General features: G+C 39.9%; 46 protein-coding genes (1 of these 46 running past the window's edge). 31 read left to right on the top strand and 15 right to left on the bottom strand.

The window, feature by feature from the left end; all coding sequences use genetic code 11:
• The 22 genes from ACO1XM_RS07765 to ACO1XM_RS07660 form a co-directional block, all read left to right on the top strand.
• On the top strand, positions 1-7,006 hold the 3' portion of the coding sequence (locus tag ACO1XM_RS07765) for a SpvB/TcaC N-terminal domain-containing protein (RefSeq protein WP_486227562.1). Its footprint begins 2,534 nt before the window's first position; the window shows 7,006 of its 9,540 coding nt (coding positions 2,535-9,540); its start codon lies beyond the left edge, outside the window; it ends in the stop codon at positions 7,004-7,006.
• Between the two features lie 714 nt (positions 7,007-7,720).
• A complete protein-coding gene (locus ACO1XM_RS07760) occupies positions 7,721-8,161 on the top strand; it encodes a hypothetical protein (RefSeq protein WP_486227560.1) in 441 nt (146 codons plus the stop codon).
• Between the two features lie 566 nt (positions 8,162-8,727).
• Positions 8,728-10,194 (top strand): hypothetical protein, encoded by a 1,467-nt coding sequence (locus tag ACO1XM_RS07755; protein WP_486227558.1) that lies wholly within the window; start codon positions 8,728-8,730, stop codon positions 10,192-10,194.
• A 407-nt stretch (positions 10,195-10,601) separates the two neighbouring features.
• Positions 10,602-11,045: a division/cell wall cluster transcriptional repressor MraZ gene (gene mraZ, locus ACO1XM_RS07750; RefSeq protein ID WP_486227555.1), complete on the top strand. Its 444-nt coding sequence runs from the start codon at positions 10,602-10,604 to the stop codon at positions 11,043-11,045.
• Positions 11,046-11,128: 83 nt separating this feature from the next.
• Positions 11,129-11,488 (top strand): four helix bundle protein, encoded by a 360-nt coding sequence (locus ACO1XM_RS07745; protein ID WP_486227553.1) that lies wholly within the window; start codon positions 11,129-11,131, stop codon positions 11,486-11,488.
• Complete coding sequence (rsmH, locus tag ACO1XM_RS07740) at positions 11,481-12,428, top strand: 16S rRNA (cytosine(1402)-N(4))-methyltransferase RsmH (RefSeq protein WP_486227552.1); 948 nt, start codon at positions 11,481-11,483, stop codon at positions 12,426-12,428. The genes ACO1XM_RS07745 and rsmH overlap by 8 nt, the downstream gene beginning before the upstream one ends.
• A 62-nt stretch (positions 12,429-12,490) precedes the next feature.
• Positions 12,491-12,880: an FtsL-like putative cell division protein gene (locus ACO1XM_RS07735; RefSeq protein WP_486227550.1), complete on the top strand. Its 390-nt coding sequence runs from the start codon at positions 12,491-12,493 to the stop codon at positions 12,878-12,880.
• 34 nt (positions 12,881-12,914) lie between these two features.
• Entirely contained in the window at positions 12,915-14,960 is a 2,046-nt protein-coding gene (locus ACO1XM_RS07730) for a penicillin-binding transpeptidase domain-containing protein (RefSeq protein WP_486227548.1), read from the top strand.
• 70 nt (positions 14,961-15,030) lie between these two features.
• Positions 15,031-16,494 (top strand): UDP-N-acetylmuramoyl-L-alanyl-D-glutamate--2,6-diaminopimelate ligase, encoded by a 1,464-nt coding sequence (locus ACO1XM_RS07725; protein ID WP_486227546.1) that lies wholly within the window; start codon positions 15,031-15,033, stop codon positions 16,492-16,494.
• A gap of 21 nt (positions 16,495-16,515) precedes the next feature.
• Complete coding sequence (gene mraY, locus ACO1XM_RS07720; protein WP_486227544.1) at positions 16,516-17,751, top strand: phospho-N-acetylmuramoyl-pentapeptide-transferase; 1,236 nt, start codon at positions 16,516-16,518, stop codon at positions 17,749-17,751.
• Between the two features lie 45 nt (positions 17,752-17,796).
• Positions 17,797-18,171 carry a four helix bundle protein gene (locus ACO1XM_RS07715; protein ID WP_486227542.1) on the top strand — a complete coding sequence of 125 codons (375 nt, stop codon included), beginning with the start codon at positions 17,797-17,799 and terminating at the stop codon, positions 18,169-18,171.
• Between the two features lie 21 nt (positions 18,172-18,192).
• On the top strand, positions 18,193-19,551 hold the full coding sequence (gene murD / locus ACO1XM_RS07710) for a UDP-N-acetylmuramoyl-L-alanine--D-glutamate ligase (RefSeq protein WP_486227540.1): 1,359 nt from the start codon (positions 18,193-18,195) through the stop codon (positions 19,549-19,551).
• On the top strand, positions 19,548-20,723 hold the full coding sequence (locus ACO1XM_RS07705; protein WP_486227538.1) for an FtsW/RodA/SpoVE family cell cycle protein: 1,176 nt from the start codon (positions 19,548-19,550) through the stop codon (positions 20,721-20,723). The genes murD and ACO1XM_RS07705 overlap by 4 nt, the downstream gene beginning before the upstream one ends.
• A 73-nt stretch (positions 20,724-20,796) precedes the next feature.
• Positions 20,797-21,906, top strand: coding sequence for an undecaprenyldiphospho-muramoylpentapeptide beta-N-acetylglucosaminyltransferase (gene murG / locus ACO1XM_RS07700; protein WP_486227536.1), 1,110 nt, complete (start codon positions 20,797-20,799; stop codon positions 21,904-21,906).
• Positions 21,903-23,297 carry a UDP-N-acetylmuramate--L-alanine ligase gene (gene murC / locus ACO1XM_RS07695; protein WP_486227534.1) on the top strand — a complete coding sequence of 465 codons (1,395 nt, stop codon included), beginning with the start codon at positions 21,903-21,905 and terminating at the stop codon, positions 23,295-23,297. The genes murG and murC overlap by 4 nt, the downstream gene beginning before the upstream one ends.
• Positions 23,287-24,051 (top strand): cell division protein FtsQ/DivIB, encoded by a 765-nt coding sequence (locus ACO1XM_RS07690; protein ID WP_486227532.1) that lies wholly within the window; start codon positions 23,287-23,289, stop codon positions 24,049-24,051. The genes murC and ACO1XM_RS07690 overlap by 11 nt, the downstream gene beginning before the upstream one ends.
• A gap of 32 nt (positions 24,052-24,083) precedes the next feature.
• On the top strand, positions 24,084-25,400 hold the full coding sequence (gene ftsA / locus ACO1XM_RS07685; protein ID WP_486227530.1) for a cell division protein FtsA: 1,317 nt from the start codon (positions 24,084-24,086) through the stop codon (positions 25,398-25,400).
• A 99-nt stretch (positions 25,401-25,499) separates the two neighbouring features.
• The gene (gene ftsZ, locus ACO1XM_RS07680; protein ID WP_486227528.1) at positions 25,500-27,059 is read left to right on the top strand and encodes a cell division protein FtsZ; all 1,560 of its coding nucleotides are present in this window, start codon (positions 25,500-25,502) and stop codon (positions 27,057-27,059) included.
• A gap of 348 nt (positions 27,060-27,407) precedes the next feature.
• Positions 27,408-28,412: an alpha/beta hydrolase gene (locus tag ACO1XM_RS07675; RefSeq protein WP_486227526.1), complete on the top strand. Its 1,005-nt coding sequence runs from the start codon at positions 27,408-27,410 to the stop codon at positions 28,410-28,412.
• A gap of 15 nt (positions 28,413-28,427) precedes the next feature.
• A complete protein-coding gene (locus tag ACO1XM_RS07670) occupies positions 28,428-28,991 on the top strand; it encodes a DedA family protein (RefSeq protein WP_486227524.1) in 564 nt (187 codons plus the stop codon).
• Between the two features lie 221 nt (positions 28,992-29,212).
• The gene (locus ACO1XM_RS07665; protein ID WP_486227522.1) at positions 29,213-30,202 is read left to right on the top strand and encodes a potassium channel beta subunit family protein; all 990 of its coding nucleotides are present in this window, start codon (positions 29,213-29,215) and stop codon (positions 30,200-30,202) included.
• Between the two features lie 102 nt (positions 30,203-30,304).
• Complete coding sequence (locus tag ACO1XM_RS07660) at positions 30,305-30,751, top strand: OmpA family protein (RefSeq protein ID WP_486227520.1); 447 nt, start codon at positions 30,305-30,307, stop codon at positions 30,749-30,751.
• Between the two features lie 2 nt (positions 30,752-30,753).
• Here the strand turns inward: ACO1XM_RS07660 and ACO1XM_RS07655 are convergent, their stop codons facing one another.
• Complete coding sequence (locus ACO1XM_RS07655; RefSeq protein WP_486227518.1) at positions 30,754-31,275, bottom strand: nuclear transport factor 2 family protein; 522 nt, start codon at positions 31,273-31,275, stop codon at positions 30,754-30,756.
• A gap of 260 nt (positions 31,276-31,535) precedes the next feature.
• Between ACO1XM_RS07655 and ACO1XM_RS07650 the strand changes: the two genes are divergently transcribed.
• Complete coding sequence (locus ACO1XM_RS07650) at positions 31,536-32,222, top strand: ABC transporter ATP-binding protein (RefSeq protein WP_486227516.1); 687 nt, start codon at positions 31,536-31,538, stop codon at positions 32,220-32,222.
• Positions 32,223-32,225: 3 nt separating this feature from the next.
• Positions 32,226-33,584 carry a TolC family protein gene (locus ACO1XM_RS07645; RefSeq protein WP_486227514.1) on the top strand — a complete coding sequence of 453 codons (1,359 nt, stop codon included), beginning with the start codon at positions 32,226-32,228 and terminating at the stop codon, positions 33,582-33,584.
• Between the two features lie 78 nt (positions 33,585-33,662).
• Here the strand turns inward: ACO1XM_RS07645 and ACO1XM_RS07640 are convergent, their stop codons facing one another.
• The 7 genes from ACO1XM_RS07640 to ACO1XM_RS07610 all read right to left on the bottom strand — a co-directional run bounded on the left by ACO1XM_RS07640 (position 33,663) and on the right by ACO1XM_RS07610 (position 41,155).
• Positions 33,663-34,298, bottom strand: a complete 636-nt coding sequence (locus ACO1XM_RS07640; RefSeq protein WP_486227512.1) for a GyrI-like domain-containing protein — start codon at positions 34,296-34,298, stop codon at positions 33,663-33,665.
• 82 nt (positions 34,299-34,380) lie between these two features.
• Positions 34,381-35,931 (bottom strand): helicase HerA-like domain-containing protein, encoded by a 1,551-nt coding sequence (locus tag ACO1XM_RS07635; protein ID WP_486227510.1) that lies wholly within the window; start codon positions 35,929-35,931, stop codon positions 34,381-34,383.
• A gap of 106 nt (positions 35,932-36,037) precedes the next feature.
• Positions 36,038-36,964 carry a DUF3078 domain-containing protein gene (locus ACO1XM_RS07630; RefSeq protein WP_486227508.1) on the bottom strand — a complete coding sequence of 309 codons (927 nt, stop codon included), beginning with the start codon at positions 36,962-36,964 and terminating at the stop codon, positions 36,038-36,040.
• Positions 36,965-37,020: 56 nt separating this feature from the next.
• Positions 37,021-37,434 carry a response regulator gene (locus ACO1XM_RS07625; RefSeq protein WP_486227506.1) on the bottom strand — a complete coding sequence of 138 codons (414 nt, stop codon included), beginning with the start codon at positions 37,432-37,434 and terminating at the stop codon, positions 37,021-37,023.
• Positions 37,435-37,558: 124 nt separating this feature from the next.
• Entirely contained in the window at positions 37,559-39,268 is a 1,710-nt protein-coding gene (locus tag ACO1XM_RS07620) for a LysM peptidoglycan-binding domain-containing protein (RefSeq protein WP_486227504.1), read from the bottom strand.
• A 2-nt stretch (positions 39,269-39,270) separates the two neighbouring features.
• The gene (locus ACO1XM_RS07615) at positions 39,271-39,918 is read right to left on the bottom strand and encodes an O-methyltransferase (protein ID WP_486227502.1); all 648 of its coding nucleotides are present in this window, start codon (positions 39,916-39,918) and stop codon (positions 39,271-39,273) included.
• A 7-nt stretch (positions 39,919-39,925) separates the two neighbouring features.
• Positions 39,926-41,155 carry a M16 family metallopeptidase gene (locus tag ACO1XM_RS07610; RefSeq protein WP_486227500.1) on the bottom strand — a complete coding sequence of 410 codons (1,230 nt, stop codon included), beginning with the start codon at positions 41,153-41,155 and terminating at the stop codon, positions 39,926-39,928.
• Between the two features lie 154 nt (positions 41,156-41,309).
• On the opposite strand from ACO1XM_RS07610, the gene ACO1XM_RS07605 reads away from it, so the two are divergent.
• Complete coding sequence (locus tag ACO1XM_RS07605; RefSeq protein WP_486227498.1) at positions 41,310-41,561, top strand: hypothetical protein; 252 nt, start codon at positions 41,310-41,312, stop codon at positions 41,559-41,561.
• Here the strand turns inward: ACO1XM_RS07605 and ACO1XM_RS07600 are convergent, their stop codons facing one another.
• Genes ACO1XM_RS07600 through pyrF form a run of 5 tightly spaced genes read right to left on the bottom strand, consistent with a single transcriptional unit; the run spans position 41,562 to position 46,519 of the window.
• Positions 41,562-42,425 carry a nucleoside phosphorylase gene (locus ACO1XM_RS07600; protein WP_486227496.1) on the bottom strand — a complete coding sequence of 288 codons (864 nt, stop codon included), beginning with the start codon at positions 42,423-42,425 and terminating at the stop codon, positions 41,562-41,564. It abuts the gene before it with no gap.
• Positions 42,426-42,457: 32 nt separating this feature from the next.
• The gene (locus ACO1XM_RS07595) at positions 42,458-43,096 is read right to left on the bottom strand and encodes a DapH/DapD/GlmU-related protein (protein ID WP_486227494.1); all 639 of its coding nucleotides are present in this window, start codon (positions 43,094-43,096) and stop codon (positions 42,458-42,460) included.
• A 14-nt stretch (positions 43,097-43,110) separates the two neighbouring features.
• Positions 43,111-44,409, bottom strand: coding sequence for a hypothetical protein (locus tag ACO1XM_RS07590; protein WP_486227492.1), 1,299 nt, complete (start codon positions 44,407-44,409; stop codon positions 43,111-43,113).
• Positions 44,406-45,683, bottom strand: a complete 1,278-nt coding sequence (locus ACO1XM_RS07585) for a DUF2851 family protein (RefSeq protein ID WP_486227490.1) — start codon at positions 45,681-45,683, stop codon at positions 44,406-44,408. The genes ACO1XM_RS07590 and ACO1XM_RS07585 overlap by 4 nt, the downstream gene beginning before the upstream one ends.
• Before the next feature lie 17 nt (positions 45,684-45,700).
• A complete protein-coding gene (gene pyrF, locus ACO1XM_RS07580; RefSeq protein ID WP_486227488.1) occupies positions 45,701-46,519 on the bottom strand; it encodes an orotidine-5'-phosphate decarboxylase in 819 nt (272 codons plus the stop codon).
• Positions 46,520-46,625: 106 nt separating this feature from the next.
• Between pyrF and ACO1XM_RS07575 the strand changes: the two genes are divergently transcribed.
• The 6 genes from ACO1XM_RS07575 to ACO1XM_RS07550 all read left to right on the top strand — a co-directional run bounded on the left by ACO1XM_RS07575 (position 46,626) and on the right by ACO1XM_RS07550 (position 55,746).
• A complete protein-coding gene (locus ACO1XM_RS07575) occupies positions 46,626-47,819 on the top strand; it encodes a THUMP domain-containing class I SAM-dependent RNA methyltransferase (protein ID WP_486227486.1) in 1,194 nt (397 codons plus the stop codon).
• Positions 47,816-48,235 (top strand): nuclear transport factor 2 family protein, encoded by a 420-nt coding sequence (locus ACO1XM_RS07570; protein WP_486227484.1) that lies wholly within the window; start codon positions 47,816-47,818, stop codon positions 48,233-48,235. Before ACO1XM_RS07575 ends, ACO1XM_RS07570 begins: the two co-directional genes overlap by 4 nt.
• A gap of 126 nt (positions 48,236-48,361) precedes the next feature.
• On the top strand, positions 48,362-48,766 hold the full coding sequence (locus ACO1XM_RS07565; protein WP_486227482.1) for a VOC family protein: 405 nt from the start codon (positions 48,362-48,364) through the stop codon (positions 48,764-48,766).
• A gap of 1,130 nt (positions 48,767-49,896) precedes the next feature.
• Positions 49,897-50,262, top strand: a complete 366-nt coding sequence (locus ACO1XM_RS07560) for a T9SS type A sorting domain-containing protein (protein ID WP_486227480.1) — start codon at positions 49,897-49,899, stop codon at positions 50,260-50,262.
• A 36-nt stretch (positions 50,263-50,298) separates the two neighbouring features.
• Positions 50,299-53,211: a G8 domain-containing protein gene (locus tag ACO1XM_RS07555; RefSeq protein WP_486227478.1), complete on the top strand. Its 2,913-nt coding sequence runs from the start codon at positions 50,299-50,301 to the stop codon at positions 53,209-53,211.
• A gap of 192 nt (positions 53,212-53,403) precedes the next feature.
• Positions 53,404-55,746: an ABC transporter permease gene (locus ACO1XM_RS07550; RefSeq protein WP_486227476.1), complete on the top strand. Its 2,343-nt coding sequence runs from the start codon at positions 53,404-53,406 to the stop codon at positions 55,744-55,746.
• A 123-nt stretch (positions 55,747-55,869) separates the two neighbouring features.
• On the opposite strand, the gene ACO1XM_RS07545 is transcribed toward ACO1XM_RS07550, so the two are convergent.
• Together ACO1XM_RS07545 and ACO1XM_RS07540 are read right to left on the bottom strand one after the other, a co-directional pair.
• Positions 55,870-56,598 carry a hypothetical protein gene (locus tag ACO1XM_RS07545; RefSeq protein ID WP_486227475.1) on the bottom strand — a complete coding sequence of 243 codons (729 nt, stop codon included), beginning with the start codon at positions 56,596-56,598 and terminating at the stop codon, positions 55,870-55,872.
• Positions 56,599-56,916: 318 nt separating this feature from the next.
• Entirely contained in the window at positions 56,917-57,426 is a 510-nt protein-coding gene (locus tag ACO1XM_RS07540; RefSeq protein WP_486227473.1) for a hypothetical protein, read from the bottom strand.
• Positions 57,427-57,671 lie beyond the last annotated feature (245 nt).

Raw genomic sequence — 57,671 nt, 5'->3', positions numbered from 1 at the left:
ACTTAGGCCGGTTAGTGGCATTAATCAATTTCTGAAAGAAGTAAGTAGTTCAAACGACTTTGGACTGGAGTCTCACTTTGGTGTTTTTGCCGGAGTGAATTATACACTTACAAAATCAACCACTTCTATTTATTTTACTGATGCTAATGGTGATGGTTTGATCGATATAGTGAAAGATGGCAAAGTGTTCTATAACAGACTGGATGAAAATGGAGACCCCGATTTTTTCGATTCCAGTGAAGGCACACCTAATGAAATCAATACAGGTGCCGGATTGGATAAAGATGTGTTTGCAGTGAGTGAAGATGAAGTTAATCTGATAAAGGAACAAAACCCGCTGCAGGATATGGTGAGGTTGTGGCTGGCACCCTATAATGGAACCATCCGTATACAGGCACCAGTAACCTTGCTGCAGGATTTTTCTGAAGAGCGTGCCACTTACACCACCGCAGATGGTGTAAAAGTTTCCATTCAATTGAAAGGTGATGTATTATGGCAGGACTCAATTGCAGCAGATTATTATTTAGCCAAAACACCATTGGGCCTTGCTAATATTCAGGTGAAGAAGGGTGATAAACTTTTTTTCCGCGTGCAATCTAAAGAAGATGGTTCGTTTGACCAGGTGCGCTGGAACCCTATTATTGAATACACACAGCATAATGATACACTACGTGATGCCAATGGAAAACACGTGTATAGGTTCGAAGCAAAAGATGATTACTTGTTGACCTCCCATGGTGGATTGTCCTTCCCCATAGCCGGTAAGGTGAATATCGAAGGACTTTTTATCAAACCACGCACAACCGATAGTGTTACTGTGGAAGTACTATTGAAGCAAAGCACTACTTCTAAAGTGCTCCATCGCTCAAAATACCGAGGTGATACACTCGTTACCGTTCCGGTAGCGATGAATGATCTTGTGGTAAACCAGGACGATGAGGTATACTTCACCGTTTCGTCTTCATCAAACATCAATTGGCCCACCCTTCAATGGAGGCCACGCATGTACTATACTGAATCATACGACACAACCGTAACTGATGTAAGAGATGAAGAAGGGCGTTATTTGATTAATTCATATCCGACCCCACAACTATCCCTCTATCCGGAAACCGTAGTCAGGTCGCTGGAGTGGCAATCAACAACTACGGATACTATTCAGATTACACCACGACTGATTTTTAAAGAGAAGAATGTAAACGGAGATATTGCCTTCACTGTTAAAAGCGCAGACTCTTTATTGGCCAAATTCCTTCTTGCAGTAAAGGATAGTGTAGTAACAGATAAGCTTACCAAAGCCTATCCCGTATCTAAGAAAATATATGTTAAAAAGGGAGATAAACTGTATTTTGAATATCATACCCAAATAAGAAAGGTGGCTCTCACTACTTTGAATAATGATGTTGTACTTGAATCGGATACTCTTGGAAAGAAAACGGTAACTGCTGGTCTGCATACAGTACTTGATCCGGCACTAATCATTTTTGGCCCCCTTTACAGACAGTGGGGATTCTTCTCGTACCGTGGTAATGATCCAAACAAAAGTTTTCCTATTGACCAGTCTAAATTAAATATAGATAATCTCAACAAGCCACAACCACAAGTAGACCTAAGTCAATCTACCTCTGAAGAGGACATGGAAGGCACCTTTGATTCATCAGGTGGAAATCGTGCTAATAAAAATGACTTCGCGTTGATGTACCCGGATGCAAGAAAATTGCGCTGGATGGGTAATGACGATTTAGCGTTCATTCATGCCGATACATTGAGCAGTTCCCGCATGGGCCTTGACCAGATATCCTCTTTGTTGCCGGAATTGTCGCAAGGAGATGGCGGAGTTGGAGGTAAGGGTTATGCAGTAGATAAAATAACAAAAAGCAATACAACATCTCTTGCTGTAAGTGCTGGTATTGGTGGCAGTGCCTCTACAGGAAACAGCAGAGTAATTACAGACTTCGTAGATATGAATGGTGACCGCTACCCAGATATTTTAGGTGAGTTTAAGATTCAATACACAAAATCACAAGGCGGTTTTGAAGAAGCATCTAAGTCGCATGCCTGGGAGTTTGGTCATCGTACCAAATTATTATCTGGTGGAGTAACGGTTGGTGGTGATTTTTCTGGTTCGGGTAAGGAGGCAGGCGGTAATCCTAAAACCTCTAAGTTTTCTGCCCTGGGTAAGGCCACAAGTTTTAGCGCAGGGGCCGTGTATAGCGATGATAAGGCAGAGTATTCGTGGGTGGATATTAATGGAGACGGTCTTCCTGACCGGGTAAACGTAACGGAGAACAAAGTAAATCTCAATCTGGGCTACTCTTTTGCACCCGCTGAAAGCTGGGGTAGTTTTCAGTTGCGTCATGGATCCAGCTTAAGTTTGTCAGGAGGCCTTGGGGTAAACATAGGAAACAAAAGCTGGCAGGCAGGTGTGGGCTACTCGCGCTCCGACAACTACGTACATGAGGCTTTACAGGATGTGAATGGTGACGGGTTGGTGGACAAAGTGGTATTGGACCGAGAAGAGGTACTTGACTCCAAAGAAGTAAAAGTCTATTTTAATACAGGCAATGGATTTGCAACTAATGCAGTAACCTGGGGTGATGATATAAATCGCTTTGGTAAAGGGGTTTCCACTACTTGGTCAGCCAATACTTCGTTTACGTTTGGTATTCCACTCGTACCTCCTGTCATAGTAGCTAGAATTAATTTCAACCCGAAGGTGAATTACAGCCAGAGTTTTAATCGTGAGAAGATACAATTATCGGACATAGATGGTGATGGCTATCCCGACTATCTATTCTCGGACAAAGACGATGAGCTTATTGTACGCAAATCAACCATTGGCCGCACTAACATGCTCAAAGAAGTAAAACGTCCGCTGGGTGCAAGCTTTACCTTGAACTATCACCGCATTGGGAACACCTACGAAATGTCTAATAATGTATGGGTGCTTGACAGCGTAAAGGTTTTCGATGGATTTGCTGAAGATGGTATAGATACCATGCTTACCACCTATGCTTATGAAAATGGTTATTACGATCGCCACGAACGTGAGTTCTATGGTTTTGAAAAAGTAATCTCCCGAACTCACGATACCAGTAAAGATGAAAAGCCTGTTTATACAGTAGTAACTCAAACCTTTAACAACGATGATTACTTTAAAAAAGGATTGTTATTTTCGGAAGTAATGACGGATGGCCTAGGCAACAAGTATGTGGAAAAGGAAAATGAATATTCGTTAAATGATGTAAGAGTCGGTGTAAAATTCCCGGCACTTACCAAGACAGAACAAAAATTCTTCGAAGGACAATCATCAGCTGGTAAAAGCACCAGCATGGCCTACCAATACAATGCTATTGGTAACGTAATAGCTTATGCCGATAATGGGGATGAAGGAAGTGAAGATGATTTAAGCGCTTTGATTGCTTATCATGATATTGACGCTTTGTACATCAAGGGTACACCTAAGTCAATTGTCGTTACTGGAAACGGAACTACCTATCGCAAGCGTGAAACAGTCATTGACCCTGCCACAGGTGATATAAAACAAATCAAGCAATATCTTTCTGATAGTGAAGTATCCGTACACGACATGGAGTACGACACCTATGGTAACCTAACCAAGATTATTCGCCCGGCAAACAGCAAAGGCCAGCGTATGGTATTTAACTACGAATACGATCCAACCGTATTTACATACACAACCAAAGTAAGTAACAGCTATGGTTATAGTTCAACGGCCACGTACGACTTGCGCTATGGTAAGGTATTGAAAAGTACGGATCTAAATGGCAATGAAATTACTTACGAACTGGATGCATTAGGACGGATACAAAGTGTTACCGGACCTTATGAAAAAGGTGGCACCAATAAAACAATCGAGTTTGAATATCATCCTGAAGCGCAGATACCTTGGGCTCTTACTAACCACTACGACCCCGCCAATCCTAAAAACAACATGCAGACTTCCATCTTTGTAGATGGTTTAGGTAGAGTATTGCAAACCAAAAAAGATGCAGCCATTTACGATGGAGAAGGAAAGGCCGATAAAGAAGTAATGGTGGTGAGTGGAACAGTAACTTTTGATGCCTTCGGTAGAACGACCAGCGTTTTGTATCCAATAACAGAACCTATAGGCACACCGGGTAACTTTAATCGCGAAAAAGACGATCAGAACCCTACTACCACCGAATACGATGTTCTAAACCGTACCATGAAAGTAACCTTACCTGATGGCGCAGTAACTACGACAGCTTATGGTTTTGAGAATGACCGCAATAACAAAAAGCAATTCAGTACTAAAACAACCGATGCGAATGGTAAGCAAACCGAACAGTTTACCGATGTGCGTGGACGGGTAACTGCTGTAAAAAATTATACAAGTAGCGATCCTGTATGGACAAGCTTTAAGTACAATGCCATTAATGAGCAGATAGAGGCCATCAATGATTTAGGGCATACTACTTTTAGTAAGTATGATAACTTTGGCAGACGGATTGAGCGCAAGCATCCGGATACGGGCATTACTCAATATAGCTATGATCTGGCAGGAAATTTAACTGAGTTAGTTACTGCTAACCTAGCAAAACAAGGTGGAGCCATTTCCTATAGCTACGATTTCGAGCGCCTTACAGAAATCATCTATCCGCAAAATCCCGAAAACAATGTAAAGTATAAGTATGGAGAAATGGGGGCTTCCGACAATAGGGCAGGGCGTATTGTTACACAGGAAGATGCCAGTGGAGTACAAGAGTTTTTCTATGGACCATTAGGGGAAGTAGTAAAGAACATTCGTACTGTAATTATACCACAGCATGACGAACAGACTTACACAACGGAGTGGACTTATGATACATGGAATCGCCTTACTGGTATGGTGTATGCTGATGGCGAAAAAGTAGACTACACCTACAACGTTGGAGGGCTCCTGCGCAGCATGAGCGGGAAGAAGAAAAATGATAACTTCGCTTATGTAAACCAGTTAGGTTACGATAAGTTTGAGCAACGCGTCTTCCTGGCTTATGGAAATGGTACCAAAACCACTTACACATATGAAGAAGACAGACGTAGACTCAAGAACATGACGGCACAAACAACGGCTAAGCGTTTGTTTATGGATAATGCCTATGCATACGATAAGGTAAACAACATCCTCAGCCTTAAAAATAATGCAGCCATACCAAGTGCAAACTTAATGGGCGGCACCAGCGAGTACAGCTACAACTATGATGATTTGTATAGGTTAACAAGTGCACAAGGTTCATACAAAGGCGCTAATGATGAGCATACTTACACACTGGGTATGAGTTACAATAGCGTGGGAGGGATAACACAAAAAATACAAAACCATCAACGCAAAGGGCAGGAACAAAAGAAAACTACTTACAATTTAAACTATACCTATGGAGAGGAGCAACCCCACGCTCCCATTCATATAGGCGACCAGACATTTGTATATGATGCCAACGGAAACCAAGCCGGTTGGATCAGCGATGTGAGCGGCCAGCGCAGGCAATTGATGTGGGATGAAGAAAATCGTATAAGAGCCATCCAGGACAATGGTTCAATCTATCATTACATCTACGATGCCAACGGTGAACGCGTATTAAAAGGAAAGAGCACAGGCCAGCGTGTATTTGTAAATGGTGAGTGGAAAGCAGGCAGTGGGGGCATGGGGAATTATACTGTTTACGTAAACCCTTACCTGGTATTAAAAAGTGGTGGTTACACCAAGCATTATTACATCGAAGGGCAAAGAATAGTAAGTAAACTAGGGAGTGGCATCGATGGCAATGGAAAAGGCCCGTTAAAAGCTGGAGGCAGCAACATTGATTATGCCACCAAAGGCCAGCGCATTTTCGATGGCATAGTGAAGAATTTGAAGTTTTTGGGAGCTGATGGGCAGATACTTACTGCAGGCAAGAGCGGTAAAGTACCACCCGGTCAGATAAAGGGAGTAGGTAGTACTAGCACAGCAGAATCCTTCCGCTACTTCTATCATCCCGATCATTTGGGTGGTACTTCGTATATTACCGATGCTTCGGGAGAAGTGTACCAGCATTTGGAGTACATGGCTTTTGGGGAGACGTTCGTTGAAGAACACAGCAACACTGAAAGAACGCCTTACCTCTTTAATGGTAAAGAACTAGACGAAGAGACTGGTCTGTATTATTATGGAGCAAGGTATTACGATGCAAGGACAAGTGTGTGGTTGAGTGTGGATCCGATGGCAGACAAATACCCTCAAGTAAGCCCTTATATTTTCTCTGCTGACAATCCTATCAACCTTATTGACCCCAATGGTCGAGAGCCGGTACCGTCAATTTATGGTTTGAATCCATGGTTCAAGTTAAAACCAACACAGTGGTATTCTACTGCCGGGGTTTACGATAGTAAAACATTCCACGCTGCAGCTATGTATAGTACTGCTAATCTAAGATCTGATGCATATCAATCAGTATATCAACGAAATGCATACTATGGTTGGGCTCAAAGTCAAGCAGATGATAAAGGATATGGTTCTAAATGGTTTGGGGCGGCTGAATTGGTAACAGGATTTAGAGGCGTAGGTGGTTCGGAAATACCAGATGGAGGAATGTTTTCCAGCTCATCAGTAGATAAATTTCTTCAAGGTGGAAATGAGTTTTTATTTGAACATAATATGAAGAATGCAAAAGACTTATTGGATGACGGTAAACTTTCAGGAGGTTTCGTTGATGCTAATGGGAATAAACAATCTTTTGAAGGTTTAACAGGCATAGATTTAGATAATAAAATGGTTGAATTTGAACAATCCAAAGTCCAAGAATATATTAATAATTACAAAGGGAATGACTTAGATTCAATAATATCGGGAATTAACGATTTAATGAGTAGTTCGCTTGGACCAGGCGCTGTAAAAGATGTAATGAAAAAAAGCTTCAATGGTGGTAAGTCTTTCAATTTCATGAGCTATGAAGACAGAGTTAAATTAGGCCAAGAATTAATTAAGAAAGCACACAATGAATAAAGCAATAAGTTTTTTTATCCTATATATAAGCCTGTTCCTATTAGAAACACTAATCAGTCTTAGTTTTCTAGTATTTGTTGCTTTATTTCAAGATGGATTTGATTTCTTCTTTATAAGAGGTGCTTGGCGTGACACTGGTTTATGGAATTTTTGGAGGATACTATTCTATGGATTGCCTTTTATTATCTTTTATTTTCTATTATTTAAGCATGTAAGAAATATCAGATTAATCAAGTCGTTATTATTTTCTCTCTTTAATTTACTCACTTACATTTCCTTTTCTGTTCTATCAATAGCTATTTGGGGTAATAATGTTCCGCTTCCACCAGAGGGAATTATGTTCTGGATAACCTGTTCAGCGATATTTTTGAGTCCTATTATCTTATGGCAAATACCCTATTATAAAAAGCTAATGGAAGTTTTATAACTACTACTATAAAATAAATGTACCAAATATTTTAGCTGTAAATTCAACTTACACTGGTCGTAGGGTCTCCCTACGACCACATAAATTAAGTGATATGCAATAATGGTGTCGTTAAGATCACTTTCTTGAGTTATAAATTGAGATCATTAACAGAAATGAAAATAAACTTCAATCTGCTATTAAATCAGATAGATTGAAATTTTAAAGAACCACTGTATATAGATTATGTGTACAAAAACTAAATTGAGAAAAGAATATATAGCAATTAACTTTAAAAAAAAATATTTATGAAACAATTTCTTCCTCCTATGAAACAGTTGAATCTTGTATTTTTAGTATTAATGATCTCTATGTCTTTGTCATGTAGCGATGACAATAATCCATCAATAAGTACCGCTATTGTTGGTAAATGGGAAGCAACCAAAGAAGTGTTAACCGGTTGTGATGATACTAGCAGAAACGGAACTAAAGATTGCCCAGGATTTATTTTCTGCTACTCTTTCGAATTTAAAGCTGACGGAACGTATACCAGATATTTTACAGCTTCAGGAACTCCAATTGATGAGGGTGGATATATCATTGACGGACCCCAAATTTCAATCATATCTACGGGTGTTTCCGAAATAGATTATGGTTTCCAATTAAAAGGGTCAACAGAATTGCTACTGACCAACGAAGACTCTTACCCGTGTGTTTATACTTACCATTTCACCAAAAAAACTAACTAGATATACTCGGTGTTCAAATTTATGAATGTGAGTTTTCAAAAAATTTATGGCTGTAGCGTTTAATCAGTATTGAAATAATAACTATCATTTTAAACGCTTGAATTTTTTAAAATATCACCTTTTTAAATGAGTTACAGTTAAACTAGTATATTTTATTAATCCTATTTGAATCAAACTTCATAAATTTCTTCCTTTTGAAATTGACAATTAATGGTTCGTCTATGGTACTAAGCAATAAAGCTGGTAACAACACTTCATCTTGTACATCAACCGAGACTTTCATGAAAATATAATTATATTGAAAGATTTCCATGATTTTTTCTAACGTATGGTGAACGTCTGTGGCCAGCGACACTTATAAAATTAACTCAACTTACAAAATATATACGCAGTTGTAATTTTTCTATTTAATAAAGCGCTCATCAGTAAAATTTTTAAACTTAACCAGCATGATTCGAATCTTATACTTTATTCTTTTATGCATTAGCATTTTTTTTGTTTATCCATTTTCAAGCTTAGGTCAGTCAGGGTCAACTTTGCAAGTGGGACAAATGATAAAACAGACCATGAAAGAAAGTTGGGCTGATGTTGAACCGATTGGACAAGACGATCAGGGGGTTTATTACTTAATGCTTCCCTATACAGAAGTTATGTCAGGCATCGTAATTGGTGATACTGATTTCTACATTTCTTTAATAAATGAAAAAGCAGAGCTAGTAAAGAAAACACCTACTAAATTTTTGGTAGATGGGAAACCATCGCGTTATGAGTTCACACAAGAAATAGGCGGAAAGATATTGTTCTTTACAACAATGGAAGATAAAAAGGCTAAAACTGTCACTTTTTTTTCGCATGAGTTGGATAAGAAAGCTTTGCAGCTCATCAACACAAAGAAAGTTGTACAACTATCCTTTGCGCAAATTAAAAGGGAATATGAACGTTCTAGTTTTAAAGTTGAACTATCACGAGATAAATCAAAAATGCTTATTTCCTATAGTCTTATAGATGATGAGAATAGTATTCTCACTTTTGGGTATGTAGTGCTGGATGGTACAATGAAAGAAATTTACAAATGGGCTGGAAATCTGGATATGTCGGATGGTGTTTATCTCTTCGATCAGTTCAGAATCAATAATAAAGGTGAGGTTTATCTTCTTACGCGGTATTTTCAAAACTCTAAAGCGCTTAACAAGAATACCGCTATGAAGAAAGCAAATATTCTTTCTTCAACACGTTCTATGGAAATTGAGGACAATTACGAACACCGGGTTGTTAGGTTCGAGAGTAATGGAGCCACTAAGATTATTCCTGTAACCAATAGTAATAAATTTTATACAACACTCGATATCGAAATTGCCGGTGACGGAAGCCCCATACTTATTGGCTTTTATGCACCAGAAGGAACATTACCTTCAGGGGCTGTATGTTTGAAAGTAAATTCAAAAACCAATTCGATTTCAGAAATAAGCACGAAAGAATTTGGAAATCAATTTCAGTTACCGAGCGATATGTCAATAAAAAATAACGGACTAACAGCAGGTGAGGATCAATATCGCAATTATAGATTTATACTCAGCGACATTCAGTTTAATAAAAATGGAGGTTATACGTTAATTGGGGAAAGAACTGTTACGCAAACAAAGAGAAATGGTAATGTATTCTATACTGTAAATCATCAAGACGATTTAGCTGTAGTAGATGTCACGTCTACCGGCACAATTCAGGCAGTGCTTAAAGTAAATAAAAGCCAACAAGCAGTTGATTTTGAAATATTTAATTCATCTTATTTTTATGCAGAGCACAACAATAACAAGCTTATTGCTTTTTCCAATCTCGGAAAAGGAGGAACTAACGAAAGTGTCTTGATCAGAATTTCCCCAGATGGTAAACAGACCAGAGAAGTAATGTTCAGTACGAAAGATGCAGAAATAACTATTCGCCCAAAAGATTGTCAACTATATAAGAGTAATAAACTCATCCTTTATGGTCAGAAGAACAATAGGTATGTACGCTGGATAGGCAAACAGTTGTAGACAAGGGAGAATTCTCTTTTGCTATTATTCTTCTTCCTATTTTGATAAATCACCTCCCTGTTTGTAGTTAGCTATCACACTACACCCAGTGGAGGTTTTTTGTTATTTAACAAGGCCTTCTTACGAGGCTTCACTTTCTTGTATTTATCAGCATAGCCTGCTCAATCTTCCTATTCAACTGATAAAAAGCCTCCTAATACTCACTTTTATCATCAAAAAGTACGTCAACCGAAGCACCTGGTGAGGTTAATCCAGGCTTCCCATTGCTAAATCCAACCCATTTTTGCCCTAAAATGGCATAAAGTGGTAAGTTTTCCTTAAAAAGTGTAAAAAAGTGTAGTAAAGTGGTGGAAAGTGGGTAATTTTTCCTTACGTTTGTTTAGGAGAAAAAGACAACCACTACGTCTATGACCTTCTTTACCAGTGAGTATGAGATTAAGCTTGATGCCAAGGGCAGACTGGTTCTGCCTGCCCGGATCAAAGCCCAGCTGCCCGATACGGACAGCCAGGAGCTTGTGATACGGAAAGGCTTTGAGCAAAATCTGATCATTTACCCCATGGTAGAGTTCAAAAAGGTGTTCGCTAAAATTTCAGGATTAAGTGAATTCAATGAAGAGTACCGCAGTCTCCAACGGAACTTCTTTGCTGGAATCGCCACGGTAGAGATGGACAACAACGGTCGCATACTCTTACCAAAAAACATGCTCACCTACGCCCAACTCGACAAAGATTTAATGTTGGTGGGTATGGGTAATCGTGTTGAAGTCTGGAATCCTACGCACTACGAAAAACACCTGATCCAAGATCCAAGTGAGTTGTCTAAACTGGCCGAGAAACATTTGATAGAGTAGGAATGAAGAACAGAAGCTTCGAGTTACGAGTTGCGAGCTTCGAGTTTTTCGAAAAGAGTTTACTACCTATTTAATCAAATGCTATGAAGGATTTTAAGAAACTCAAGATATGGGTGAAAGGAATGGAGATTGTTAAGCAAGTATATCAATTGACAAGTGAGTTTCCTGAATTGGAAAAATTTGGTTTACGAACTCAAATGAACAGAGCAGCCGTATCCATTCCTTCAAACATTGCAGAGGGTAGTGCAAAGCGAAGCGACAAAGAATATATAAAGTATCTAGAAGTTTCATTGGGTTCAGCATATGAATTGGAAACACAAATACTGATAGCAAGCGAAGTAAGTTTTGGTAAAGAGCAGCTGAGGGAGTCACTGCTAAAAGAGATTGACGAGGAGCAGAAGATGCTTCAGAGTTTCATTAGAAAAATAGAAGGTAATGAGTAGCAAGGAGCAAGAGGCTCGAAGCTCAAAGCCCGAAGCTCAAAGCTACCATAGGCCCGTCATGCTTAACGAGTGTATTGAGGCACTGAACATTCAACCGAATGGCATTTATGTAGATGCAACATTTGGTGGGGGTGGACACAGCATCAAAATACTCGAACATATTAAAGAAGGCAGATTGCTTTCCTTCGACCAGGATGATGATGCGAAACGGGAAGCAGAAAAGATAAAGAGTCGTTCTTTTACATTTTGTCATACCAACTTCATGTACTTAAAAAAGTATTTGAAGTTGAATGGAGTTACCAAAGTGCAAGGCATACTGGCCGATCTGGGAATTTCATCGCATCAGATCGATTCACCTGAACGCGGTTTTTCAACCCGTTTTGATGGACCCCTCGACATGCGCATGGACCAAAAGCAGTCAGTTACTGCGGCCACCATAGTAAATGAATACAGCGAAGCAGATTTGCACAAGCTCTTCGGCATGTATGGTGAGCTGAAAAATGCTAAAACTGCTGCACGCATGGTAACGCAACATAGAGTTAACAAACCCTTTGCCAGAACGGAGGATTTAAAAGCTGCATTGAGTAGCATAGCCCCCCGTGGTAAAGAGAACAAGTATTTCGCCCAGGTGTTTCAAGCGCTTCGCATTGAAGTAAACGAAGAAATGAAAGCACTCGAAGATTTTTTGCACCAATGTGGCGAGGTGATAGAGACAAAAGGCAGACTGGTAGTGATGAGCTACCACTCGCTGGAGGACAGGATGGTGAAGAACTACATCAACAAAGGGAAGGTGTTTGGAGAAGTAGAGAAAGATTTTTACGGGAACGAGATCAAACCTTTTGAAGCAATCAATCGCAAACCGATTGAAGCAACAGAAGAAGAGATAGAACAAAACAAAAGAGCAAGAAGCGCGAAATTGAGAATAGCTGAGAAGATATAGTTGTTCGTTGTTAGTTTTTCGTTAATGGCGATCAACAAAAAACGATCAACCACCAACTAAACATGGAGAACAAATTTAAAATAGAACCAAAAAAAATAACTGCTCCTAAGGGAGAGCCTGGCACCAGTGTGTTTTCCGGTTTGGAAAAGAAGCTGAACCTCGAAAGCTATTTTGAGGAAGGTTTTCCTATTCAGTATCTACCCAAAATTTTATTCGTATTGGGTCTTGCACTTTTTTATATAGGCAACACACACTATGCAGAGAAGACTGTACGCAAAATCAACCATATACAAGCAGAAGTAGAGGACCTTCGTGCTGATTATACCACACTAAAGTCAGACCTGATGTTTGCCAGCAAACAAAGCGAAGTAGCCATAAAAGTAAAAGCTTACGGATTAAAAGAAAGTTTAACACCACCCACTAAAGTAGTTGTAGAAGAAGGTGAATATTAAGAAGTCCATATTAATAAGAGTAAGGATTGCATTTTTGTTTGTAGCCCTCTTTGCTATTGCTGTAGTAGTAAAGACAGGACACATTCAGGTGATTGAAGGGGAGAAGTGGGCTGCCATGGGTGAGCGTATTTCTTTTGATTATAAAACTGTACAAGCCACCCGAGGCAATATTTACTCTGACAACGGTAGCCTATTGGCAACATCCCTGCCGTTTTATAAAATCGCTTTCGATGCCACACTTCCAAAAGATGAAGTATTCAGAGAAGGGATCGACTCTTTGGCTTATCACTTATCCGTTTTCTTTAAAGATAAATCCAAGACAGACTATAAGCGCATGCTCGTTGATGCCCGTGCATCTGGTAAGCAGTACGTTGTATTAAGCCGCAAGCAAATTGACTATCAAGATAAAAAGAAAATGATGGAATGGCCCATCTTCCGGGAAGGAAGATTGCGGGGAGGCGCCATTTTCGAAAAAATTGATGTGCGCTACCATCCTTTCTCTAACCTGAGCAGAAGAACTATCGGTTATGTAAACGAAGATAATAAAGGTGCCGGACTGGAATACAGTTTTAACAATTACCTGGGTGGTCAGGATGGTTACGCTTATTATCAAAAAATAGCGGGAGGTATCTGGAAGCCGATCTTCGATGCGAATAATGTGAAGGCAGTGGATGGCATGGATTTACAAACCACACTTGACATTAACCTGCAAGACGTAGCCGAAACCGCATTACACAAAGCCATGATGCAACACAATGCCGATGATGGACTAGTCGTAGTAATGGAAGTGAAGACTGGAGAGATCAAAGCCATTTCAAATTTGAGCAGCGATGGCAAAGGTAATTTCTCTGAGCGTTTCAATTTTGCAACAGCAGGTCTGTTCGAACCAGGTTCGACTTTCAAACTGGTAACCATGATTGCCTTATTGGAGGATAGCAATGTTGAATTGACAGACACAGTAGATACTGGAAATGGAGAAGCTATCTTCTACAATAAGAAAGTAAGAGATCACGAAGAAAAAGGATTGGGTAAAATATCAGTGCAGGAAGCATTTGAACATTCTTCGAATGTGGCTATGGCTAAACTGGTGAATAAACAGTTTGGTAATAAGCCTCAGAAATTTGTGGATTATGTAGATCGTTTAAAACTATCACAACCGCTGGGTATACAAATTACAGGCGAACCACAACCTAAAATTCACCGTCCGGGTGAAAAAGGCTGGAGTGGTATTTCACTGCCGTGGATGGCCTATGGCTATGGTTTTGAAATCACACCATTGCATACACTTGCACTTTTTAATGCAGTCGCCAATGATGGTAAAATGATCAAGCCAGTGCTTGTAAGAGAAGTTAAAAAGGCAGATGATGTTGAAGAGTCTTTTGAAACAGAGGTATTAAATGATAAGATCTGTTCTAATAAAACATTAATCAAACTGAAATTAATGCTTGAAGGTGTTGTTGAGCGTGGTACCGCAAAAAATATTCGGGGTACACATTATCGCATTGCAGGTAAAACAGGTACGGCTCAGATTTTGGATAACGGTCGTTACACACAGCGTTACATCACATCCTTTGCAGGCTACTTTCCGGCCCATGCACCCAAGTACAGTGCCATTGTCCTGATCAAGAATCCAAGAGGATGGCAGCAATATGGTAGCAGTGTGGCAGCTCCTGTTTTTAAAGAGATAGCAGATAACATTTATTCAAGAGATGTTGAATTACACATGGCCATGGATAAGAAAAGATTAATGGAAGATGATGTGCTTCCTGTAATCAGAGGCGGCCACCAGGAAGAATTAACCATGCTTTGCAATGAATTAGGTATCTCAACACATTCTCAAACAGAAGAGGAGTGGGTGAAAACAGCAAGAGCAGGAGCAGGCGTAAACTTAAAGAAAGCAACCGTTGGAAAAGATCTGGTACCCGATGTAACCGGCATGACTTTCCGAGATGCAATTTTTTTACTGGAACAATCTGGTTTAAGAGTTTTTTACGAAGGCAAAGGAAGAGTGGCTTCACAATCCATCTCACCCGGTGCACGAATTAATAAAGGAGACAGAATTTATATACGACTGAGTTAAAAAATAAAAACCTTTCCTCATCCCCCTCTCCTATGGAGAGGGGTTAGGGGTGAGGCAAGGGGTTAGGCAAATGGCAGAATTAAAAGACATATTATACAAAGTATCCCTTACCTCTACATTCGGTAACATGAATGTTGAAGTAAACAATATTGCTTTTGATTCACGTTTAGTTAAAAACGGATTTTTGTTTGTGGCAGTGAAGGGCTCGACTTCTGACGGGCACGCGTTTATTGATAAAGCTGTAGCCAATGGTGCAGCTGTAATAGTTTGTGAAACATTACCCGCTACAATAAATGAAAAAATTACCTACATCACAGTCAAAGACAGTGCTCAGTCACTGGGAATTATTGCTGCTAACTTTTTTGGCTCTCCGTCACAAAAATTAAAGTTAGTAGGCGTTACAGGCACCAACGGTAAAACAACAACCGCTACACTTTTGTATCAGTTGTTTGGTTCATTAGGTTACCGTTGCGGATTGTTATCCACAGTTGTGAATAAAATTGTGGATAAAGATATTCCGTCAACACATACTACTCCAGATCCTATTCAATTGAATGCTTTATTAAAGCAGATGTTGGAAGCCGGTTGTACTCACGTATTCATGGAAGTGAGTTCGCATGCAGTAGATCAGGAACGTATTGCAGGTTTACAATTTACAGGAGCCATTTTCACTAATATCACCCACGATCACCTCGATTATCACAAAACTTTTGATAATTACATTCGCGCGAAGAAGAAATTCTTTGATGAACTAAGCAGCAGCGCTTTTGCATTAGTAAATGCAGATGACAAGCGTGGTATGGTAATGCTTCAAAATACAAAGGCTAAGAAGCAATCCTTTGGTTTGAAGAAGATGGTAGATTTTAAAGGTAAAATTATTACCAACTCTATTGAAGGACTTGAGCTTGAGGTCAATAACAAGATTGTTTGGTTTAAACTGATTGGTGATTTTAATGCTTATAATCTATTAGGCGTATATGGAGCCGCGGTTTTATTGGGTGAAGATTCAGATGAAGTATTAAGACACTTATCTAATCTGCAGGGTGCACCGGGAAGATTTGAATTAGTATTGCCTGGTTCCAAAGTAACGGCCATTGTGGATTACGCCCATACGCCCGATGCATTGAAAAATGTACTGGATACCATTGCGCAATTCAGAACAGGAAATGAACAAGTGATCACAGTAGTTGGATGCGGTGGGAACCGAGATAAGACCAAGCGACCGCTCATGGCCTCTATTGCTTGTCGCATGAGTGATAAAGTAGTATTGACGTCCGATAATCCACGCGATGAGGAGCCCATGGAAATTATCCGTGAAATGCAAACCGGTGTTATGCCATCTGAAGCGAGAAAGACTTTAGTAATGGCAGACCGTGAAGAGGCAATAAAAACAGCCTGCATGATGGCCAAGGAACGCGACATTATTTTGATTGCAGGAAAAGGACATGAGAATTACCAGGAAATAAAAGGAGTTAAACACCCTTTTGATGATAAAGAAGTTGTCGCTAGAATGTTAAGACTCATTGTAAACTAGAATTCAAAATTATAGTTAAGTATGCTTTATTATTTGTTTGATTATTTGGATAAACAGTTTGACCTCATCGGAGCCGGTGTGTTCAAGTATATTTCATTCCGTGCAGGAATGGCAGCTGTATTATCTTTAATCATTACAATTTTCTTCGGTAAGGCACTGATCAATTTTTTACGCAGACAACAGGTAGGCGAAGACATTCGTGATTTAGGTTTACAAGGTCAATTAGAGAAAAAGGGTACACCTACGATGGGCGGTATTATCATCATCATGGCCATTTTAATACCAACCATTCTTTTTGCCAAGCTCGATAATGTGTACGTGATTCTTTTGATCATTTCGACTATCTGGTTAGGCCTGATAGGTTTTCTGGATGATTACATTAAAGTCTTTAAAAAAGATAAGCAAGGTTTAGCGGGCAGATTTAAAATTATCGGACAAGTTGGTCTAGGACTTATTGTTGGTATTACACTCTCATTTAACGATAGTGTAGTGGTGCGTGAAGTAAGTGTAAAGCCTGCAGAGCTTGCCAGTCTTGAAATTTTATCGCTACAGGAGCAGGAAAACAAACTTGAATACAAGGATGTTCCCTCTACTAAAACAACACTCCCTTTTGTTAAAAATAATGAATTTGATTACGGGAAATTACTTCCATTTATATCAACAGATTATACCTGGATAGTTTATACACTGGTAGTCATTGTTATTATTACTGCAGTATCTAACGGTGCCAACATAACCGATGGTATTGATGGCTTGGCAGCGGGTACTTCTGGGATCATCGCACTCACACTTGCTATTTTTGCTTACCTCTCAGGCCGTATTGACTTCAGTTCCTATCTGAACATCATGTACATTCCTAACTTGAGCGAGTTGGTAATTTTCTGTACGGCACTGGTGGGAGCATGTCTGGGTTTCTTATGGTATAATGCTTATCCAGCTCAAGTTTTCATGGGCGATACCGGTAGTCTTACGCTAGGTGGTGTTATTGCTGTTATAGCACTTGCTGTGCGAAAGGAATTATTGATACCAATCCTTTGTGGTATTTTTCTGGTGGAGAATTTATCAGTGATTATACAAGTTTCTTATTTCAAATATACGAAGAAGAAATATGGCGAAGGAAGAAGAATTTTTCTGATGTCGCCCTTACATCACCATTATCAGAAATTGCAAATACACGAAGCAAAAATTGTAACACGCTTCTGGATTGTGGGAATATTACTGGCCATTCTTACACTAGCAACACTTAAATTAAGATAAAAAATATTTACAATTTAAAATTTACGATGTACAATTTTTAAGTTAATGACTAAAGAGGAGTTAATAGCACGGAATAAAATGTTTGTGATACAGACACTGAATTTAATGGAGACATTGCCTGGCGATAGAATCTATGATGCTATTGTGAGACAACTTGTAAGAAGCTCCACTTCAGTAGGTGCTAATTACAGAGCTGCGTGTAGAGCTAAATCCTCTGCTGATTTTGTAAATAAATTGAAAATTGTTGAAGAAGAATCGGATGAATCTTCCTACTTCTTGGACTTACTATTAGAAATTGATAAAGGACAGAATAAAGAAAAAATTAATCTGCTATTAAAAGAATCAAACGAACTACTTTCAATCTATTCAGCTTCAATAGTAACCATGAAAAAGAAATTAGCTGAATCTAAAAAATCGTAATTCGAAAATATTAAATCGTAAATGCAAAAACGAATAGTAATATTAGGAGCAGGAGAAAGTGGCACAGGGGCAGCCCTGTTGGCCAGCAAGAAGGGCTATGAAGTTTTTGTTTCTGACCAATCACCCATTAAGGATAAGTACAAGCAAGAATTACAAACGAATAAAATTGAGTTTGAAGAAGGTCAGCATACTGAAGCTAAAATTGTCAATGCCTCATTAATTATTAAGAGTCCAGGTATTCCTGATAAGGCAGAAATTATTAAAAAATCTAAGCAGGCTGGTATTGAAATCATTGACGAATTGGAATTCGGCTTCCGCTTTATCAAGGGAAAAGTAATAGCTATTACGGGAACCAACGGTAAGACAACTACGACATTACTTACTTATCATTTACTGAAAGAAGCCGGTCTTAAAGTCGCCCTGGCTGGTAACGTAGGCTTTAGTTTAGCCAGACAAATTGCTGAACAAGACCACGACTGGTATGTAATTGAGATTAGCAGTTTTCAACTGGACGGCACTACTACCTTTAAACCAACAGTTGGTGTTTTGCTGAATATTACACCCGATCATTTAGATCGCTATGAGTATCAGTTGCAAAACTATGTAAATTCTAAGTTCAGAATCGTTCGTCACATGAGCGATACGGATACTTTCATTTACTATGCAGATGATACTATTCTGAAGCAAGAAGTAAAAGCGAGACCCATTGCTGCAAGGCTCTTACCGATCTCTTTATCAGATGAGTCAACGCCTGTACATTACGATGGATCCAAAATGAGTTTTGGTTTTAACGAAGCATTTAAAATTGCTCAAGATGAAACTACTTTAAAAGGTCCGCATAACCTCATCAATACAATGGCTGCTGTTTCCGCTGCGCAGTTGGCAGGTTTGAGTGAAGGGGCCATTCGTAAAGGCTTAACAACATTCAAAAATGCTCCTCACCGTTTGGAATCTGTAGCAATCATTAATGGTGTTGAATTTGTCAACGATTCAAAAGCCACTAATGTAGATTCAGTAGTATATGGTTTGGGTAGTTACACAGGGCCACTCGTATGGATAGCAGGTGGTGTGGACAAGGGAAATGATTATTCGCTGATTGAAAAAGAAGTAAAGCAAAAGGTAAGAACCTTGATATGCTTAGGCAAAGAAAACGATAAGTTGAAAAAAGCTTTTGGCAATGTAGTGTCTACTATCAAAGAAACACAAAGTGTAAAAGAGCTGGTAAGAATTGCATTAGTAGAGGCAAAGAAGGGTGACGTTGTTTTATTGTCTCCCGCCTGTGCAAGCTTTGATTTATTTAAGAATTATGAAGATAGAGGAGATCAGTTTAGATCTGCCGTATTAGAACTAAAAATGGAAGTGGAGGGCCAATCCAAATGAATCAAGTAAAAGTCTGGGCCGATAAAAATTTACAAGGTGATAAAGTCATCTGGGCAGTTGTATTTGCCTTATCAATGATCAGTATTCTTGTGGTGTACAGTTCTATTGGTACCCTGGCATTTAAACGTACGGTAAGTCCTGAAAAATATTTACTGAAGCACTCACTGACAGTCATGGTAGGTTTATTGGCCATGTGGGCTGCGCATAAAGTAGATTATCGGTACTATTCCAGATTATCAAAGATTGCTCTTTGGATAAGTATTCCCCTTCTTGTTTACACAGCTACCAACGGTACAACAATTAATGAAGCCGCCCGCTGGATTGAACTTCCGCTAGTGGGTAGTTTTCAACCTTCAGATTTTGCAAGCTTGGCACTTATTATCAACCTCGCTAGTATGTTGGCCAAGCGTCAGCAAAACATTGATAGCATAAAAGAGTCACTTATCCCAATTCTCTTCTGGTGCGGAGTTATTTGCGGCCTTATTGCTTTGTCTAACTTATCAACAGCTGTATTGCTTCTGCTTACTTCTATGTTGATTATGTTTATTGGTCGTGTACCAGCTAAGTACTTGGTTATGTTGGTTTTTGTTGGCTTGCTTTTCGGTGCATTGGCAGTTGCCTTTGGTAGTCGTGGAGAAACCGCAAAAAACCGTATCAAGAATTTTGTAAACGGTACTGAACTTCCTTTTCAAGCTAAACATGCACGCATTGCCATTGCCACAGGCGGTGTAACAGGTAAGGGCCCTGGTAATAGTGATCAACGGAATATACTTCCACATCCTTACTCAGACTTTGTATACGCTATCGTTATTGAAGAGTATGGAATGATTGGTGGTATAGTTGTCTTGTTACTCTATCTCATTTTACTGCATCGGGGTATGAAAGCAGCGTACAATAGTGAGCGTGCGTTCGGTGGATTATTATCTGCAGGTTTAAGTTTTGACTTGGTCTGTCAGGCGATGGTAAACATGGGTGTTGTAGTTGGCCTTGGGCCGATTACTGGCCAGCCCTTACCCTTGATTTCAATGGGAGGTACATCAATGGTATTTACAGGACTTGCGCTAGGTATTGTATTAAGTGTGAGTAGAGGAGAACAGCAAGATCAGGTGTGGGATAAACAAAAAGGTGAACAAGAAGTAAAAGAAAAAAATGTAACTGCGAAAGCAGCATAGAGTAGCTGCTAGCGATGAGTTACGAGCCCCGAGCTCGTAGCACATGGCTCAAAGCTCGTAACTGAAAATAAGAGTGAAAGAAACAAAACCATATCGTCTCATCATCAGCGGAGGAGGAACCGGAGGACACATCTTCCCGGCCATTGCTATCGCTAATGAATTCCGTCAGCGTTACCCTGATGCACAAATTTTATTTGTGGGTGCACAAGGTAAGATGGAGATGGTGCGTGTTCCTGAAGCTGGATATAAGATTATTGGTTTATGGATTAGTGGTATTCAGCGCAAGCTTACCTGGAAAAATTTATTATTCCCCTTCAAGCTTGTGTTTAGCTACCTGCGTGCGGTTACCATCTTACAGAGATTTAAACCACATGCAGTGGTTGGCACTGGTGGTTATGCCAGTGGCCCCATTATGATGGCCGCTACTCGTTTAGGCTACGCTACAGTAATTCAAGAACAGAATTCTTTCGCAGGATTGGCTAATAAGCAAGTAGCCAGCCGCGTAAAAAAAGTATGTGTTGCCTACGAAGGCATGGAAAATTATTTTCCTAAAGAAAAAATTGTATTGACTGGTAATCCTGTTCGTAAAGATTTATTGGAAATCGACTCTAAGCGAAGCAAAGCGCTTAATCACTTTGGTTTTGATGCAAATAAGAAAACACTTTTGATTATTGGAGGAAGCCTTGGCGCCAGAACGATTAACAAAAGTATTTTAAAGAATGTAGAGAAACTTCAGGAGACGGAAGTACAGATAATCTGGCAAACAGGCAAAAGCTATTACGCGAGTTGTAAAGAGGCCTTATCTAAATATGATTTACGTAGAGTACGCTTACATGATTTTCTAAAGGAGATGGACATGGCTTATGCAGCCGCTGATGTGGTGATCTCCAGAAGTGGTGCCCTGGCTGTTTCAGAACTTTGTATTGCGGGTAAGGCTACTATTTTAGTGCCCTCACCCAATGTGGCGGAAGATCATCAAACGAAAAATGCAATGGCCTTGGTAAGCAAGGATGCAGCGGTTTTGGTAAAGGATATTGACGCTATGAAAACCCTGGTGGATACTGCTTTAACCGTGTTGTTTGATGAAGTGCGTTGTCAACGATTACAAACAAATATTAAAGCACTGGCCAGACCAGGTGCTACAAGTGATATAGTAAATCAAATTGAGGAATTGATTAAGTGAGATTAGATAAATACGATATTATTTATTTCCTGGGAATCGGAGGTATAGGCATGAGTGCGCAGGCGCGTTGGTTTATTAAAAAAGGACTACACGTGTTTGGCTACGACAAGACATCGACTGCACTAACGGAAGTCCTACAGGCAGAAGGTATGCAGATTCATTTCAGCGATTCAGTAGATGCTATCCCTGCACTAGTTAAGGAAAACAAGGAGAAGACACTTGTCATTTATACACCAGCTATTCCTAAAGATCATGCAGAACATGCTTACCTGAAGGAAAATGGTTATACAATTCTCAAGCGTTCAGAAGTATTGGGCCTGCTTACAAAAAATTACAAAACTATAGCTGTAGCCGGAACACATGGCAAAACTACAACATCATCTATGGTAGCTCATATTTTGAAAGTAGCTAACAAAAAGATGGTTGCTTTTCTTGGTGGTATCACTACCAATTATGAGTCCAACCTTGTCATGCATGGTGAAGTAGCAGATGATACCCTTGTAGTAGTAGAGGCTGATGAATTTGATCGCTCCTTCTTAAAATTATTTCCAGAGGTAGCGATTGTTACCAATGCCGATCCTGATCATTTGGATATTTATGGCGATCATGAAAATGTTATCAGTTCATTTAAGGATTTTATAAAACAGATTAATAAAAATGGTTCATTAATTATTCATGAATCAATTGATGATTTATTAACCCATGATGTGAAAGACATCAAAAAGGTTAACTACAGTATGAGTCGGGGAGATTTTTTTGCCGAGCACATTACTTCGAAAGGAGGATTTTTTGAGTTTGACCTTCACGGTTTCGGAAAGGTTCAACATATCTCTCTCGGTATCCCCGGTTTTCATAATGTAGAAAATGCCATCGCAGCGGCTGTCGCAACACATAAAGTAGGTGTTGACCTGGCAATGATTAAGCAGGCACTAACTTCCTTTAAAGGTGTAAAAAGAAGATTTGAATTTATCCTTAAAGGTAGTAACGTAACTTTTGTAGATGACTATGCGCATCATCCCACAGAAATAGAGGCTTTCCTTCGTTCTCTGAAATCAATGTACCCACGTAAAAAATTGTCGGTAATTTTTCAACCACACTTATTTACACGTACCCGTGATTTTGCCAAGGGCTTTGCAGAAAGCCTGAGTCTGGCGGACGAGTTGTTCTTAATGGATATTTATCCGGCCCGTGAGTTACCTATTGAAGGCGTTGATGCCAACATCATTTTTAAAGATGTTACGAGTAAGCGAAAAGTAAGATGCACCAAAGAGGATTTGATGGCAATGTTGGAAGAGACATCCCTTGAACTGGTAGCGACAGTGGGAGCCGGAGACATTGATACGTTTATACAACCAATTAAAAAAATGTTGACTGAAAAGTATGAAGCTTAAATTCAACATGCGCAATGAAATTAAAGGTGTATTGGCACTGGCGGCTTTGCTGGTACTGATCGCTTTTGCCGAACGCGAAACAAACGATACCGCTGTAAAACAGATATCGATTGACATTGATAATTTAGAGAATAACCATTTTATAGACGAAGAAGATGTAAGACGTTTAATGCAATTCAAACAACAGAACCTGATCGGAGCCTCCATGGGTAGCATTAGTTTGAAAGAAATTGAAAAACGTATTAAAGCCGATAAATTCATTGAAGATGCAGAGTTGTACAGTGACCTGAAAGGCAATTTGTTGGTGAATGTAGAATTGCGCAGACCCATTGCCCGGATTGTACGCAACGATGGACCAGATGGCTACATTGCTGAAGACGGAACGGTGATGCCAGTTTCGGAAAAATTCACAGCGAGGGTTATCCTCATTAGTGGTTCTTACGCCCGCAACCTATTGGCTATGGGTAATTTGAATAAAACAGAAGAAGGTAAACAACTGATGGCATTAATAGAAATGATTGGAGAAGATGATTTCTGGAAAGCCCAAATAGCACAACTGGACATTGACTCAAAACAGAATATTAATCTTTTCCCTCAGGTAGGAGATGAGCTCATTGAATTTGGCCATGCAGATAACGCAGAAGAGAAATTGAAGAAGTTGATGATATTTTATAAAGAAATACTCCCTGTAAAGGGATGGAATAAATATAAGCGAGTTAATCTCCAATACGAAGGACAAATCGTAGCGGAATAAATAAAGAAATAACAACCACTAAACACAGAATCATGGAACAGGAAAAAATAGTTGTAGGTCTTGATATAGGCACAACTAAAATATGCGCGATCGTTGGTCGCAAAAACGAGTTTGGCAAACTCGAAGTATTAGGCATGGGCAAGGCGGAGAGCGAAGGTGTTGTAAAGGGCATCGTGTTTAACATTGATAAAACTGTGTATGCTATTGAAAAAGCCATTAAAGAAGCCAGCGACCAGTCGGGTATTGATATCGGGGTGGTTAATGTAGGTATTGCTGGTCAGCATATAAAAAGTTTTGTTCAACATGGTGGCATCACGCGTTCTTCAAAAGAAGATGAAATAGCGGTAGCCGATATTGAACGACTTACGCAAGATATGTATCGCATGGTGGTTCCTCCTGGAAGTCAGATCATTCATGTGATGCCACAGGATTACATGGTAGATTACGAAGAGGGTATCAAAGAACCAGTAGGCATGTCGGGTGTTCGTCTTGAGGCTGATTTCCATGTGATCACCGCGCAGACAAATGCCATCAACAATATTCATAAGTGTGTGCGTAAGGCAGGTCTGGAAATTGAAGATTTAATTCTTGAACCCCTTGCTTCGAGCCTGGCAGTGCTTAGTGATGAAGAAAAAGAAGCAGGTGTTTGTTTAATTGATATAGGTGGTGGTACTACAGATATTGCCATTTTCTACGACAACATCATTCGTCACTCCGCAGTTATTCCTTTTGGTGGTAACATTGTTACCAATGACATTAAGCAGGGCTTAATGGTGTTGCAACAGCAGGCAGAGCGTTTGAAAACTTCATTCGGTCGGGCCATTGCTGAAGAAGCAAATGCCAATGAAATTGTAGCCATACCGGGTATCAGAAATCGTGATACAAAGGAGATTTCAGTGAAGAATCTCTCGAATATCATCCAGGCGCGAATGGAGGAAATCATTGAAATGGCACATGCAGAAATTATTTCTTCAGGGTACGAAAACAGATTAGCAGGTGGTATTGTGATTACCGGTGGTGGTGCCCAATTAGCAAACCTTAAGCAATTAGTTGAGTACATGACAGGTATGGATACCCGAGTTGGTTATCCTAACGAGCACTTAGGTAAAGGCAAAGTCGAAATTGTGAAGAGCCCGATGTATGCAACGGCTGTAGGTTTGGTGCTATCAGGTTTCCGTTCTTTAGATGAACGTGAGGACCGCTACAAAGAAGCGAAAGAAGTAATCAGAACAGTTAAGGCAAAGAAGGCGGTAAGTGTTCCATCGTCTTCCAAGAATTTCTTTAATGAGATTCTAACCAAAACGAAGAGCTTGTTGATAGATGATTTGAATGATAAGAATGAGTACTAGACTTTAAGACGATAGTAGCAAGACATAAGACTACGTTCAAGTCTAATGTCTTACTACTAAAGTCTCACTACTAATAGAACAACCACTAAATAAAAAGATATGTTTGATTCAGGATATAAATTCGAAATCCCCAAACACCACAAGTCAATTATTAAAGTAATTGGTGTTGGTGGCGGTGGAAGCAATGCGGTGAACCACATGTTCAAGCAAGGCATTAAAGATGTAGAATTTGTGGTGGTCAACACCGATTCACAGGCGCTGAATAGTAGCCCTGTTCCTTATAAATTGCAAATTGGTACCAACCTGACGGAAGGTTTGGGTTGTGGTGCAAACCCTGATGTAGGTCGTGCTGCAGCAATTGAAAGTCGTGAACAAATTCGCGAAATGCTCAACGGCACAAAAATGGTTTTCGTAACAGCGGGTATGGGTGGTGGAACCGGAACAGGGGCTGCTCCTGTGTTAGCGAAAATCGCCAAAGAGATGGATATACTTACCGTGGGTATTATCACTGTGCCTTTTGGATGGGAAGGAAAAAAGAAATTTGCGCAAGCACAAATTGGAATAGACGAGTTGCGTCAAAACTGCGATACAGTATTGATGATCTTAAACGATAAGCTGCGCGAGATATATGGAAACTTACCGATTGGTCAGGCATTTGCACAAGCGGATAATGTTTTAACAACGGCTGCTAAAGGTATTGCAGAAATAATCACATTAACTGGTCACGTAAACGTTGACTTCCAGGATGTGCGTACCGTCATGCTGAATGCAGGTGCTGCTGTTATGGGCACAGCTGAAACCAGAGGTGACACACGTGCCAAGAAAGCGGCTGAAGCTGCACTTTCTTCGCCATTACTTGACAACCGTGACATCATGGGTGCCAAGCGTATCCTGCTATCAATATTCTCTGGTTCGGACATTGAACTTTCAATGGACGAGTTGAGTGAGATCACTGAATATATACAAGCACAAGCCGGACAAGAAGCAGAAATGATTTTTGGTCACGGTGTAGATGAGAGTCTGGGCGATCGTATTCGGGTAACAGTAATTGCTACTGGTTTTGATGCAGAGGCTAAAAAGCAAGAGAAAAAAGAAGAAGCAAAAAAGGTTCATGATCTCGACCGGTCACAAGGTTGGTTGTTCGAGGCAAAGGAAGCCAAAGATGCCCCCATGGCAGGCAAAGTAGCACCTGAACTTAAGTCTAAAAAATTTAGAGTGGAAGAAGAGGATGATGACAGACCAGCTTCACGCGAAGTGGTTTTCAATTCAAACTTCGCAAAGCCAACAGCCTCATTTGATTTAGAAGATGAAGATGATGGAGAAGATGGTTTGTTCAGAGGGGATGATGAGTTCGACATGAGTGCTGAAGCTTTTGGCGACCAGAAAATAAATGATGAGGGTATGATGGAGCTGCGCTCTACGCGCGAGCGTCTGCGCCAACAAGCAGAGTTGCGCAAGAACAAACTGAAAGAAGGAAAGAAATCAGAAATGACAAAAGAAGAGTTCAGTGAGAAGTGGGCATTACCGGCTTACATGCGCAGAGGTGTGAAAATGCAGGATGTACCACACTCTTCAGAGCCCTTTATTTCCAAGTATAATCTAAACGATGACAATAATATTTTAGGTAACAATAAATTCTTACACGATAATGTGGATTAGTAAGTTGTTGATAGTAAGTAGCTGTGAGTTTGTATGATGAGAAGACGCGAACAAAAACAACAGTACACTATCAACGATACAAAAAAATTGGCATGGCCGTTATGACAGGTACTTTACTCCATTCGTAGTGGTTGTTGGTAGTAAATATTTTTAGCCGGTAACGGCATGCCTTTCTTTTTAGTGTTGCAGGTCTGATGTACCTGACCATTTTTTCAACGCAAGAAGCCCCGCATAGCAGGGGCTTTTTGCGTTTAGGCGCATTATTAAAAATGTGAAATTTGAAATTATCTTTCCCTCCATCAAAGTCTCTAAAGGATGAGGATGAAATAAATTTTATTACCTTACAATATGAAGAAGCGTAAAATACTTATTGCACTCTTATTAGTCTCAGCCGCTATTTATCTGGCTGGCGGAAGACCGGATTCACCGGTTTTTAACCTCAACATGCCTCAGGTGCCACAAGAAGCTGAGGAATTGGAAGCCTTCATCAGCCAAAACGAAGCGAAACATCAGCTTAAAAAAGATAATGAAGCCAGAATAGTGTGGCTTAACGATTCCTTAAAACAAAAAACGGAGTATGCAGTGGTTTACCTGCATGGCTTTAGCGCAAGCCAGGAAGAGGGCAATCCGGTGCATCGCAATTTTGCAAAACAATTTGGTTGCAATCTGTATTTAGCACGCCTGGCGGATCATGGTGTTGATACAACGGATGCCTTACTGTATTTTACAGCCGATCGACTTTGGGAATCTGCCAAGCAGGCCTTGGCCATCGGTAAGCAACTGGGCAATAAAGTAATTCTACTAAGTACGTCAACCGGTGGCACTGTTGCTTTAAAACTCGCGGCCGAGTATCCGGAGGATGTACATGCCTTAATTAATCTTTCTCCAAACATTCGCATCAATAATCCTGCAGCATTTTTATTAAATGACCCCTGGGGTTTGCAGATTGCGAGACTTGTTATGGGTGGCAAGTACAATAAAACAGGAATATCAGAAGAGAGTGAACGTTGGCAGTATTGGAATGGTTTATACAGATTGGAAGCCACCATCCAATTACAGGAATTATTGGAAGCCAGTATGACGAAAGAGACCTTCGCTAAAATCACGCAGCCTTCATTAACACTTTATTATTATAAAAGCGAAGAAGAACAAGATCCACAAGTGAAAGTAAGTGCTATGCTAAAAATGAATGAACAACTCAGCACGCCCGATTCCTTGAAATTTGCCATTGCAATACCCGCGGCAGGGGCACATGTGTTAGGAAGCCCGATGGCATCTAAGGATGTGCCTGCAGTTTACGCAGAGATGGTTAAGTTTGCTACTCAAACATTAAAGCTGCAAAGCCAGCTTTAATGAAAACTTCAGAACATGCAACAATTTTTAGATCAATATGGATATCTCGCATTATTAGTAGGAACGTTTTTTGAAGGAGAAACTGCTATACTGATTGCCTCATCACTTATTCATAAAGGTTTCTTCGAATTTCCTTTCACTGTTTTCTTTGCTTTTTCAGGTTCATTCATCAGCGACTGGATTTATTATTTAATTGGCAGACTTAATGGCAAGTATTTTATTGAGCGTAAGCCAAAATTAAAAGCATTGGTTGCTCCTGTAACCAATCTTTTCCAGCGGTATCAGTTACAATTATTGTTAAGTTATCGTTTTTTATATGGTTTCAGAGTAATCATTCCTGTGGTTTTTGGTATGAGTGGCTTAGCACCCTCAAGTTATTTACTGTTTACGGTCATCTCGGGTGTATTCTGGGCATCGGTTGTAAGTACAGTAGGTTACTTTGTTGGTTCTATCTTTCAACTAGATACCAGTTCCTTTGAAAACAATTTTGCTTTTGTCGTTATAGGTTTTACAACTTTTGGACTGCTGATTGGTTATATTGTGAAAAGAATCATCAGTAACTCAATGCACGTTGACTAATGGATCTGAGATTTAGACAGAAGGTGATAATTATAGCATATAGAATAGAGAATAGAGAATAGAGGATGTAGCAGAATGAGTAATGTGTATCAGTAGAAATAGTTGAAGGACCCGCATATTTATCAACTTTATTGCTTAAGCCTTTTGATAGTTATAGATAATATTATAAAATTCTAAATTCTAAATTCTAAATTCTAAATTCTAAATTCTAAATTCTAAATATGGAATACAGACGTCTCGGTAAATCAGGTTTGCAGGTAAGTGCACTCTCCTTTGGTTCCTGGTTAACTTTCGGTAAGCAAATCGAAAATGGTATTGCAGATGAACTGATGACCATTGCTTATGATAATGGTATTAACTTTTTTGATAACGCAGAGATTTACGCAAGAGGAAAATCTGAAGAAGTGATGGGTGAGATCTTGAAAAAGAAAGGCTGGTCGCGCGATAGCTATATTGTTTCCAGCAAAGCTTTTTTCGGATTAGGGGGTAAGGATTTGAAACCTACACAAAAAGGACTGCATAGAAAGCATTTAGTAGAAGCATGCGAGCAGGCACTCAAACGCTTTCAGCTGGATTACCTCGATTTGTATTTCTGTCATCGTCCGGATAAGCAAACACCCATAGAAGAAACGGTATGGACCATGCACAACCTGATTCAACAAGGTAAAATCTTGTATTGGGGTACCAGCGAGTGGAGCGCCCAGGAAATTATGGAAGCACACATGGTGGCGCAACGGTATTCATTGATCGGCCCAACCATGGAGCAACCTCAATACAACATGTTAGAACGTAATAAGGTAGAGGGGGAATTTGCTCAACTGTATAAGACAGTAGGTCTGGGCACAACAATCTGGTCACCGCTGGCATCTGGTGTTTTAACAGGCAAGTATAATGATGGTTTTCCTGAAGGAACCCGCTTAGGCATTGAAGGTTTGGATTGGCTTAGAGACAATGCATTGGTAGAAGCCAACTTGAAAAGAGTTAAAGAACTTACAAAATTCGCCTTTGACTTGGGCATGACCATGCCAATTTTGGCCTTGGCCTGGTGTTTAAAAAATGAAAATGTCAGTACAGTCATCTTGGGTGCCTCTAAAACATCTCAATTAGTTGAGAATTTTAAGGCTTTTGAGGGTAGAGATCGACTAACGCCCCAGGTAATGGAGCAGATAGAGCAAATACTTAAAAACAAACCAGCACCACCTCCGTTTTAAGTTAGTGTATTTAATTACTTAATGTCGTTTAGCTAAGCTTCTTTATTCATCCTCTCCTGCGGAGAGGACTGGAGGTGAGGCTAGAAAAAAATGCTTAGCTAAATGACATTGATTAAAAAAAAATCCATAAGAATGATGATACGCATTGCCATCGTTGTTCTGTTCTTCCTGACGTTTGCTGCACATGCACAACAGCAAACGACAGACGAAATCCGTATGAGCATTTACTTCGGTGGCGGTAGTTACGATATCGATGAATTTCAGCAACAATCATTATTGCACTGGCTGGACTCTATCCCCAACCTTGACCGATACGAAGTCCACCTGATTAGTCACACAGACCCTATTGGTGGTAAGCGCTATAACGAGTGGCTATCTAAAATGCGTAGTGAGTCCGTTGAACAACTCATTCTGCAAAGAAATATTCCGCAACATAAAATCAGCAGAAAGGATTGGGGTCTGGACAATGCCGTATACAGCAATCAAACCTACCGTGGTATGCAAATGAACAGACGTGTGGATGTAATTCTCTACCCGATTGTATTTTAGCTTTATTGGAAAGCGACTGTATCTTCTAATGCTTTCGCCTGCAGAAAACTTTCTTCTGTTGGCCGCTCTGTACTGCCGTACTGCAACCACATTTTCCATTTTCCATTTTCTAATTTATGGAAGAAGTGAACAATCCCATAGGCAGGGGGTTGTGATCCCTCAGCTGTGATCAATGTGAACTTCATTATGCAGGTCTCCACAGCAAAATCTTCTTTTATGTTCCGTGACAGGAATCGTATGCTTAATTCACTTTTTTCACCCTTCTCTTTTCTTTTCTGCATGACGTTACGGGAATCCTCTGCATATGCTTCAAAATCCATGATGCGACCTTTATTGCCGGGGGCTGTCCAATAAAATGAAGTACTATGCACATTGATGTATAGATCGTCTACACCTGTGTTAACACCCTGAATAAAGTCTGACCAAACATCACGATTAATAGCCTGAAAGGCTTCACTACGATTATGTTGAGCCTGAGAAAAAGTGTAGCTGCAAATGGCCAAGACGAGTATAACTAGTTTCATTACCTGATTTTTATTGAAGTGCTTACGTAAAATGGCCTTGGGTAGTTGGGAAATTAACAAAGCTTAACAGCAGATGCATTTTAGCCACAGGTGTCCGAAAAAGAACAGCACTTTTCGATAGCGAACGTCTGGATTACGCGAAAAACCTTATTTTTGAGTTTTTAAGGCCTTTTTTCCTTGGCATTATATTGGTCATGATGGTGGGGATTCATGACTGTACTGTTACCCCAGTGTATGGATTTACGTCTAAAATTTAAAGCATGATCAACCTTAAAGACATTGACAAATACGTGGATTCCCGCTTTCAGCGCACGTTCATTTTAAAGGGAGTTAATCTTGAAATTCAGCAAGGAGAGTTTGTTACCATTATGGGGCCTAGTGGTGCCGGTAAATCTTCCTTGATGAACATCATTGGCATGTTAGATGAGCCATCTGCCGGTGAGTACTACTTTTTCGATGAGCCTGTGCACCGCATGAAGGAGAAGCAAAAGAGCGACATGCACAAAAACTATATCGGCTTTATTTTTCAAGCCTACCACCTGATTGATGAGTTGACAGTCTACGAAAATATTGAAACACCCTTGTTGTACAAAGGTGTAAACAGCGCCCAGCGCAAGAGTATGGTAGCTGAATTATTGGATCGCTTTAACATGGTGGCCAAGAAAGATTTATTCCCTGAGCAACTTTCAGGAGGACAGCAACAATTGGTGGGTATTGCACGTGCCATTGTAGGTCAACCCAAATTATTACTGGCCGATGAACCTACCGGTAATCTGCACAGCGAACAGGGTAAACATATTATGGAAATATTTAAAAAACTGAATGAAGAGGGGATTACCATTATTCAGGTAACGCATTCTGAAGAAAATGCCAGGTACGGCAAGCGCATTGTGCGTTTAGGTGATGGTGCCATTGTTCAGGATGAACGTCTAACAGTAAATGCTTAATCAATGAGAATAGTATTTGTACTTTACTTAGGAGTAATTTCATTTGCAGCAGTAGCGCAAACACCAGCAACGCTATCGTTTAAAGAAGCCGTGAAAATTGGTTTGAAGAATAATTTGGCTTTAAACCAGGCTAACAATAATCTGGTAACTACAACGGTTACTAAAAACAGTAGCATGTTACAGTTGGCACCAAGTGTAAATATTCAAGGTAACGCAGGAAGAAATGATGGTAACTCATTCAACCAACAGGAAGGACAGGTAATTAATGGTGTGCTTGATTTTGTTGGCGCTAACCTGAACGTATCCATGCCGCTGTTTAATGGGATGAGCACTATAACCACATTCAAACAATCGGTACATCAGAATGATGCACAAATGAATTTGGTTAAGCGAACCAATCAGGATGTTATTACCAACATTGCTAATCAATTTTTGCGTTGCTTATTAGATCAGCGTCTGGCTACGATTCAGCAAAAAAACCTGGAAACACAACAACAGCAGTATGATCAAATCCGAGAGCAGGTACTTGCCGGAAGCAGACCAGAAGTTGATATGTATAACCAGGACTATCAGGTAAAGAATGCCGAGCTACTCCTGTTGCGGTCACGTAATACCTTAAGAAACAATAAGACCATTTTAGCAACTACATTACAAATAGATCCGCTTGTTCCCTTTGAGCTGGAAGAACCAGCATGGGATGTAAATGCAGCAGATGCTGATGTGCTGTCAATAGAACAATTAAATCAAACTGCTTTAGAAAACCGTAGTGATTTTGAATCTGCAAAAGCTACTGAAAAAGCTAACCGCTTTGGATACTACTCAGCAAAGGGAAGTTACCTGCCAAGCGTGAATGCATTCCTGCAATATGGCTCACGTTATAACTACATACATCCCAATCCTGAAGAGAATTTTTTCCCGGACAATCGCTCTTTCAATAATCAATTCCTGAACGACAATACGCAGCTGACCTATGGTGTAAGTTTTACTATACCCATCTTTGGAGGCTTCCAGAATCGATCTAATGTAGTGCGGTCTAAAATGAATTATGAAAATGCTAAGCTGACAACTGCTAATACAGAAATACAGGTGAAGTCATCAGTGATGCTGGCTTTTCAAAACTATAAAGATGCACGCTCAAGCTATGAAGCAACCAATTCGCAGTTAAAAGCTGCAGAAATTTCTTATAATTTTGAAAAGGAACGCTATGGTTTAGGTATATCTGATATTGTTGCTTTAACACAGGCAACACAAAACTATACACGTGCTCAAGCCGATTTTGAGAGCGCACGCTATACATTAATGTTCCAGAAAATACTAATTAACTATGCTACAGGAACTTTAAAGTTTGAAGACATCCCATAACCAACCAAATTTTCCTTAACCCCAAGAGCCTCTGCAACCATCAGGGGCTTTTTTTATGCATCTTAATCAGTGTAGGATTCAATAAGCTCTAACCTTTACCGGCTCTCTCAATATCGTTTTCAATTTTTCTGGTGCAGTCTTTCTAAAGTCGGATAAATAGATTTCATGATGCAAGCCGTTTTTCAGGAGCTTGTGTTCACGCGAAAATTCACCAATGATTTTTAACGATTCAGGTTCAGTAGAATAGGGGCCAAGATGCAGCATTTGTATGCAGGTGCCTTCAGTCATCGTAAAAAATGCAACTTCCTTGAGTAAGGGTATATTCTTTTTCCGACTGATTGTTTCTACAGCTAGCTCAACATCTTTTTTTGTAACATAGTCTGGTAATCTAATCAATAAGCGATATTCCCATTCGCTTCGAGGTACTTCAATAGAAGCATTTGAAATTGTCTTATTCGCATATTTCTTTTCGTCAAACCACCAAAGCCCTTCCAACTTTGAAACAACAAAGTCTTTACCTTTTGCCTTGCAACTGAATTTAATTGTATACGCTAATGGATAAATCGTTTCAATGCGATCGGTAAAATCTTTACCGGATGGATCTCCTTTACCGCAGATTGAAATGAAGTTGGCTGTTTCAATTTCTACAAGTTCAGGATTGGTTTTGGCGGTAAAGTACCTTTTATACTTTTTTGTCAGATCGAGCTTTTCCATGACTTTTTTCTCAAAGAAAACAAGCGATGATGACAAGGGTATGTCAGCAGAAGCACTCCAAATACTTAACTATTTACGAGTATCAGAATAGACTCGTTTTTCTTCTGCTGCTTCTTCGGGGTGCTGAGCCAAAGAGCATCCCGAACACACCTCTTACTAACTCACGACCTACTTGTTTTGCCACCGGTGATGCCATCACTTCCTCGAAAGTAGATTTTTCCTGCCTTCTGCTACCAGGGGTTTTACGTTCACTTTTTTGTTCTTCAACTTTATTTTCCTCTTGCTGAACCATGCGTTCTGAAAGCATTTCAAAGGCACTTTCCGGATCAACTGAATCTTTGTATTTCTTAAACAGATCAGAGTTTTTAAGTAAATCCTGATAGTCTGATTCACTCAATGGCCCCATTACAGAAGTAGGTGGTGCCAGGTGTGTTACAACAGTTTCAGTCGGGATACCCTTTTCATTAAGTACAGTAATAAAAGCCTGGCCTGTACCTAATTGTGTAAACTGCTGTTCCATGTCGTAATACTCCGACTTGGGGAACGTTTTAATGGTATCTTTTAAGGCCTTCACGTCATTAGGCGTAAAAGCACGAATAACATGGTGTATACGATTGCCTAGCTGTGCCAATACGTTAGCAGGTACATCTTGTGTGACTTGTGTGCAAAAGAAAATACCAACTCCCTTAGAGCGTATCAGCCGGATGATTTGATCGATCTGATCTAAAAATGCTTTGGGCGCGTCTTTAAAGAGTAAGTGCGCCTCATCTAAAAAGAATATAAGTTTTGGTTTGTCTAGATCTCCTGCTTCTGGTAAGCGTTGATAAAGTTCTGCCAACAGCGATAGCATGAATGTAGAGAAAATTGCTGGCTGACTTTGTATGTCTGAAACATTCAACAGACTAATTACCCCTTTACCATCAACCTTTTCAAATAAATCTTCAATATCAAATGAGGGTTCACCAAAAAGATGATCCACCCCTTGTTGTTCCAGCGAAACGATTTTGCGCAAAATCGTTGAGGCAGTAGCGGAAGAAATTTTTCCATAGTCCGCTTTTATTTCTGCTGCGCCTGCACCTTCCGTTAGGTAGTTCAAGACCTTCTTCAGGTCATTGAAGTCAACCATAGGTAATTGTTTATCGTCAGCATATTTGAAGAGGATATTAAGTACGCCTGTTTGGGTATCATTCAGTTCAAGAATTTTACTGAGTAGGGCAGGGCCAAATTCAGTAATGGTGGCACGCATTTGCGCACCAAGTTTTCCACTTAAGGAATAGAGCTCGACCGGAAAGGTTGAAGGCGAAAAATTTATTCCTAAAGCTTGAGCACGTTCATCTATTTTGGCGTTGCGCTGTCCCTCAGCTGCCATCCCTGATAAATCGCCTTTCATGTCAGGCATAAATACAGGCACTCCCGCATTCGAAAGCTGTTCAGCCAGCAATTGTAGCGTCCTTGTCTTTCCCGAACCGGTTGCACCTGTTACCAAACCATGCCTGTTCATCATGCGCATGGAGAGATACACACTTGCTTCAGCCACAATAGCTGATTGATAAACACCTGCCCCCAAATAGATACTATTCGGATTTTGTGTATATGAACTTTGTATCGAGGTAATAAATTTTTCTTTTGACATAGCTTTTAAAAAAACTGTTAAGCAAGTTATAAGATTGTCAATAAAAAAGAGGCGATTAATGCAGTATTTATACTGTTCAATCGCCTCCTGAGATTAATCTGTAATTTTATTTTTTCTTTTCAGCGTAATTCTGAATGCTATAGGAGAAACCAAAATTGAATAATTGACTCAGCTGTACTTCATCGTCCTGGTCAAAGTCATAAATGAGTACACCGCCCAGGTTCACGTTAAAGAAACGGTTTACCTTGGCAGTCAGCAATAGATCAAGTCTGTGGTCAATCTTTTTAGCTTCCAATGTTTCGTAGTTAGCGAAGAGCATGTAACGCCATTTTAAATTTATATTTTTGGCGATGTCTTTATTGAAGTCAGCAGTGAGTTGAAAAGCGAACCACTCAAATCGGGTTGTTTTGGTTGAATCGACCCCGTAGGGTTCTGGTGCAACAGACTGAGTGAAACGAGTCGGATCCTGAACAATGGTGAGTCGGGGTGCAAGAGGAGAAATTCTTACTTTAAAATAATCTACAGGCTTGTATTCAAAACCAAGTGCAGCGGTAATAAAAGCAGGTGCAAAAATATCTGATATGATATCCTCTACTTCAACGCCATTGGCATCTTTGGTGTATTTATAACCAGGTGCAAATTGTGATAGAAAGTTGAGTGAGGAGAACATGCTCCATTTTGTTGTAAGGTCATGTCCGTATTTAGTGTCGAGGTAAATACGGTCAAGTGTTTTGCGCATCCCCTGTCCATCATTATTAACAAAACCGTATTGCAGGTCTATTTCATTGTCCCACCTGTCTTTTCCTTTAGCAAAGTTGGCTTTGTGGTTGAAAAATCCATTAAAACCAATGGAGTTTACGCCACCACCTTTCCAGTTGGAGGAGAAGGAAGCCTGATTGAAGTTAAGACCAAAGGATGTTTTCTTCTTCCAATTGGAGAGCGTATCGGGCTTTACAATTTGTGCGGTACTGTAGGATTGGGCAATAACAAGCAGTGCAAGCGTGAGCAGACTTGTTCTGGTTAGTGTTTTCATGGGCAATAGTTTAGCGTAGTTAATTAACTACAATAACTATTGAGAAACAAATGTTGTTAGATGTTGTTCAGTTTAATTTCATCTAAAGCCACCTCAGTAAGTGGTTTGGTAATGAATTTAATCACGTGGTTATTGTTAACAATCTTGTCAATATCACGCTTGTTATCAGAGCTTGATAGAATGATTACTTTGCACTTGTTACGCACGAGTTCATTAAACTTTTCAAACTCGTATAAGAATACAAATCCGTCAACGATAGGCATGTTAATATCCAAGAATATCAGACTAGGCAGGTTCTCTGCATTGTTCTGATTTTCCCTTAAATAATCAAGTGCTGACTTACCTGAGCTCTTTACTTCAACCCGGTTAGAAAACTTTGTAATTTCGATTATGCGCTTGCTGATGAAATTATCGGTATCATTATCGTCCACCAACATCACTAAATCGATTGCCTTTGTATCTGTATGCATTAATGTTTGCTAAGAAGTCTGAAAAATTGGTCTTGGTCAACCGCAAAATTATCCTTTTTCTACGAATAATTAAGTCATTACCTTAAAATTGAGGGTATAAAAAAGCCCTTATTTGCCTAAAGTACTAATTGTTGGCCTGATTTCTATAAACTGTAAGCTTTTCCCCAATAGAGAGGGTAAAATCCTTTTTGCCGTTCCATTCCATCAGGTTTTTAATGGTAATGCCATATTGACGGGCAATGCTGTACAATGTATCGCTTGCTTTAACTTCATGTACCGTTACCTGTTGAGCCGGTGTATTGCCTAAATCCTTGTTTTCACTAAGCCGCAAACGTTGTCCTGCCATTAATTCCCTGTTGTCACCAAGTTGGTTCCAACGTATCAGGTCTTGCAAACTAAGGTTGTAACTACGGGCAATGGCAGTTAAATTTTCTCCTGCCTGTACGATGTGTATTGTTGGTATCGAATCAGCCTGTATAGCCGGGCTTGTTTGGTCGTTTATGAGGGGCTTTTCTATAATGCTTCCCTGGGGCATGGCCTTGGGTGCCTCAGTTGGCTGTGTACCCCAGTTAAAATAGGCGTCATCAGTAAGAATGGTTTCTGACGTTTTATTGTCAAAATCTTTAGGCTTCTTTGAAGCTAACCAAACTGATTGTCCTTCTCTTACCCTGATATCATCGGTTCTATTGTATTTTTTAAGCTTGTTTAATGACACACCATATTGTTGGCTGATTGTCCACAAATCATCACCTTTTTTTGCAAAGGTCTCGGATTGCGTGGCCTTGCTTTTCTTTTTTGCTAAGAAGTAGTGTTGATTGGGCTGAATCTTTTCAAAACCCTGCAGATCGTTATAACTCATGAAACTTGGCAAACTGAGTCCTACACGCTTGGCCAGGGTAGTCATGTTTTCGCCCGGGAGTGCCTTGGTAGCCGGCACACCGTTAATTAGAATCTTCACCAGGGCAGAGGCCTTGGCTTCGCCCTGTACGGTTTTAGCCACAATAGGTGCATCTTGTTGTGCAGGTAATTTATCAGCAGGCAGTGGCACTACAATGGCGTAAGTTCTGTCGCCCGGAATGTTTCCTTTTCTGATCCATTTATTGTAAGCTAATAACTCCTCGGCAGGTACTGCTACCTTTTGGGCAACATCATTAATGGATTGTGCTGTATTGCTTTGATAGGTGCTGATGGGCTGTTGTGCTTTGCCACTGACTGCTTTTTCGAAAGCAATTTTATGCGCCAGAAATTTCTTCACGTACCAATAGGTTGCTGAAGTAATGGTCATGTGCTTGGCACCACTCTCAACGTCTTCCACAGAACGCAACACACCACCAGCTCCCATTTGATAGGCCTGTAAGGCATAGATCCAGTTATTGAAACGATAATTATTCTTTTTGATGTATTGTGCTGCACCCCGGGTAGCAGAGGCAATATTCATTCGCTCATCAATTTCATCATCAACACGCAAACCCATTTCCATTGCAGTAAAATCTTTAAACTGCCAGAACCCCACTGCATCAGAAACAGAAACAGCATCTGCTATCAATGCACTTTCTTGTAAAACTAAAAATTTGAAATCATCAGGAACACGCTCTTCAGCAAAAATTTTCTCGATAGTAGGGAAGTATGTTTTAGCCCGTTCTACTTTTATATTGAAGTGTCGTGGTGATTGCCATAAAGCATCAACATCTTTTTGAATTTCCCGTTTGGCATCATCGCGAATGGTTAAGGTAATACCGGCAAAGTTCAGCTTATGCGGAACCTGTGGCACTTCGTAGGGCTGCGCTGCTGCCGTAAGGGTGGCAACAAAAAATAGCGCTGTTAAAATTTTCATACTTACTCTTTTACTTTCTGCATTAGCATAAGTCCGTCACGCAATGGCAGTAAAACATTTTCGACACGTTCATCATGTTGTATCATTTCATTGAATGACAAAATTGAGCGCGTGTCTTTATCAGGTTTGTCTTCTACCACTTTACCACTCCACAATACATTATCCACTAATAAAAAGCCTCCTAAAGTTACACGATTGATCAGTAATTCGAAGTACTTCCCATTGTTTTCTTTGTCTGCATCAATAAACACCAGGTCAAAAGATTCTTTAAGGGTCGGGATAATATCCGCGGCCTTTCCAATACGATAGTCAATGCTTGCGCCATAGGCTGATTGATTAAAGTATACCCTTACGCGATCTTCTAATTCTTCGTTGGCGTCAATCGTAATCAGCTTTCCTCCTTTAGCAAGACCTTCCGCAAGACACAGCGCAGAATAGCCGGTGTACGTACCTAATTCAAGGATGGTCTGAGGCTTTATCATGCGACTCACCATGGCCAAAAAGCGTCCCTGCAACTGACCAGACAGCATACGTGGCATCAATACCTTGGCATGGGTATCTCGGTTTATTTTTTGTAACAATGTACTTTCAGTAGATGTATACCTCTCTGCATATTGTTGTACAAGCGGGTGGGTAATATCTAAGGGCATTGTATGCTTATGATTTAATAATGAGTTGACTTAATTCCTTCTCGCGAAACATTTCGTTGGCAATGCGTTGCATTTTAGCAGGTGTAATGGCATTGATTTTTTCAAATACTTCTTCAATGGAGGGCACTCGGTTATAGTCTAGAATACTTCTTCCCATCATCATCATTAAACTCAGGTTGTTTTCTTCCGACATGGCCATCTGTCCCTTTATCTGCTCTTTGGCTTCATTCAATTGTTTGTTGCTTAGCTTGGTTTCACGGAAGCGATTGAGTTCTTTCTTAACCAGATTAATGCAACGATCTAACTGCTTGGGTTCTGTTCCAAAGAAAATAGCAAACAAGCCGGTGTCTGAGTAGGGAATGTAGTGCGCATCGATAGAATAAACATAACCATACTTTTCGCGCAGAGACAGGTTGAGTCTTGAGTTCATACCAGAACCGCCAAGCATATTAACAAGCAAATAAAAAGCGACACGATCGTTGTGATGTATCGGATACGCCCGGCTTCCAATAGCACACTTGGCCTGTTTAACAGGACGCGTCAATAGCTTTTCACTGGGTTTATATATGTTGATTTTCTTCCGCTTGGCAGTTGCTTTGCCAAGCGTGCGTTTTTCAAGATAACGTTTGGCCATCTTTTCCACTTCAGCTAAAGTAATGTTGCCAATACAGCTAAACACTATTTTATCGTTACTCAGATTTTCGTCAAAGAACTGCTTGAAATCTTTGCGCGTAAAACGACTTACCGTTTCTTTTCTCCCGAGTATGTTCATGCCCATCGGATGTTTGGGATAGACGATGTTTTCAAATTCGTCTTGCAAGGAGTCATCCGGACTATCAAGATACATAGACATCTCTTCCAGAATAACACCACGTTCTTTCTCCAATTCTTTTTCGGGTAGGGTAGAATTGAATGTAATATCAGAGAGCAGATCCACGGCCCGTTCAAAGTACTCATCACGAGCCGAAGCGAAAAACACAATCTTCTCCTTGTCAGTGTAGGCGTTTAATTCACCACCCACCGAATCTAAACTTGTAATAATATCAAGTGTCGATCGCTTCCTGGTTCCTTTAAATGCCATGTGCTCCCAGAAGTGAGCTATACCCTGGTTTTCGGTATTTTCATCGCGACTACCAATACCCAGGAATAATCCGCAGTGAACAATTTTAGTATGTGCAATGTGCTGGTGAACGACACGTATGCCATTGCTGAGTTTGAAAATAGTACAGTCCTTCATAAATGCCCTGCAATTTAATCAATTATGCCAGTGTATTTGTCGCAAAGTCGAACGCAAATGCCCGAATTCGGGCGTGATATTGACTTTGATACTGCTGATTTTGTTATTAGTAGAAGAATTAGTTTGGTATACTCATTGCTAATTGATTATTGCTATGGAAACTCAACAAGTTAAAACCTGTTTTACAATCACATTTACTGACGATCAGTTTCAACGTGCCAAGGCATACGTAGAAGACATGCGCAAGCATCCTAACCGTGTGTACTGGAGAGGCAAAGATGGTAAGTCAGACAATGAATTGATTATTGAGCAAATTGCTCACCGTATTTTGTCAGGCTTCTACAATGATAGTCCGTTCCAGGCTGGCAAATACATTAAGCGTATGGAGAGTGGCGTAACAGCTTAGCTAAACAAGGTCAAGTACCTTCTTGATCAGGTCGTCAACGGTCTTGGTATGTTTTTTCGAAAACTTATTCTTAACCCGGTTGGCAATAATAGCATTCAGACTGATTACCTCATGTCCCAGCATACGCCCCAGGGCATAATAGGCAGCGGTTTCCATTTCTAAATTGGTAAGCCAGAAATCGCTGTTTTTAGTGTGGAAATAGGTAAGATCTTCCAGCAGTTTTGGGTAACGGGCAGGAATGCGCATTTCCCTTCCCTGAGGTGCATAAAAACCAGGGGCAGTAACGGTGTTTCCAATAATCATTTCCTTCTTGAACAAATCGCGGAGGCTTTCCGAGCCCTTTACAACATAGGGTGAAAAATTCAGGCCGATTTGTTTCTTTAACGCCCTGCCTATGCTTTTTTCAAACTTATCCATCGGCAGGTCATAGAAATTCATCAGGTTATCAAAACCTATTGCATACTCGCTGATCAAATGCGAATCCAGGGGGATGTCTTCCTGAATGGCACCGGAAGTACCTACACGAATAATCCGTAATTTCTTTTTGCGTGCTTTGGGTTCTCGAGTTTTCAAATCAATGTTGACCAGGGCATCCAACTCAGTTAAAAAAATCTCGATGTTATCTGTTCCGATACCCGTACTGATAACTGTTATTCTTTTACCACTGTATTTGCCTGTATGCGTAATGAACTCGCGCTTGTTCATTTCAAAATCAATATCATCAAAATGCTGGCTCACCTGAAAAACTCGGTTAGGATCACCCACAGCAATAATGGTATCGCTAATATTTTTCGGAAGAAGATTCAGGTGATAAACACTTCCGTCTTCGTTTAAGATGAGATCAGTTTCAGAGATTTTACCCATACAGGTTTAGTTAGGGGGCTTATAACTAATGATTAACTATTTACTTTTTGAGCGGGGTTTCCAAAAACAGTTTCACCTGATTTTACCTGACCAATCACTACAGATCCCGCACCTACACGGGCTCTTTTCCCAAGTGTAATATCAGCCACCACTGTTACTCCGGCTCCTACAAATACTTCATCCTCTATTTTAACACCGCTGCCTATAATGGAGCCTGCACCAAGATTAACATAATCACCTATTTCAGCACCTACTCCGATAACAACATTGGCATGGATTATACAATGACTTCCCATCTTTACACCCGCACCAATACGGGCTCCCTGATCGATCATATTGCCATGCCCCAGTTCCACATGGTTTCCCATAGAGCCTTGGTTGTGTATAGCGTTAACAGGCTGCACATGCCGAACATCATTCAACATCTCGGTCAGGTTTTTCTTTAGTTTGATGTCGTCAACTGCGATAAAAGCTTCACACTTTTTTCCAATCAGTTTCAGGAAGCCATCATCATCTGTACTGCCTAAGCAAACCACATTGTCTATTTCCTTTTGATGAAGTTTCTTATCGTCATCCAAAAAGCCATAGACAACATTGCCATTGTTTTCAAAAATTTCTTTTGCTGCACGGCCCAAAGCATTGGCACCGAAAATAAGTACAGGGTTGTCCATATCTAAAAATACGTTTAGCGTTTATTACCAACAAACTTTTGTCGGATACTTGATAATAAATTAATAATCAGGTTAAAGATAGGACTTGAACTGGCAGTGAGGAAAATAAAAAAAGGTAAAAAACCTACACGATAGCGTATTAGGGTGCCAAAGTTGGGTGTAGAGAGTGTTAAGAATACACTAAGCACAAAACAGTAGACCAACGTTGCAAAAATCAAAATCCTGTCAGTGTGTTTGGATAAAGTTTTTAAGGCATGTAAACTGCTGACGGTCAGTACCAAGAAACAGGTATTTTCTATGGCTGCGATCGTTTGCAATAGATTGCTGCTTTCCCAAATAAATGGCCTGAATAAGCCAGACATAAAAGCCCATGGTGAAAGGAGCGCTACATTTATCCAGTTTTCTGACAAATATTGAAAATGCATGACATCTTCCGGAGCGGAGTTAGCGATAAATGCCAGGTAATTGTTATAAATAACTGAAAGAAAACGACTTGGATAAAAATTGGGATGGAGTTGTGTTACCAACAAGCTGAATGTGCAGAACACAGACAACCACAAACATAATTCCTGTATAAAGGAGCGCTTTGTCCAATGCCTTACGATGAATTGCACCAACAAACTTGTGATAATTACGGGCATCACAACCGCCAGATAGTAATACTTTAAGTTATAGAGTAGCCAAATGCAAATAATACTGATAAGCCATTGCCGCCAAATCAGTTTCTTGTTTTTATAAAGTAAGATAAAATGGCTGACGATACATAAAAGTGAAGCCAGCGCAACGCTCTCCTTTACAACACCACTCGACCAGAAAACAACTGATGGTATAAGAAGGAAGGAAAATAAAATGGCATTTTGTTTTTCCGGAAAATAATGGTGGAGGGTGCGTGAAATTTTCCAGCTGGCTAAGAAACTAATTATGGAAAAGTAAAAAGAAGCAAGCCAGTAATTATTAGCGGATAGCAGTAAAATAATGCTACTGATTTTTACCATAAACAAGGCACGCTTGTCTGTGTAAACCATTGTATGCAGAAATGAATCATCACCTGCGTTGCTCCAGAGGAAATTCAGATAAAGTCTTGCATCTGTAAAGAGTAATTCATTCAGCTTCAGCCCCTCCTGAAAATAAATGAGGGTGTCGCTTTCTCCATAATAGTGGACATAGAGTAAGCCTAAACAAACGCCAGCCGTAACATGCAATAACAGGGCCGATAGAAAAAAAGACTTTATGGCGCTATTCGTTTTTTTCCATACACTGTATAGAAAAATAGTAATCAATGATATCGAAACAAAAGCGAGCAGGTACATCATGTCTTTCGAATCAAGGTATGCCCTATAGTACACTGAAGACACAAGCGCTTATGGCAAAAGTTATTTCTGAGTTCAATCAATGCCTGACTATCAAATGCTGATGTAACAGACCAACCCAATGCTTTCCATTCGCTGATAATGCTATTTTCCTCGGGGCTGATCTTACTCAAAAAATCGATTGCCCGATCCATCCAGATACTTTCATCTTTATAAATACTGTAAGCAGCCATGGTAGGTACTACAGTATTAATGATAATGTTCTCAATAGCGGTCTCTCCCAAAACCGGAACAGTTTTCTTGCTTTTTTTATCAAAGCGATAATGTGTTTGCCAATAAGCTGACTGACTAACTTCAAAAAGTTGTTTCAAGGCTACAATGGATTCAGTAGCTAGTATGGTTGAAAATAAGTTTTTGCGCATTGATAATAAGGTTGCGAACTGCGCAATTCTCAAGGTAGGGAAGTTGGCAGGTCTCAATCGTAAAAAGCGCCACTGACTTTCATTCAACTGTTTTTTGGTAAGATTAAATTTATTTTGTAGAAGACTGTATTCGCGTTGTAAGGATTGCGCATAATCATCTTTCACTTTATCGAGAAAGCCTGCAGTACCTAATAGCATAGCCTCCAGTTGCAAAAGCTTATCACTGTGCTTTAGCAAGCTTCGATATGGAATTGCCCTGGTCAATGCATAAAAAGCTTCACTGTTAACTTTAAAACCAAAGTTTTTACCCAGTAATTGATAGAAGGTTTCTTCCCAATCATTGTTATTTTCTTCAAGACTTTTTAATATCAGTCTGGCTTTGTTTTCCAGGCGTTGTGCCAGGGCGCTATCCAGTGCCGAAATTCTGGTTAGACTATTAACTGTGTGTAAAGCATGAGCGCAAGGAATAGAAACAGGCTGGTTAACCAGATGCTTGTAGTTCAATAATAAAGAATCTTCAATTCTGTTTTTAAGCTCCAGTGTGGGCACCAGACTACCATCACTTCTTGTAATAACTTTATCGTTTTTCCAAACAACGTGCAGTACTACATTGTCATAGGCCTTGTCGTGCTGATGTTTATGCTGTTGCCACTCAGAAGCATGAATGTGAATTTCCACATGACCAATCCACTCAAGGTCACCTATTTTTATTTTAGCTTGAGAGAAATCGGGTCCGGCATGTGTATTATAAAAGCCGGTTTTTAAAATAGTAATAGTTTCACCCTCAGTCGTGACTAAGTCCTTTTTATCAAAATATTGAAATTGCCATATGTAATGGAGAAAGGCTTCGCTCACAACGGTTTTATTTAAAACTAAATATATTTATTCAGATAAATCTTCATCTCCTCACTTACTTTTTCAGCTTCGCGTTTGGCGGCCTGTGCAAAATCCTTTTCTCCCGATGCGTAAATGATGGCCCTGGCAGAGTTTACTAATAAACCACATTGTTTATTCATACCAAATTTCGATACCAACTCAAGGTCTCCGCCTTGCGCACCTATGCCCGGAACGAGAAAGAAATAATCCGGTGCGAGTTTACGAATGCTTTCAATTTTGTCAGCTTGGGTGGCACCCACCACAAACATGAGCTGATCACTGCTGCCCCAACTTTGTGCACGTAGCATCACTTCTTCGTATAAGCGCCTGCCATTCGCTTTAGATTCTATCAGTTGAAAGTCGGCCGCCCCCATATTAGAAGTATGCGCCAGTAAGATCACCCACTTATCCTTAAATTTTAAAAAGGGTTTTACCGAATCTTCGCCCATGTAAGGCGCAACTGTTATCGAGTCGAAATTCAATTGCTCAAAAAATGCCTTGGCATATAAAGAAGAGGTGTTGCCAATGTCGCCACGCTTGGCATCAGCAATGGTAAAAATATCTTTGGGAATATATTCCAGTGTTTTTTGCAGGCTCTCCCAACCCTTGGAGCCAAGTGCTTCATAAAAGGCAAGATTGGGCTTATAGGCTATGCAATGCTGGTGGGTAGCATCAATTATTTGCTTGTTAAACTCAAAAACGGGGTCTTTTTCCGATAATAAGTGCTTAGGAATTTTGTCTAGGTCTGTGTCAAGGCCTACACATAAATAAGTTTGCTTTAGTTGGATTTGCTCAAATAACTGTTTGCGATTCATGCTTCAAATTAGGAAAAGGAAAAGTATTTAGGCAAGGTATTATCGATACTTAAGAAGTTTTTTACAAGGCTGTGCGTCATTGATTGAAAAAATCGGAACTTGCAGCATGGCATTTGAACTTTTTAAAGAAAGCAGTCGCATTATTGTAACCTGTAACAAGCGAATTGCACCTTATTTGGAGCAGGAAATCAGAGACCTGGGCTATACGCCTGAAGGTGTGTACCCGACAAGAATTGAGTTGATGGGCACTATGTTGGATTGTATCCGACTTAACCTGAACTTACGTTGTGCCAGTCAGGTTCATTTTTCATTGCGTCAATTGCGTGCTAAAAATGGTGACGAGCTCTATCGTGGCCTCGAAGAAATTCCCTGGGAAGATATTATTCCGAACGAAGGTTATTTCTCAGTAACCTGTAATGTGGATACGCCCAGCATTAACAATACCATGTTCGTTAATGTAAAAGTGAAGGATGCTATTGTAGACAGGATTCGACATAAAACAGGTACGCGCCCCAACAGCGGGCCTAACATGGATAAAGCCGCTGTCTATTTGTATTGGAAGGACGATGAAGCAGAGGTATTTATCGATACATCCGGTGAAACGCTTTCCAAACACGGCTATAGAAAAATACCAGGTAAAGCACCTATGCTTGAAGCTCTAGTGGCAGCCACTTTATATGCAACCAAGTGGGATAAAGTATCACCCTTTGTCAATCCCATGTGTGGTTCCGGTACTATTGCCGTGGAAGCTGCCTTGATAGCGACCCAACGCAAGCCTGGCTTGTTCCGCAGAAATTACTCTTTCATGCATTTTGCGGGTTTTGAAATTGGCAATTATCACCGCGAGTTTCAAAAGTTAAAAGATCAGGTAAAGGAAGTACCTAACTTGGCCATCTATGCCACTGACATTAGTGAAGATGCTGTGAATGTAACCAAAGTCAATGCTGAAATTGCAGGCGTTGCTGAATACATCAAAACAAAAAAGTGTGACTTTGCCGATACCTATGTTCCGGAAGGCGTAAGTGGTGTTGTGTATTTTAATCCGGAGTATGGCGAACGTTTAGGGGAGGTGAGCGAGCTGGAAGCAACCTACAAGCGTATGGGCGATTTTCTGAAGCAGCAGTGCAAAGGCTACACCGGCTATATTTTTACAGGTAATTTAGATCTTGCCAAAAAAATTGGTCTACGAGCGAGCAAGCGCATAGAATTTTACAACGCCAAAATTGATTGTCGTTTGTTAGAGTATGAATTGTATGCAGGGACACGTGATAAGGATAAACTATTAAAAGCAGAATCATGAGAACTGTTGGCACGCTTGTTTTTTTCTTTACTTCCCTTCTTGCACTGGCTCAAACTGATGCAGCCAAAGTGGATGCCTTACACAAGCAAAAGTTTGAATGGTTGGTTAGCAACAATATAGATTCCATTGATTACTTTCTTGGCGATAAAGTAAGCTATGTACATTCCAATGGCTGGATTCAGAACCGCGAAGAAGTGTTAAGCGATATGAAAAGCGGTAAGCTCCAATATAAAAGTATTGTGGTGGAGGAGTCGAGCGTAAATCTGATTGACCAAACCGCTATCGTAACAGGCAAAGGAACCTTTGTTGGCAAAGTGAATACAACGGAATTTTCCTTGAAGCTATCATACACCGAAGTTTATGTAAAAGTGAACAATCACTGGAAGCTGATCAGTAGACATTCCTGTAAATTATAAACAGAAATTCAGTGTCTTTTAGTTAAGCTCCAATCTTCATCCTCTCCTTTGGAGAGGAAAGGAGGTGAGGCCATAAAAAACTTAACTAAAAGACATTGAATTTGATCTAAATAACATTAAAGCAATATGAGTAAACAACACTTTGCTTACATTACCCTGGTTGTTCGTGACTATGATGAAGCCATAGATTTTTATACACGCGTTTTAGGCTTCTCTCTTGTTGAAGATAAAATCACGTCACCCACCAAACGATGGGTGGTGGTATTACCGCCTGGTAATACAGGCTGCGGATTATTATTGGCCAAAGCAGCAAACGAAGAGCAAAGCAGCAGAATAGGCAACCAGACAGGAGGGCGTGTATTCCTTTTTCTCCACACACAGAATTTTCAAGCTGATTACGAAAATCTTCAAAAACACAAGATAAAAATCGTACGTGGCCCTGTTGAAGAATCCTATGGAAGAGTGCTTGTGTTTGAAGATTTATATGGCAACCTCATTGACCTGATTGGATCTGAAGAGAAGACTCACTAGCATTGACCTTCGAAAAATATTTTATGAATTTTTATTCTAATTCTTTCTCTCAAGTGTAATTCGATCTACATACACGCTGTTAAATTTCAACAGGTTCTTAATTAGCTAAGGATTTGTTAAATATTTTTTCTCTTTGTAATACAGAAACTTTTGTCCAAAGCGTTCTTATGAAAACAATTCCATTAGACTATGACAACAAAAGAATTTGTGTCGTTTTCAGTTTTTATGCTTTTGCATTTGTTTGCCAACAGCCAAAATGCGAATCGCGTGGTAATCTATTCCCAAAAAGTTACAAGAGACGATCGGATGTTTGAAAAGCCGTTTAGTAATAAGAGAGGAGTCATATTACTTACAAACGACTCCCTCATTTTTGAATGTAAAAAAGAAAAACTTGCTGAGTTTAACTTTTCAATACCGTATTCAGACATATTAACAATAAAACCCCTTTACACATTCTTATTTCCAAATCGCATAAAGATTCGCACAGAGCATGGAGAGTCGTATAGATTATTCACTTATAAAAAGCGTCATATCTTGAGAATTACGAGGGGGAAAATGAAAAACCTCTGAGTAAGTGTTTTTTCATAACCCAATTACATTCTGCACTTTCATCATTTTCATCACTCCACCACCCCTTTCCTTTAGAGAGTAACAGAGGTAACTCCACTCTAAGCAAAAGCATATTTTGCGAACTGCAAAGGCAAGATGAGCTACAAGTAATTCAGTGTTTTAATATTACAGAGTTAAATTCATTGCAAGTTCATCATTTTCATCGCTTCACCACCCCTCTCCTTTGGAGAGGGCAGGGTTAACCCCACTCTATGCAAAAGCATATTTTACGAACTGCAAAGGCAAGATGAGCTACAAGTAATTCAGTGTTTTACTATTATAGAGTTAAAGTCATTGCAAGTTCATAATTTTCATCGCTTCACACCCCTCTCCTTTGGAGAGGGGCAGGGGTGAGGCACCCCCCTGCAAGAAATATTATTATGAACTTATTAAAACATATTATGAGCTTATTAACTGATTACCCTCAGTTTATCGCCCTTGTATACCATTTGTATCGACCGAAAATTCACATAGAAGGAGCTGCGCGACTATTTTTACTGTATTAATATCCATTGAACTGTATGATCAAAACCTCCTTGTGTTGCCTCTTGTTTTGGCTTTTAATCTTTAATAAATCAGTCGCCCAATTATCCTATACCATAAACGTTTCTGTAGATCAATCAGAAGCATGTCAACAGGTGGTTGGGCTTAAAGACAGATTCGAATTATTTAACATACACCCCAACCCCGCAACGCATTTTATACAAGTATCCAGCGCAGCGGCAGGTAATCTGCGTTTCTATAATCCAATAGGTTCAACAATATTTTCAATACCTATATCCGCTGGCATTTCTACAATTGACGTGCGTAAACTCAAAGCGGGTTTTTACATACTGAGCTTAGAGGCCGCAAATAGAAGCTCGCATGTCCGACTTATTAAAGAATAAGATTGACCCCACTTATTTTCCCAAACAAGAGCTACTATGAAAAAAATATTCATCGCGATACTAATATTTTTGTCTACATCATATCTATGTAAAGCACAAGTTGCTGAAGTGCAATTTTATGATACGCTAAAATTAGAGATACCTGCTACTACAATAGGAGATATTCAATGGCAGTTCTCAACAGATGGTGAGGCATGGAATGATATTGAAGGTGCTTCTGACCTTACACTTAAACATGTAATCCGTAATACTGGCAATTATTTCAGGGCACAAATTACTGAGCCAGATTGCCTGCCCGTTTTTTCCAACATTACACAAGTAACAGGCAAACAAGTATACTTATGGTCTGATCCTGCCACCTGGCCCAATGGTAAGCCAGGCACTGGGAGCGATGTTGTAATTCCAGAAGGCATGACCATTCGATTGGATGAGAATCCGCCAGCGCTCGGAGGCATTACCATAAATGGTGAATTAGAATTTGCCAGAAAGGATTTACAACTCAGTGCGAAATGGATAATGGTACATGGTACCTTGCGCATAGGTACAGAACAACATCCTTTTTTACAGAAAGCAATCATCACACTCACCGATACAGATACGCAAGCCAGCATCATGGGCATGGGTACTCGCGGCCTTGTACTCATGGATGGAAACCTGGAATTGTATGGTAAAGCGCCAGATGTTATCTGGACTAAAATCAATCAACATGCAGCGGCAGGTTCAACATCCATCAATCTATTACAAAACGTTGATTGGAAAGTAGGCGATGAATTAGTCATTGCACCTACTGATTACTATCAGGCGGGTGGCGGTATTTCGGTCACGCAAAAAAATTCCATAACATCGCTTAATGGAACGCAGCTTGGATTAAGTATCCCCCTCAACGCTTTTCGTTGGGGACTATTACAATATGCCACCACAACAGGTGTGGGTCTTGAGCCTGCTAACTTACTAACACCACCACAACCGGATACAGAAGACTTGCAAACACCACTTGTACTCGATGAGCGAGCCGAGGTAGGAAACCTCAGTCGCAATATTGTTATTCAAGCTCCGGATGATGCTGTATGGCAAACTCAGGGTTTTGGTGTGCATATCATGGTGATGGGATCTTCCGTAGCACATGTTGATGGCCTTGAAATTAAAAGAGGTGGTCAAAGGGGAAGAGTAAGACGTTATCCTTTTCATTGGCACATGCTCAGTTATGCAGGCACTCAATTTACAACGGATGCCAGTGGTCAGTATTTTAAAAATTCTACCATTAACAGTTCCAGAAACAGAGGCATTGTTATTCATGGTACCAATGGGGTGTTGGTGCAAAACAATATTGTCTATGATGTACAAGGCCATGGTATTTTTACTGAAGATGCCGTAGAAAGAAGAAATGTAATAGATGGTAACCTTGTATTGCGCGTAAGAAATCCTCCTTATGAGAGCCGTTTAAAAATGCATGAAGTAAGTGAGAAGGGTTCTTCAGGATTTTGGATAAGCAATCCAGACAATACAATCATTAACAACATTGCCGCAGACTGTGGATCATTTGGTTTTTGGCTGACTTTTCCCACCAGACCTTTCGGTGAAAGCACAGGTGTGTTGGCAGAAGATGGCATGCTGATGAATCCAAGTCGGATGGAGTTTGGTGTGTTCGATAATAACACTTCGCACTCCAATGGCATTAATGGTATCCACCTCGATGATGTAGAGAACGACAATGAAGGCAACACCATCGGTCACCAGTATGCATCCAATGAGGGTGGGAGAGCAACACCCTGGCCAGAACCGAGCTTGCGTAGATTTCATCTAACTCGTTTTAAGGTTTGGAAAAATATGGGCCCCGGTATTTGGGACAGAGCAAGAAGACCTACAAACCAATCAGTCATATCAGCAGATAACCACGGCAGATTCTTTGCAGGCTCTGGAGATGACGGCATCATTGAGCGCTCCCTGATTATTGGTACAAGTCTTAACCACACTATGAATGGTACTGGCAGAAGCGATGCAGCAGATCCCTTTGCAGGTTTTTCCAATCCCGATCCTGTTGCATTCGCCACCTACCATAGCACATTTGATATCCGCGATAACATTGTTATCAATTTCCCGGCCAGTGTCAACGGGCGAAGCGGAGTTTTTTCAACGGAAGATTATTACACGCGGCCAGTAGATAAAGGCATGATCAGAAATACCAACAACCTCATACATAGTTCACATCCTGGAGTAAAGTTGCGCGCACTCTATCCGCACTATGTATTGGCCTCTGCTTTATTGGATGCACAAGGCGTATGGGGACCCGTTGGAAATTATTTTGTGTATAACGAACCCTTTTTTACTTATGGTAAAACAATAAGTATTGTTACTCCGGGTGAAATATCCGGAGGTGTAAGTGTACCCGGACCCTTTTATGGTTTTGAAGGATTTGTGCTGCATGGTGTTGGCGATACGCCTCCGCAAAATCAACCCTACATGGATTTGATGGGCATAGAAGTAAAGCGACTAAATAATGATTTACAAACAGTAGCCACCTGGACAGTAAACGCAGCACAGCAAGACTGGTTTTTACAACACATGCGCCATTTTGCCACAACACCTGAAGGTATTTATGAATTAACTTTTCCGGCAGAAGCAAGCCATCCAACCAATTTCCAGATGAACGTGGAGAATATGCTGGAGGCAAGCGACACACAAGTAATCGGCATACAGTTCGATGGCAATATCAATGCAACTGTACGCCTATGGGTGGATACCGACACATGGTTTAATTACAGTGAGCTTAATTCCTTGCAAGCAGTAATCGATTCAGCAGGCGAAACCTATTGGCAAGACCCTGCAAATAACAGGGTATGGGTAAAGATAAGAGGGGGGCGTTGGGAATTCTGGACCAATAATCCGCAGGAAGCTGTGCCCAGTAGCGATGAATTGATTTATGAAACAGTAGTGCTTAAGATATTTTAGAGCAGAGAGGATTTTGTGAATCATTTATGTGGTGATGGGCAGACTGGGCTCGTTCATCAATGCTGACTACAGCAAACCGATTAATTACGTGGTTATACCTTAAAATTAAGGCACACTATTTTTATAAATGAATGCTTTTAAGATAGAAAATACTACCAACTGTTATTAACTTACCAGAACCTAAACCTAGTTATGTTACGTCATTACCTCCGTACCATCTGGCGCAACATGCGCTCATTAGATACTTTTATTAACATTACTGGTCTGTCAATAGGCTTTGCTTTTTTTATCGTTATTTTTATTTGGGTAAGCTATGAGCGAAGCTTTGATGATTTTCACGTTGACGCTGAATCCATTTACCGTATAACACAAAAAAAATATGATGCAGACAGTCTTACTTCGCAGGTAGCGTTAACACCTGGGCCCCTGGCAGAACACCTGCAGTCAACACAAACAGCCATTGAAAAAACCACACGCGCATCATTGGTTGAATTTTGCATCAGAACTGACATTAACTGTTTGTACAAAAAAGGCATAGCTGTAGATTCTTCCTTTTTAGAGGTCTTTACCTTTCCTTTAATAAAAGGCAGTGCCTCAACTTTTGGAAATGAGCCCAATCAAATTATAATTACACAACGACTGGCAGAAATTTTCTTTGGAGATGCTGATCCACTTGGCAAAACATTTATCATCGGCCCATTTAACCTCCTCATTTTGGCGGTAATGGAAAACCCAACAGAAAATACACACTTCTATGATTTCGATTTTTTGATTCCAATGCAATTTATGTCTGGCAATGGATTGCTAACTACAGACGATTGGTATTTTTCCAGTCTGCATACCTATATCAAATTAAATACTGAAAGTGAAGCCACATCATTTGAAAAATCAATTTCTAAAGTATTAATGGAAAATCAGGAAGATGGAAATTCGCTTTTAGCATTGCAGCCACTTCAGCAAATTCATTTACAATCAACCGCCTTGAACAATGATGTGCCCGGCAGAGGAAATATCACCTATGTCATCATTTTCTCTTGGGTTGGAACTTTGGTTTTACTTATTGCCTGCCTTACCTACGCTAACCTGACAACAGCCCGGTTGTTCAAGCGGAATCATGCAGTGGCTGTTAGAAAGGTTTTAGGATCAAGCACAAGGCAAATTATTCTTTATAGCATCGCTGAAACTTTTCTTTATGCACTGATGGCCCTGCTGATGGCACTTGCCTTGGTGTGGTTAGTCTTACCTCATTTTAATGCCTTAACAGGTTTAAAGCTTGCTCTGATTTTTTCGCAGACAAATATTTTATACCTGCTTGTTATGCTGGGTGTAACAACAATACTTTCTGGTGTGTATCCGGCAATACTGCTTACTAAACAACAAGCGGTGGAGTCACTTAAAGGTAAATCCACAGCTGATGGAGCACTTTCGATCAGACGTATGCTGGTTGTAACACAATTCAGTTTAGCCATTGGCCTGGTTAGTGCAACCCTGATCATACAAGATCAGCTTAATTTTATCAACAGTAAAGCCTTAGGCTATGATAAGGATAAGATTATCTCCTTTACCGCCTTACGAAAATTTTTACCACAATTCGAGTCGCTGCGTAGCGAATTAAAAACATTAAGTCAGGTGATTGCAGTAACAGGTCATAATCATCCCATTGTATTTACCGATCAAAACACCAGTGATGTGGAGTGGGCAGGCAAGCCCGAAACGGACCACACCTTTTTTCACAAACTCATTGTTGATCATGAATTTATTGACGTATATGGTTTATCCTTACAATCAGGTCGCGCATTTACCTTACCCGCGAGTAACGATACAGCGTCTATTATGTTGAATGAAAGCGCGGCAGCCATCATGAATATTACAGCAGCCGAAGCGCAGGAAATAGTAGTTCATGAACGTAAATACCACCTTATTGGTATTCTAAACGATTTCCATTTTAAGTCAATACATAAATCAATAGAACCCTTGATCATGTACACTTATCCATCATCAATTAATAATGTTTCAGTAAAGCTTAGGGATGCCAGCCCTGGAACCGTTGCGGCTGTAGAAGGTGTTTTTAAGAAGTATGCACCGGAACGCCCTTTTGACTATCACTTTATTGACGAAGATGTGGCTAACTTGTATAAAACAGAGCAACGAACCAATGTGGTGTTCTCTTACTTAGGTGGTTTTGCGCTTTTTATATCCTGCCTTGGTTTATTGGGTATAGTCAGGTTTATGACAGAGCAACGTGCCAAAGAAATTGCCGTCAGAAAAGTGTTGGGCGCTTCTACTTTTTCAATCACCGGTATACTATCTGCAGAGTATGTTAAAATTTTATTGACTGCCTTCCTGTTGTCTAGTGTAGTCGTGTACTGGGCCATGCAACAATGGTTGGAGGCTTTTGCTTACCGTGCTGATATTTCTTTTTCTTCTTTTCTACTAAGTTTAAGCTTTGCCCTGCTCACCGCGATGATAACCGTGGGTATAGTTATACTGAAGTCGGCTAATACCAATCCTGTTGTTAGTTTAAGAAACGAATAGGGTTTTAAAGTTGAACAGTTGATTTTAGCTTTCACATGGCCGAAATTGAGATGAGCTTACAACTCTTCAGTCAATGGTTGTTGGTGCAGGCAGATTATAATCGATTTGAATTCAATCTTCTTACTATTTTTTCAATACTCCTATATAGTCATTCAGGGATCGGATTATTAAATTAAAATCGTTGGTTATTTTTATGTTTCTACTACGAATTACATTCTCGGTAGTAAAAAATTGATTTATCAAATTTCCATAGATTGGTTGTTGAACCTCATTAGCAAACTCTTTTAAATCAATGGTTACTGCTGATACATTTTTTTGATATAAATATCTTTTAGAATGTATCATTATTTCATTCCTGAAGTATTCAGCAGTCTTATTTTGTTGGTCATATAAATGTTGAAGGTCAGGTAATTTGCTCTCATAAACATTGTAAATTTTTAATTGAATGGAATCTGGTAGTTTGGTTAATAAGCCACTGCTTATTCCTGACAAATAAGCTGGAGATTTTGAGTCAAACAAGCCAAATTCTTTGCCAGCGAGTAAGTTGTAAAACCATAAAAGTTCTGGTTCACCAACTTTTTCTAGATCACGCTGTATACGAAGAGAATCTAGATTTTTAAGCCAAATGTTCGTTCCCTTCAAGTCAGATTCTAAGTGATTCCTCCCGATTTCCGCATCTCGTATAAGAGATTCGGCTAGTCCTATGAGCTCTTCCTTTTGTCTATTCTCTTCTCGCCACTGCTCAAACAAAAAGGAAATAGTAATGCCTATAAAAATAATTACAATTTCAACAAAGTACACGAGTAGCCGGTGATAGATGTTTTTGAAATTTTGTCTATTAAATAGTTTCATAAAAAAACCTATTGTTATTCACAATTTAGTGAGGATGTCAGATAAAGCGTGACAAGGATTGACTAATTTCTCATAGTTGCCTTCCGCCAACTTCTGACTATATCCATACTAACTCCAACATTGTGTAAAGCCACCCTATATGGTAAATATATATAATTGCTGCTAAATTTTAATCTACAGCACTGTAATCACAGTTCATGAGATAATCCTTCACACTCTTCAAGTCATACCTTGGAGGAAAAACGTATTGTTATCCACCGATTTTACCCACAGTTAGATTTTGGTGATATTTTTTTCTTTTTCAATTCATTTAACTCATCAATCAGCTATAAATCTTGGTTGTTTTTTAGTCGGAAGTTGTAAATCAGTATTGTAATTCGGAAACATTTTTTTTAGATTCTCCATTGTCAAATTTACAGTGTCGATAAAAAACCATTGATTTCCATTGTCCTTTGAAATTGCTAGTAAATGCGTTTCGCTTTTCATTTTTCCTCCGGGTACTTTCATTAAAATTGTCTGTGGTACTAGACAGTGGATTTCGTCTCCCGCTTTTACAGTGTTTGAAGGAGTTCCAATTGTCACTTTGTCAAAAAATATGCCTTGCTGACTCATTTCCAACTTTCCCTTTTTAATTAGCAGAATCATTCTGTCTTTTCCTCCTATCTTTTTTACTATTTCCGGATAGGTAAGTTTTATTAGGGTTTCATAGTCGTCTTGAAGAAGAGCACTTGCCGTCATTTCAGCTTGTTCTTTAATTCTATAGCTGTCAACTTGCGCAAATGCTAAAGTTGTCAATAGTACAAATCCAAGTATTAAATTTTTTCTCATACCTAATTTGGAGTTCAATATTTCTTTTGAATTTATAATCAATTACTCAACTCGTTATTTTGATTGGTGTCTGAACGCCTTTCCTACAACACTTGTATATGAATCGTGCCGGCATTCTAAAATAATAAATTTAACTCAACCGGACCGTCATGTTTTATATACTTTGTTGTGGACTGTGCTTTTTTATATTGTTTCTATTTAAGTAGCCTCCAACTATTCCGATAAGTCCGATCACAGTCCCAACT

Source organism: Chryseotalea sp., assembly GCF_057350905.1.
This window is presented reverse-complemented; position numbering and strand designations above follow the sequence as displayed.

What these genes read in the sequence shown, in the direction of transcription:
- ACO1XM_RS07590 (WP_486227492.1), bottom strand. Translation starts at nt 44,409, where the DNA reads ATGATGTACCTGCTCGCTTTTGTTTCGATATCATTGATTACTATTTTT.
- ACO1XM_RS07675 (WP_486227526.1), top strand. Translation starts at nt 27,408, where the DNA reads ATGAAGAAGCGTAAAATACTTATTGCACTCTTATTAGTCTCAGCCGCT.
- ACO1XM_RS07690 (WP_486227532.1), top strand. Translation starts at nt 23,287, where the DNA reads ATGAAGCTTAAATTCAACATGCGCAATGAAATTAAAGGTGTATTGGCA.
- ACO1XM_RS07540 (WP_486227473.1), bottom strand. Translation starts at nt 57,426, where the DNA reads ATGAGAAAAAATTTAATACTTGGATTTGTACTATTGACAACTTTAGCA.
- ACO1XM_RS07655 (WP_486227518.1), bottom strand. Translation starts at nt 31,275, where the DNA reads ATGAAACTAGTTATACTCGTCTTGGCCATTTGCAGCTACACTTTTTCT.
- ftsA (WP_486227530.1), top strand. Translation starts at nt 24,084, where the DNA reads ATGGAACAGGAAAAAATAGTTGTAGGTCTTGATATAGGCACAACTAAA.
- ACO1XM_RS07625 (WP_486227506.1), bottom strand. Translation starts at nt 37,434, where the DNA reads ATGCATACAGATACAAAGGCAATCGATTTAGTGATGTTGGTGGACGAT.
- ACO1XM_RS07630 (WP_486227508.1), bottom strand. Translation starts at nt 36,964, where the DNA reads ATGAAAACACTAACCAGAACAAGTCTGCTCACGCTTGCACTGCTTGTT.
- ACO1XM_RS07760 (WP_486227560.1), top strand. Translation starts at nt 7,721, where the DNA reads ATGAAACAATTTCTTCCTCCTATGAAACAGTTGAATCTTGTATTTTTA.
- ACO1XM_RS07660 (WP_486227520.1), top strand. Translation starts at nt 30,305, where the DNA reads ATGACATTGATTAAAAAAAAATCCATAAGAATGATGATACGCATTGCC.
- ACO1XM_RS07605 (WP_486227498.1), top strand. Translation starts at nt 41,310, where the DNA reads ATGGAAACTCAACAAGTTAAAACCTGTTTTACAATCACATTTACTGAC.
- ACO1XM_RS07595 (WP_486227494.1), bottom strand. Translation starts at nt 43,096, where the DNA reads ATGGACAACCCTGTACTTATTTTCGGTGCCAATGCTTTGGGCCGTGCA.
- mraZ (WP_486227555.1), top strand. Translation starts at nt 10,602, where the DNA reads ATGACCTTCTTTACCAGTGAGTATGAGATTAAGCTTGATGCCAAGGGC.
- ACO1XM_RS07555 (WP_486227478.1), top strand. Translation starts at nt 50,299, where the DNA reads ATGAAAAAAATATTCATCGCGATACTAATATTTTTGTCTACATCATAT.
- ACO1XM_RS07640 (WP_486227512.1), bottom strand. Translation starts at nt 34,298, where the DNA reads ATGGAAAAGCTCGATCTGACAAAAAAGTATAAAAGGTACTTTACCGCC.
- mraY (WP_486227544.1), top strand. Translation starts at nt 16,516, where the DNA reads ATGCTTTATTATTTGTTTGATTATTTGGATAAACAGTTTGACCTCATC.
- ACO1XM_RS07635 (WP_486227510.1), bottom strand. Translation starts at nt 35,931, where the DNA reads ATGTCAAAAGAAAAATTTATTACCTCGATACAAAGTTCATATACACAA.
- ACO1XM_RS07735 (WP_486227550.1), top strand. Translation starts at nt 12,491, where the DNA reads ATGGAGAACAAATTTAAAATAGAACCAAAAAAAATAACTGCTCCTAAG.
- ACO1XM_RS07645 (WP_486227514.1), top strand. Translation starts at nt 32,226, where the DNA reads ATGAGAATAGTATTTGTACTTTACTTAGGAGTAATTTCATTTGCAGCA.
- ACO1XM_RS07650 (WP_486227516.1), top strand. Translation starts at nt 31,536, where the DNA reads ATGATCAACCTTAAAGACATTGACAAATACGTGGATTCCCGCTTTCAG.
- ACO1XM_RS07610 (WP_486227500.1), bottom strand. Translation starts at nt 41,155, where the DNA reads ATGAAGGACTGTACTATTTTCAAACTCAGCAATGGCATACGTGTCGTT.
- ACO1XM_RS07560 (WP_486227480.1), top strand. Translation starts at nt 49,897, where the DNA reads ATGATCAAAACCTCCTTGTGTTGCCTCTTGTTTTGGCTTTTAATCTTT.
- ACO1XM_RS07570 (WP_486227484.1), top strand. Translation starts at nt 47,816, where the DNA reads ATGAGAACTGTTGGCACGCTTGTTTTTTTCTTTACTTCCCTTCTTGCA.
- ACO1XM_RS07600 (WP_486227496.1), bottom strand. Translation starts at nt 42,425, where the DNA reads ATGGGTAAAATCTCTGAAACTGATCTCATCTTAAACGAAGACGGAAGT.
- ACO1XM_RS07745 (WP_486227553.1), top strand. Translation starts at nt 11,129, where the DNA reads ATGAAGGATTTTAAGAAACTCAAGATATGGGTGAAAGGAATGGAGATT.
- ACO1XM_RS07565 (WP_486227482.1), top strand. Translation starts at nt 48,362, where the DNA reads ATGAGTAAACAACACTTTGCTTACATTACCCTGGTTGTTCGTGACTAT.
- pyrF (WP_486227488.1), bottom strand. Translation starts at nt 46,519, where the DNA reads ATGAATCGCAAACAGTTATTTGAGCAAATCCAACTAAAGCAAACTTAT.
- ACO1XM_RS07550 (WP_486227476.1), top strand. Translation starts at nt 53,404, where the DNA reads ATGTTACGTCATTACCTCCGTACCATCTGGCGCAACATGCGCTCATTA.
- ACO1XM_RS07575 (WP_486227486.1), top strand. Translation starts at nt 46,626, where the DNA reads ATGGCATTTGAACTTTTTAAAGAAAGCAGTCGCATTATTGTAACCTGT.
- ACO1XM_RS07755 (WP_486227558.1), top strand. Translation starts at nt 8,728, where the DNA reads ATGAAAGAAAGTTGGGCTGATGTTGAACCGATTGGACAAGACGATCAG.
- ACO1XM_RS07670 (WP_486227524.1), top strand. Translation starts at nt 28,428, where the DNA reads ATGCAACAATTTTTAGATCAATATGGATATCTCGCATTATTAGTAGGA.
- ACO1XM_RS07665 (WP_486227522.1), top strand. Translation starts at nt 29,213, where the DNA reads ATGGAATACAGACGTCTCGGTAAATCAGGTTTGCAGGTAAGTGCACTC.
- ftsZ (WP_486227528.1), top strand. Translation starts at nt 25,500, where the DNA reads ATGTTTGATTCAGGATATAAATTCGAAATCCCCAAACACCACAAGTCA.
- ACO1XM_RS07620 (WP_486227504.1), bottom strand. Translation starts at nt 39,268, where the DNA reads ATGAAAATTTTAACAGCGCTATTTTTTGTTGCCACCCTTACGGCAGCA.
- rsmH (WP_486227552.1), top strand. Translation starts at nt 11,481, where the DNA reads ATGAGTAGCAAGGAGCAAGAGGCTCGAAGCTCAAAGCCCGAAGCTCAA.
- ACO1XM_RS07725 (WP_486227546.1), top strand. Translation starts at nt 15,031, where the DNA reads ATGGCAGAATTAAAAGACATATTATACAAAGTATCCCTTACCTCTACA.
- murD (WP_486227540.1), top strand. Translation starts at nt 18,193, where the DNA reads ATGCAAAAACGAATAGTAATATTAGGAGCAGGAGAAAGTGGCACAGGG.
- ACO1XM_RS07715 (WP_486227542.1), top strand. Translation starts at nt 17,797, where the DNA reads ATGACTAAAGAGGAGTTAATAGCACGGAATAAAATGTTTGTGATACAG.
- ACO1XM_RS07545 (WP_486227475.1), bottom strand. Translation starts at nt 56,598, where the DNA reads ATGAAACTATTTAATAGACAAAATTTCAAAAACATCTATCACCGGCTA.
- ACO1XM_RS07705 (WP_486227538.1), top strand. Translation starts at nt 19,548, where the DNA reads ATGAATCAAGTAAAAGTCTGGGCCGATAAAAATTTACAAGGTGATAAA.
- ACO1XM_RS07615 (WP_486227502.1), bottom strand. Translation starts at nt 39,918, where the DNA reads ATGCCCTTAGATATTACCCACCCGCTTGTACAACAATATGCAGAGAGG.